This window comes from Shewanella sp. 0m-6, from assembly GCF_052977325.1.
In genome coordinates this window covers 1-40,462 of record NZ_JBRIMD010000033.1, presented here as the reverse complement: position 1 = coordinate 40,462, position 40,462 = coordinate 1, and the positions used below count along the sequence as shown (strand labels likewise).

33 protein-coding genes are annotated in these 40,462 nt (G+C 44.2%); 15 read left to right on the top strand and 18 right to left on the bottom strand.

Annotated features, from left to right (window positions below; genetic code table 11):
• Positions 1-141: 141 nt before the first annotated feature.
• A complete protein-coding gene (locus ACVBJC_RS18260; RefSeq protein ID WP_447162353.1) occupies positions 142-2,994 on the bottom strand; it encodes a collagenase in 2,853 nt (950 codons plus the stop codon).
• A gap of 215 nt (positions 2,995-3,209) precedes the next feature.
• On the opposite strand from ACVBJC_RS18260, the gene ACVBJC_RS18255 reads away from it, so the two are divergent.
• The 8 genes from ACVBJC_RS18255 to ACVBJC_RS18220 all read left to right on the top strand — a co-directional run bounded on the left by ACVBJC_RS18255 (position 3,210) and on the right by ACVBJC_RS18220 (position 10,053).
• Positions 3,210-3,494 carry a hypothetical protein gene (locus ACVBJC_RS18255; RefSeq protein ID WP_447162352.1) on the top strand — a complete coding sequence of 95 codons (285 nt, stop codon included), beginning with the start codon at positions 3,210-3,212 and terminating at the stop codon, positions 3,492-3,494.
• Between the two features lie 286 nt (positions 3,495-3,780).
• The gene (locus ACVBJC_RS18250) at positions 3,781-4,374 is read left to right on the top strand and encodes a LysE family translocator (RefSeq protein WP_447162351.1); all 594 of its coding nucleotides are present in this window, start codon (positions 3,781-3,783) and stop codon (positions 4,372-4,374) included.
• A 20-nt stretch (positions 4,375-4,394) separates the two neighbouring features.
• Positions 4,395-4,961 (top strand): DUF1415 domain-containing protein, encoded by a 567-nt coding sequence (locus ACVBJC_RS18245; protein ID WP_447162350.1) that lies wholly within the window; start codon positions 4,395-4,397, stop codon positions 4,959-4,961.
• A gap of 71 nt (positions 4,962-5,032) precedes the next feature.
• A complete protein-coding gene (locus ACVBJC_RS18240; RefSeq protein WP_447162349.1) occupies positions 5,033-5,797 on the top strand; it encodes a ribonuclease H family protein in 765 nt (254 codons plus the stop codon).
• Positions 5,798-5,898: 101 nt separating this feature from the next.
• Positions 5,899-6,318 (top strand): hypothetical protein, encoded by a 420-nt coding sequence (locus tag ACVBJC_RS18235; protein ID WP_447162348.1) that lies wholly within the window; start codon positions 5,899-5,901, stop codon positions 6,316-6,318.
• A 117-nt stretch (positions 6,319-6,435) separates the two neighbouring features.
• Complete coding sequence (locus tag ACVBJC_RS18230) at positions 6,436-7,797, top strand: leucyl aminopeptidase family protein (RefSeq protein ID WP_447162347.1); 1,362 nt, start codon at positions 6,436-6,438, stop codon at positions 7,795-7,797.
• Between the two features lie 215 nt (positions 7,798-8,012).
• Positions 8,013-9,227, top strand: a complete 1,215-nt coding sequence (locus tag ACVBJC_RS18225; RefSeq protein ID WP_447162346.1) for a hypothetical protein — start codon at positions 8,013-8,015, stop codon at positions 9,225-9,227.
• 394 nt (positions 9,228-9,621) lie between these two features.
• Entirely contained in the window at positions 9,622-10,053 is a 432-nt protein-coding gene (locus ACVBJC_RS18220) for a DUF2059 domain-containing protein (RefSeq protein ID WP_447162345.1), read from the top strand.
• A 254-nt stretch (positions 10,054-10,307) separates the two neighbouring features.
• Here the strand turns inward: ACVBJC_RS18220 and ACVBJC_RS18215 are convergent, their stop codons facing one another.
• The 3 genes from ACVBJC_RS18215 to ACVBJC_RS18205 form a co-directional block, all read right to left on the bottom strand.
• Entirely contained in the window at positions 10,308-11,270 is a 963-nt protein-coding gene (locus ACVBJC_RS18215) for a universal stress protein (RefSeq protein ID WP_447162344.1), read from the bottom strand.
• Positions 11,271-12,378: 1,108 nt separating this feature from the next.
• Positions 12,379-13,971 (bottom strand): ABC-F family ATPase, encoded by a 1,593-nt coding sequence (locus tag ACVBJC_RS18210; protein WP_447162343.1) that lies wholly within the window; start codon positions 13,969-13,971, stop codon positions 12,379-12,381.
• Between the two features lie 303 nt (positions 13,972-14,274).
• Positions 14,275-16,530, bottom strand: a complete 2,256-nt coding sequence (locus ACVBJC_RS18205; protein ID WP_447162342.1) for a heavy metal translocating P-type ATPase — start codon at positions 16,528-16,530, stop codon at positions 14,275-14,277.
• Positions 16,531-16,632: 102 nt separating this feature from the next.
• On the opposite strand from ACVBJC_RS18205, the gene cueR reads away from it, so the two are divergent.
• On the top strand, positions 16,633-17,013 hold the full coding sequence (cueR, locus tag ACVBJC_RS18200) for a Cu(I)-responsive transcriptional regulator (RefSeq protein WP_447162341.1): 381 nt from the start codon (positions 16,633-16,635) through the stop codon (positions 17,011-17,013).
• Positions 17,014-17,061: 48 nt separating this feature from the next.
• Here cueR and ACVBJC_RS18195 read toward each other — a convergent pair whose 3' ends face one another.
• From ACVBJC_RS18195 to ACVBJC_RS18150, 10 genes are all read right to left on the bottom strand, one after another.
• Complete coding sequence (locus tag ACVBJC_RS18195; RefSeq protein ID WP_447162340.1) at positions 17,062-19,095, bottom strand: prolyl oligopeptidase family serine peptidase; 2,034 nt, start codon at positions 19,093-19,095, stop codon at positions 17,062-17,064.
• A gap of 92 nt (positions 19,096-19,187) precedes the next feature.
• Entirely contained in the window at positions 19,188-19,415 is a 228-nt protein-coding gene (locus ACVBJC_RS18190; RefSeq protein WP_447162339.1) for a hypothetical protein, read from the bottom strand.
• A gap of 120 nt (positions 19,416-19,535) precedes the next feature.
• Positions 19,536-19,649: a short-chain dehydrogenase gene (locus ACVBJC_RS18185; protein WP_447162338.1), complete on the bottom strand. Its 114-nt coding sequence runs from the start codon at positions 19,647-19,649 to the stop codon at positions 19,536-19,538.
• 38 nt (positions 19,650-19,687) lie between these two features.
• Positions 19,688-20,446 carry an SDR family oxidoreductase gene (locus ACVBJC_RS18180; RefSeq protein ID WP_447162337.1) on the bottom strand — a complete coding sequence of 253 codons (759 nt, stop codon included), beginning with the start codon at positions 20,444-20,446 and terminating at the stop codon, positions 19,688-19,690.
• Positions 20,447-20,450: 4 nt separating this feature from the next.
• On the bottom strand, positions 20,451-21,392 hold the full coding sequence (gene mmsB, locus ACVBJC_RS18175) for a 3-hydroxyisobutyrate dehydrogenase (RefSeq protein ID WP_447162336.1): 942 nt from the start codon (positions 21,390-21,392) through the stop codon (positions 20,451-20,453).
• Positions 21,393-21,538: 146 nt separating this feature from the next.
• Positions 21,539-22,750, bottom strand: a complete 1,212-nt coding sequence (locus tag ACVBJC_RS18170; RefSeq protein WP_447162335.1) for an enoyl-CoA hydratase/isomerase family protein — start codon at positions 22,748-22,750, stop codon at positions 21,539-21,541.
• On the bottom strand, positions 22,750-23,553 hold the full coding sequence (locus ACVBJC_RS18165; RefSeq protein ID WP_447162334.1) for an enoyl-CoA hydratase: 804 nt from the start codon (positions 23,551-23,553) through the stop codon (positions 22,750-22,752). Before ACVBJC_RS18165 ends, ACVBJC_RS18170 begins: the two co-directional genes overlap by 1 nt.
• An 86-nt stretch (positions 23,554-23,639) precedes the next feature.
• Positions 23,640-24,797 carry an acyl-CoA dehydrogenase family protein gene (locus ACVBJC_RS18160; RefSeq protein ID WP_447162333.1) on the bottom strand — a complete coding sequence of 386 codons (1,158 nt, stop codon included), beginning with the start codon at positions 24,795-24,797 and terminating at the stop codon, positions 23,640-23,642.
• Positions 24,798-25,108: 311 nt separating this feature from the next.
• Positions 25,109-26,608: a CoA-acylating methylmalonate-semialdehyde dehydrogenase gene (locus ACVBJC_RS18155; protein ID WP_447162332.1), complete on the bottom strand. Its 1,500-nt coding sequence runs from the start codon at positions 26,606-26,608 to the stop codon at positions 25,109-25,111.
• Between the two features lie 199 nt (positions 26,609-26,807).
• Positions 26,808-27,998 (bottom strand): acetyl-CoA C-acyltransferase, encoded by a 1,191-nt coding sequence (locus ACVBJC_RS18150; RefSeq protein WP_447162331.1) that lies wholly within the window; start codon positions 27,996-27,998, stop codon positions 26,808-26,810.
• A gap of 412 nt (positions 27,999-28,410) precedes the next feature.
• Between ACVBJC_RS18150 and ACVBJC_RS18145 the strand changes: the two genes are divergently transcribed.
• Complete coding sequence (locus ACVBJC_RS18145; RefSeq protein ID WP_447162330.1) at positions 28,411-28,827, top strand: DUF3568 domain-containing protein; 417 nt, start codon at positions 28,411-28,413, stop codon at positions 28,825-28,827.
• 93 nt (positions 28,828-28,920) lie between these two features.
• Here the strand turns inward: ACVBJC_RS18145 and metA are convergent, their stop codons facing one another.
• Entirely contained in the window at positions 28,921-29,859 is a 939-nt protein-coding gene (gene metA / locus ACVBJC_RS18140) for a homoserine O-succinyltransferase MetA (RefSeq protein ID WP_447162329.1), read from the bottom strand.
• Positions 29,860-29,934: 75 nt separating this feature from the next.
• Positions 29,935-30,336, bottom strand: coding sequence for a YbaY family lipoprotein (locus ACVBJC_RS18135; RefSeq protein ID WP_447162328.1), 402 nt, complete (start codon positions 30,334-30,336; stop codon positions 29,935-29,937).
• Positions 30,337-30,553: 217 nt separating this feature from the next.
• Here ACVBJC_RS18135 and ACVBJC_RS18130 point away from each other — a divergent pair, with 217 nt between their 5' ends.
• Positions 30,554-31,327, top strand: coding sequence for an SDR family NAD(P)-dependent oxidoreductase (locus ACVBJC_RS18130; RefSeq protein ID WP_447162327.1), 774 nt, complete (start codon positions 30,554-30,556; stop codon positions 31,325-31,327).
• 146 nt (positions 31,328-31,473) lie between these two features.
• On the opposite strand, the gene ompW is transcribed toward ACVBJC_RS18130, so the two are convergent.
• Entirely contained in the window at positions 31,474-32,124 is a 651-nt protein-coding gene (gene ompW / locus ACVBJC_RS18125; protein ID WP_447162326.1) for an outer membrane protein OmpW, read from the bottom strand.
• 688 nt (positions 32,125-32,812) lie between these two features.
• Between ompW and ACVBJC_RS18120 the strand changes: the two genes are divergently transcribed.
• Both ACVBJC_RS18120 and ACVBJC_RS18115 read left to right on the top strand, forming a co-directional pair.
• A complete protein-coding gene (locus tag ACVBJC_RS18120; RefSeq protein ID WP_447162325.1) occupies positions 32,813-33,916 on the top strand; it encodes an efflux RND transporter periplasmic adaptor subunit in 1,104 nt (367 codons plus the stop codon).
• 9 nt (positions 33,917-33,925) lie between these two features.
• The gene (locus ACVBJC_RS18115) at positions 33,926-37,030 is read left to right on the top strand and encodes an efflux RND transporter permease subunit (protein ID WP_447162324.1); all 3,105 of its coding nucleotides are present in this window, start codon (positions 33,926-33,928) and stop codon (positions 37,028-37,030) included.
• A gap of 335 nt (positions 37,031-37,365) precedes the next feature.
• Here ACVBJC_RS18115 and ACVBJC_RS18110 read toward each other — a convergent pair whose 3' ends face one another.
• Entirely contained in the window at positions 37,366-38,310 is a 945-nt protein-coding gene (locus ACVBJC_RS18110) for a LysR family transcriptional regulator (protein WP_447162323.1), read from the bottom strand.
• 134 nt (positions 38,311-38,444) lie between these two features.
• Here ACVBJC_RS18110 and ACVBJC_RS18105 point away from each other — a divergent pair, with 134 nt between their 5' ends.
• The gene (locus ACVBJC_RS18105; RefSeq protein WP_447162322.1) at positions 38,445-39,257 is read left to right on the top strand and encodes an enoyl-CoA hydratase/isomerase family protein; all 813 of its coding nucleotides are present in this window, start codon (positions 38,445-38,447) and stop codon (positions 39,255-39,257) included.
• Positions 39,258-39,390: 133 nt separating this feature from the next.
• Positions 39,391-40,281, top strand: a complete 891-nt coding sequence (locus tag ACVBJC_RS18100; RefSeq protein ID WP_447162321.1) for a radical SAM protein — start codon at positions 39,391-39,393, stop codon at positions 40,279-40,281.
• The last annotated feature ends 181 nt before the right edge of the window (positions 40,282-40,462 follow it).

Below are 40,462 nucleotides of genomic sequence, written 5' to 3'. Positions count from 1 at the left end.
TTTAAAAACACTCGGATTTTGCCATCTTATAAAGATCGGTCAACCGATCAATAAACTGCTAAATGATCGGCATTAGACTCCTTTGAGTCGGTTTTTACTAAGCAAATGTTTTGCTTCTGAGCGAAAGAAACTTGTCCCGTCTTACTTAATATTAACCACTAAGCTTGCACCGCTGCTTGATGGTGCACCATCAGCGCTGATGTAGTACCAACCTTCTGCTGGAGCACTAATCGTCAAGCTTTCGCCATTACCTTGGTTTTCAGACTTAACTTCATACGAGCTTGGGTTTGCCCATGTTTGGCTATTGCCATAAAGATTAACATCGCCGCTACCGTGGCCACTTGCAACACTCACTTCTTCTGTTCCTGCTGGCACATAGAAGTAGTAGCTAGAGTGACCATCTTCGATACAAATCGCTTCACCAAACTCGACACCGCCATAACCGTATGGAGATTGTGTTGCACAAGCATCAGCAACAGCTACCGGAGTGGTTCCTGTATCCCCGCCTTCTGTAAGGCTAACTTTAAGGCTTACACCATTAAAATCTTGGTACGCTAGTAAGCTGATATATACCCAACCACGGTTAGCTATCACGCTTAGCGACTCTTCGTTACCATCATTTTCTGATCTCGCATCAAAGTCTAATGGCTTAGCCCAAATATCTTGGTTAAAGAACAAATCAACATCACCTTCTCCACCCGATGTTGTGATATAAAGCGGCGTATTATCTTCTTCAACATAGGTGTAGAAGTAATTAATATCGCTGCCTTCAACACACTCAACATTTTCTTGAGTTAGCTTGCCATCTCTAATAGTGGCTGCGCCGCAATGCTCAACTGGGTCAACTGGGTCAACTGGCCCATCAGTATCAGCGTTATCACCAATTCCATCACCGTCAGAATCAGCCCACTCAGTAGGATCTGTTGGGAAGACATCAGCGTTATCACCTACGCCGTCACCATCGGTGTCTGACGTTTCAGTTGGATCGTTCGGGAACGCATCTTGACTATCAGGTACGCCATCGCCATCAGAGTCAACTGGCGGAGTAATACCGGTGTCAATTGAATCATCATTACTGGTCACTGATCCCAACCAAGTATTCCATTCACTATTATAATTTTGGCCAATCGTATTATCGATATAAGTTAACCAGCCATCGGCATCACCGCCACGCGCTAGCACCAATAAGGCATCAACATCACTTCTGTGGTTTTCGAATAGGAAACGAACCGCTAAGTAACCCCAGCCGTAAACACGGTCCGAACCACTGTTATAAGTATTCGCCAAAATCTCACTTAGGCTGTAAGCCTGTGAGCGCCCCATATCAACAGCCCCATCGTTACGATTTTGCTTAGAAATATACTCGGCTAAACCTTCAGTCCACCAAACTGACTTACCCGTATCAATATCAAAGTAGTTAAATGCGCCATAAAGGTTAAAACGACCATCTAAATAATGAACATACTCATGCTTGAGGTTCCACACCAAGATCTCATCAGTCCAAGTTGCTTCATGAGCAATAAATCGTGCCTGGTTGCCCTCTTGCGACGGCGTACCTTCTAAGTACATGCCACCATTGTTAGTGTTAATTCCAAAGATGACGCTGGCATACTGCGCATAATCATCATAACTATCGAAAATATTGACCTCAAGACTCTCATTTAAGTCATCAGCAACAGGCTGGTAGCCAGTAGCGAGTACATTATGGAATAGTGTTTCTTCACCGCCCATCAAATCACATGATGCTTGAAGCTCATCATTGGTTAACTGTTGCGCACGAATATAGATAGTGTCACTACAGTTGTAGTTTATAGGTAGAGCCGTTTGCTCAAGCTCCTCTTCCCAACCACAAATACCAAACTGCTCACAGTCACCTGGATTGTAATAATCAAGGTAACCCGCGGCGTCAGCCCACTGTGCAGACATGCGCTCAAATTTACTCATGTAAAGCTGCACACCGTCATTAAGGCGTGTTTTTAAGCTTTGAGGTAGATCCCAATAGGCTTGATACTCATAGAAACGACCAAATTCATGAAAGGCGTCCGTTGATTCATATTGGTAATTAGAGTTTATAATGTAATCGGCTGTCGCGATATTCAGCAACGCATCAATCAGCTCACCATGTTCCATGGCTTTACTGTTGTAGTCTTCTTCCCAGCTACCGTAATAAAGCGTAGTTAGGGCACTGGTCATTGCTGCACGGTGGCGATTGCTTGCCAAAAAGTCTGCATTAAACCTTTGTAAGTAATCGGTGATCACTGGCACGCTTTCTAAAACACGATCAGCACTCGCCCATGAAGTGAAAAACTCCATCAAGGTGTCACCAGCAGTCGAGCTTAAATCAAACAATTTTGGGTTTTTCGAATACTCAACTAACGCTCCATAAACTGCATCAGCCGCCTGTGTATCACCGTAGGTTAAATCGTCATTATAAAACTCAATATAAAAGGCGCCGCGTAAAAAATAGAACAGGTTACGCATTTCATTGCCATTGCTGCTGTCATAGGTAGCGGCAATATTTTTTACCTGGTTCGCAACAGAAACTACATTTGCAGTTTGGTAAGCCGCAACCGATACCGCATCATTTCTAGAATAAAGCTCTGAGATACAAGAGATGTCGGCTTGTCGAACAAAATCAAATAATGCTTGACCACTTAAATCGGCAAGCTCACTACTACACATGTTCTCTTCTGCTTCAGCTGCAGGGCCTACAGCCCCCATTGGGCCTTCAACTTTCTTTTGTTTATTTTTATCTATGTTCTGACGCTGGGTCTTTTCAGCATTTTGTTGCTTACCAGGCACATTCGCGCCCTTTTCAAAACGACTTTTTAAGTCATTACCGTGTGCCGCTTTGGTGGTTTCTTTCGCTGTTGGCGCGACTTCCCCAGATGCTAATGCAGCACTAGGAAAGAGTATAGCGGTGCAAGCTAATGCTAAAGCATGTACTTTAAAAGTACCTTTGTTAGCTTGTACTTTAGATGATTCTATTGACATATTTGACTCCAATTATTATCGCGACTTTGTCGTAAAATCACCTAAAGCTTCAAAGTGATCTATTAACCTGTATTCGGTAAGGTCTTGCACGATTGAGATTGTATTATTCTTATATTGTTAATCTTTTGTTAAAAAAGATTGGTTAATTTATAATTTATACAATATCCATAATCAAGTGATAAATATGGGTGAGCATGCATATAGAGCGCTATTTGATGAATGAACATTCAAGAGTCAAAGAAGTGACTCCCCCATTAACAATGACATTGCCTGTAGGTGAGTCTAGAAGGTACGTGGATTGGTATAAAAAACAGCCAACAGCAAAGACTAAACCGTCAGTATTAAGCCAATCGAATAAGCGTAAAAAAGCTAATCTTAAAACGATAAAGTCTTCATTCAATAACAAATTAGAAGCAGCAGACAAAATACACAACAGCGATATTAGACGCTCCTTTGTTATCGAACACTCCCCCTTTCAATCTGAGATAAAGAGCGCTTAACTTCCAATTCATGTTGCAGATATTAGCCATATAAAAATGAGTCAAATAAAAAAAACGCCTAAAGATTAAGCCTAACAATCTGCTTTTAACGACTAAATATGCAAGTATTAAACTTTGATTACACCGATATAATAAAAAAAGATAACTTATAACCCTTTCGTGACAACATCCTGATTACAACTCCGCTAGATAATATTTTCCTCCAGGCTGACTATCACGCTAGAATGCATTTTCCTTTAGTTTGTTCTCTGTTACTCGTTTACGGGGCCCTTTCAGGTTTAATATTATGGAACTCATTTTTACCATTGCACTATTTGCCTTTTCATCGGGGATCACCCCAGGCCCAAACAACATCATGCTAATGTCTTCAGGTGTTAACTTTGGGGTTAAGCGCAGCCTGCCTCACTTATCTGGTATTTGTATTGGCTTTCCGGCAATGGTGTTGGCCATTGGTTTAGGCCTCAGTGCAGTGTTCCAAAACTACCCTGTTTTACATAGCATTATTAAGTATATCGGTATCGCTTATATGCTCTATCTAGCCTGGTTGATTGCTAATAGCAGCGCCAAGATGAATGGCAAAGATACGACCGCCCCACTGTCTTTTATGCAGGCCGCCGCTTTTCAGTGGGTCAACCCTAAGGCATGGATAATGGGAATAGGCGCTGTTGCAACTTTTACCACCATGAGCCAGGCACTTGCACCGCAAGTCGTCACGATCGCGTTAGTCTTCTTTTTTATTGCTGTACCAAGTGCATTTGTCTGGTTAGGTTTTGGTGTCGCATTGAAACGATTATTAAAGAACCAAAGACAGCAAAAAATATTTAATGTCACTATGGCACTCTTGCTTGTGCTATCGATCCTGCCTATGATCGCGCCATAACTCCTTCAAGGCTGCATCTGATGACTCAGATAATCGATAACGAATTACAAGCATACGCAACAGAAACTGAAAACTGGGTAAAGCAAGTGATTATGAAATATAACATTTGCCCATTTGCCCGGCGTGAAGTCGAGCGCGCGAGTATTCGCTATGCCGTCATTGATGAGTCTCGCATGCAAGATGTGCTGCAAGCGCTTATTACAGAGTGTGCTTATCTTGATGAACACACTGATATTGAAACCACACTGTTTATCATCCCACGTGGTTTTGAAGGCTTTTACCTTTATTTGGATTTAGTCGATATTGCCAATGACCTGTTAATCGAACAAGGTTATGAAGGTGAATATCAGCTAGCGAGTTTTCATCCCGATTATTGCTTTGAAGATGAACCGCAAGACTCTGCAGCAAACTATACCAATCGCGCGCCTTATCCGACGTTGCACATTATTCGCGAAGCCAGTATGGAATTAGCGCTAGCGACTTATGATGAGCCAGAAACCATTCCTGAGCGCAACATTGCCTTTGCCGAGCGTAAAGGTACTCAGTTCTTTGTAGACTTATTAGCCCACTGTAAAAAAAGCCAATAAGCATACTCAATGGCAACGCCATGTTGGTTGTAGCCAAATCATTAATTATCAAGATTTAGGACATAAGCTTTATGGCTAAAAAGTATTACGTGGTATGGGCTGGTCGTGAAACCGGCATTTTCACTAGCTGGGATTACACTAAAAAGCTGGTCGATAAATTCCCACAAGCCAAATATAAGTCCTTCCCTAGTGAAGCCGAAGCGAAAGCTGCCTTTGCAACAGCGCCGAGTTATGGCAATGGCGTGAAAAAAACCACATCAGGCGCAGCGAAGACCAAAACGGCCGCTAAAGCGAGTCTTGATATCGACTTAAGTCGCTGCGATGTGTCTATTTTTACCGACGGTGGCTGTGAGCCTAATCCCGGCAAAGCGGGTTCTGGTGTCGCGGTTTATCATAAAGCCCAACTCACAGAGCTGTATTACGGACTTTATAATGCCAACGGTACTAATAATTCGGCTGAATTAAATGCCCTGCATCAGGCGCTATTGATTGCCGAAAAGGCACTAAAGCAGGGGCTAACGGTGCAAATTTTGAGTGACTCTCAGTACTCGATAAACTGTATCACCAACTGGGCTTACGGCTGGAAAACCAAAGGCTGGAAGCGCAAAACGGCGGGTGACATTAAAAACTTAGATATTATTCAGCAGTCCCACGCACTTTTCGATTCATTAAAGGACACGTTGGCGATTCAACATGTGGCCGCTCACGTGGGTATTGAAGGTAATGAACTGGCTGACCGCATGTCGATTTATGCCATTGATAAAAAAGATCCCGCATTCTGCCGTTACCCCGATCCGATAGTCCTCAGTGAAATCCTCAGCTTAAGAGCAGGCTAAGGCTAACGCCACGATTACATTACCGCCCAGTTGACACTTTATTACCGTTTATTCTCCTTTCGAGTTAGGTTTAAAGTGCCGGCTGTGGCACAATCGCCAGCATGAAAATCTACGCCCACATACATAGAGCCCCTATTCGCGTCATCCGTATCGGAAGACGTCGTGTTTGGCTGCGCCTAAAACGCGATATGTTAGTGTTGCAAGACGCGCTTGCTCAAGAAAAACAGGAGACTAAAGATATGTTAGTCACCTATAAGCGCCATACACGTAGACAAGCATCAAAAGAAGAACTGCTAGAAGCCAATAAGCAATTTGGCGATTTATTAAAAGGCCTTGGGCTAGGCGTGTTTGCCGTTTTACCCTTTGCACCTATCACGATCCCAATCGTGGTCAAACTGGGTAAGATTGTCGGCGTAGACGTATTGCCTAGCTCTTTTAATAATATGTCAGAGCGTAAGGCCAGTATCAAACGCGTCGCTAATGAAGCAAGATTACAATCAAGTTCTGAGCAAATTAAATAACTCTGCAATTAAGTTCTGAGCCAGTAAATCCTTTCGCCCCACCTTTCTCCCAAGTGTATAGCCTGATACTCTTAGCCTTAAGTCATTCTCATCATTAATAACAAGAAGAGTCCTTACATGAGCAACCTTATTATCTCTGGTGCTTCAGGCATCCCCTTATCTATTTTTAATAGCGACACATTTGTCGCTTGGCGCCAAGCGCAACCGCAGCGCATCCAAAACTGGCTCAACAGCACTCAATTTAACGGCAAAGGCGTAAGTTTACTTCCCAGCACTGAAGGCGAGCTAGAGCAGGTTATTTTTGTCAGCGATAGCGATGATTCGTACTGGCTATGCGGCGAGCTTGTAAACCAGCTTCCCGCAGGGCAATACCAGCTAAATGCCAATGAGCCACAGATAAAAACCGCCGCATTTAGCTGGGGACTTGGCGCATATCAATTTGATCGTTATAAGAAAAATACAAAAGAGCTACCAGTACTTATCGTACCAACGCAAGCACAAGCTGATGAAGCCAACAAGTTTATCCGCTCAGTGTCACTGGTACGCGATCTGGTCAACACTCCAGCTGCTGATATGATGCCACAACACCTTGCCGAAACAATGATAGTGATGGCACAAGAGTTTGGCGCTGAAATCACCCAGATTGTGGGTGATGAACTGCTTGAGCAAAACTACCCAACCATTCATATGGTTGGCCGCGCCAGTGAAAACCTACCGCGCTTAATCGATCTGACCTGGGGTGATGAATCAGCACCTAAATTAACCCTTGTTGGTAAAGGGGTCTGTTTTGACTCTGGTGGGCTGGATCTTAAACCGGGATCAGGTATGCGTCTTATGAAAAAAGACATGGGCGGCGCAGCGCACGTAATTGGTCTCGCGCAGCTGATTATGGCGCATAACTTACCCGTTCGATTGCGTGTATTAGTACCCGCTGTTGAAAACGCGGTATCGGCTAACGCCTTTAGACCAGGAGATGTCATCACCACACGTAAAGGCATCACTGTTGAAATCGACAACACCGACGCCGAAGGTCGCTTAGTCCTGTGTGATGCACTCGCCGAAGCGAATAACGATAAGCCTGAACTGGTGATTGATTTTGCCACGCTGACAGGGGCAATGCGCATTGCATTAGGCACCGAACTCCCAGGCTTTTTCAGTAATGATGACGACGTGGCAGCAGGCTTTACCGCATCTGGCCTTAAAGTGGACGACCCTGTATGGCGCATGCCGCTACATAGACCTTATTTAGAGTTAACCGGTAGTGATATTGCCGACTTGGCTAACTGCGCCAAAACGCCATTTGGCGGTGCAATTACTGCCGCGTTATATCTAGAAGAGTTTGTAGATAAAGGGATTAGTTGGAGCCACTTTGACGTAATGGCATACAACGTACGTAAGTTACCGGGTCGCCCTGTTGGCGGTGAAGCCTTTGGTATTCGCGCGGTATTTGATTACCTGCAAAATCGCTTTAAAGCCTAATTAGCCTTAGCAAACATACCTATTAAAGGCCCGCATGTCGGGCCACATCTAAAACCTTACACCTCATACTCGATCGCATAGAGGATTTCGTTCACGATACGACATTAACAAGGTTAAAAAGTTCCCCTCAAAAATCCTATCAACATCACATTATTAATCAATCAAACTCTGTAGGTGCTGTGATTGCGTATTCAGTCACAATCTAAAGTCAAATTATGGATATGATTCATGCTCCTAGTCCAATGTCGGATTATGAACATGAGAATAAAAAAGTGAAAAAGCTAAAGTTATCTATTTTAATTGGTGCGTTACTTGGCGCACCTACGGTTGTAATGGCAGATGAATTCAAACCTTCTGTTGATTTAGGTGGTGCAGTTAAGGTTAAGTACTTCGTTGATGATGGCAATGAAGCCTCTAAATCAAATGGCGGCACATTCGCATTTGATGCATTAGAACTTGATATCGATAGTCAGATTAGTGAAAACTGGACAGCAAGTGCTAAGTACGTTTTCAAAAACTCTTCAAGCAACCATTTCATTAAATACGCTTATGCTGCGTACAATGGTGTTGAAGATTGGCAGTTCCAGGGCGGTGTTATCAGCAAGCCATTTGGTAATAAGAGCTTCATCTCACACAACTGGTGGGAAAGTATCAACTACTACATGGGCTTTGAAGATGACTACGATTTAGGTGCTAAAGCTATCTATAACACAGGTAACTGGACATCTGAAGTTGCCTTCTTCAAGAACAGTGAATACTCGTCATCAGATACCCGTGGTTACGCTGCTGATGGGTTTACAGGTTCTGTAGGTGACAATACCTATAACAACGAAGAAACCAACACATTCAACATTCGTCAGTCCTACGTTTTAGACTTTGATAAGTTAACTGTACAACTTGGTGCGTCTTTAGAATATGGTCAGTTATATGATGACGGTATGCGCAATAACGTTAATACAGGTAAAGACGGACACGGTACATCGACAGCTTATGCTATCCACTTAGATGCTCAGTACAGCGGTTACCAGCTACAGCTACAGATGGTCGATTATGACTATGACCAATTCGATAACGAAGACAAGAATGGTCTATACGCAATGAAGATGGGTGGCGGCGCTTATGAAGTTGCAGCTAAAGGCCAAATCTTTGCTGCGAACGTTGCCAAGACTATCGGTTATGACTGGGGCACTGTGACGCTTTATAACGATTACAGCCACTTGACACCAAACACTGATGTTAACGCTAGCCTAAATGACTCAGTGATCAATACCACTGGTATGAGCATTGCAGTATCTGACTTCTACATTTTTGTCGATCATATCTACGGTAAGAATGCAGTATGGATTGGCGGTCAACAAGGTCTTGGTATCGAAAATCAAGATGATGATTTCTACTCACTATTTAACGTCAGTGTTAGCTACTACTTCTAATATTGATGGTTAGGCGACGTATTTTATAAGTTGCTATCACGCAAGGCGGACAAGCGTTTTATTACCTTTCAGCCTTGCGTGATCTTTACAGCCATTATTATATTCAAACTACTCCACCGCACTTTGCTTGATTCAGTGCTATGTATGAGTGCTATGTATAAGTGCTGTGCTTAAGTTCTCGCTTTAGAACATGCCGCGCTTCACACAGCCCCTACCCCACAAATTTAGCTTTCACAGCAAAGCGCTCTGCTCTATGCTGTCATCTTACATAAAACAGCAATAAATCTGATAACTTATGGCTGCATTCTAGGGCTTACCTTGGTCAGTTTTAATCAATGTAGCTAACTGAAATAATGACTCAGCTTTACACTCAATTGACAGCAGGATGCTCAATATGAAACTCGCAATACTTCCTCTTCTCGCCTTCATCACCTTTTCTAGTCAGGCTTATGCAGAACCCGCTTCTGCAGAAAGTGTTAAGCAGCTAATGCATAAAACCGGAGCAGGAGAGCTAGGCATACAAGCCATGAACCAGATGCTACCTGCACTAAAAAACTTAGTTCCCGATGCGCCTGAAGCATTTTGGAGCGACTACATGGCAGAGTTTAATCCAGACGATTTGATTAAAATGACGGTGCCGATTTACCAAAAGTATCTTACTGAAGAGGAAGTTCAAGCCCTTAACGCTTTCTATGACACACCAGCAGGAAAGAAACTAATAAAAGTACAACCTCAGATCATGCAAGAGTCGATGATGGCAGGTCAACAATGGGGTCAAGCTGTTGCACAAGATGTGATGACCAAATACCAAATGCTAAAGCAATAGTCACTACTTAGCTCGCTGTAGTCCTTATAGCAGTCTGTATAAGAGAATGTTCTACTTCAGCGTATTTTGGGCAAACAACGTCAAAGAACCTAAATGGTGGAGTGGTTATGCCCTTAGGAAAGCATTCAACGCAGAAGTCAGCTACAAATCACGCCTAAAAAGCTGAGCTGTAAAGTTTGCACTAGAACTAGCATTACCGGATGCGAAAACATCCGGTAATTGCTTGAACACCCGTAATTGTTAAATATTAACGATTAACTGATAGGAGACTCAAAACCTTCAGGCTTTAATGCCACTAACGAGCACGTAATCGATTGCAAAATATTTTCCGCAGTATTACCGATAACAAAGCCTGGAATACCAGTCCTTGCCAAAGTTCCCATCACTAAGATATCCACATCCTTTTGGTTTACAAACTCGGGAATTTGAACATCAGCAGCACCTTGCAGATGGTGAATGATAATGTCACCGCCAATACCAGATTGCTCAATGAGGCTATCTAATGCTTCACGATGACGCACCTTTGAGGCTTCAAGCTCTGCGTTAAGTTCGTCCTGATCAATTTTAATCCACAGACTGTTTCTCAGGTAACTTTCGAGTTGATACTCCCAACAAGACAAAACATGTAATCGATAATCACATCGGTTAGCAATATCTCGTGCTAACTGCAACATTCTGAGTGAAAGTGCGTTTTCTTCAAGACTTGTACTAATCGGATCTATCGCAACGGCAACTTGTCGTTTATCCAGCGGTTGATGGACTGAACGATTAAGCCAAACAGGGCATGGGCATTTTCGCAATAATGTCATATCGATAGCCTTGAATCCTTCACCAGTTTCAGACAAAGGTTCGGCATCTTTAATCAACAGATCATACTTATGCTTCAGGATATGTTTAATAATGTTTACCGCAGGTTTTTCGCCACTAAATACCTCTAAAGGTAAGGGAGTATCAGGCTCTGCAATGTGATTTAGCAGTCTGCTTTTATCTATTTGTTGATTGACGGTTTGCCGCAGGGCATTTTCATAAGTCTCTTGATATTGATTAATATTGTGATTGTGATTGGTATTGAGTGAGTTAGATGAGAGTGGCGGGCAAACAATCAAGCCTTTCAACTGTGCATTATTGGCTTGAGATAATCGTAGAGCTTGCCCTATTGAGTCACTGTCACTCGGTAATCCTTGACTAACAAATAATATATTCTTGAAGCTTTTCATCTCTACCTCCGTGATGTAGTGCACGCTGAGGGCTGTCATTAAGTTTTACCAGGAAATTGGCTTCAATAAATTGGGCGTCCGACGCTAAACTTAACATCGGTGTTATCAGCCCAAACATCTCGAATCCTTTATTCCATAGCGACAACAACACAGCTAAACGTAACAGGTTCTTTCAAGTATTGTTCTACGCAGGAAAATTATCCAATATGAAGTGTGAATAGATGCTCGGTAGGAAAACAAGATGAAAACTCATAACATCGCTACGGCAAGACCGAGTTATTGAGCTGCTATTTACAAATAAAGGTCAATTGTATGAATCAACGCTGAGGAGTATGAGGAGAGGATGATACTGCGCATAGCCATTCCTCATTTGTATCGTTAGCAGCTGGTCGATGAAGGCTAATTTAGTAATGGGAACGACAAGAAATTATAGTAATGGCTTGATCAACCTTAATAACCCCTGAATAGTAATTAAAACGATTAAACGATTAAACGATTAAACGATTAAACGATTAAACGGTTATGTATAAAAATAGATCCGTCATTTTCCCTTGGTATTTAGCAAACCGACAAAATCAGTTGGTAGTTAAAGTACGACATAATCGCTTGGTGATCACACACAGCCTCAGTTGTTACAAACTCATTTTTGGACCAAAGCTATCCACCACGGCGAATATGGCGAAGCCATGTGCTAATAAGCGAGAGTTAGGATAGCGAACGAGCCGTTAAACACGGATGTTATTGGGACACGGAGATCACAAAGAAGAGCTACAGTCGAGGTCAGTTAAGCTCTTCATCGTTAACTTTATCTTTAGCTATAGCTTCGTGTTCTTCGTGAAAGCACAGCGCTCCGTGGTGAGATAAGTGCTTTAAAATAGAGTTATGTCGACGCTACATTGTAAGTGTTAGCGAAACCATTTTGGTAAATGTCTAAATTAGGCATCTAAGTTAGACATCTAGTCACAGTGACAAAACGTAGGCTAAGCACATGTTTCAGACACAAAAAAGCCCGATTGCTCGGGCTTTTTTATAACGCGATTAACAAGCGCTATCGATAAGGTGCTCAATTGGCCTCTCTATTGGATAAAGAGACAAGGTCTATAAAAAATTAACCTTCGATACCTTTGCTCGCTAGGAACTCATCATAAGTACCTTTGAAATCATTCACGCCATTTGGTGTAATTTCAATAATACGGTTCGCTAGTGACGATACAAACGCGCGGTCATGGCTGACGAACATTAGTGTACCTTCGTACATTTCTAGTGCGTTGTTCAATGACTCGATTGATTCCATATCCATGTGGTTAGTTGGTTCATCAAGTAGCAAGATGTTTGGCTTTTGCATAATGAGCTTACCAAACAACATACGGCCCTTCTCACCACCAGACAGCACTTTTACAGACTTCTTGATGTCGTCTGAACCAAACAGCATACGGCCTAGGTAGCCACGTACTGACTGGTCGTCATCTTCTGGTTTGCGCCATTGGCTCATCCAGTCAAACAAGGTCATGTCGTTAGCAAAATCTGACTCGTGATCCTGTGCGTAGTAACCAATCGCCGAGTTTTCAGACCATTGGATAGTACCTGAATCTTGTGGGATATCGTGTACAAGAGTACGTAACAGTGTTGTTTTACCTACACCGTTGTCGCCCAAGATCGCAATACGCTCGCCCACTTCTGCAATGATATTAAGATCTTTAAATAGCGGGTGATCGAAGCCTTTCGTTAAGTCTTCAACAATTAGAGCGTTACGGAACAACTTCTTCTCTTGTTCGAAACGAATAAATGGGTTTACACGGCTAGATGCCTTAATTTCATCAAGCTTGATCTTATCGATAAGCTTGGCACGTGATGTAGCTTGCTTTGCTTTAGATGCGTTAGCAGAGAAACGTGCAACGAAGCCTTGAAGCTCAGCGATTTGCGCTTTCTTCTTAGCATTATCAGACATCAAACGCTCGCGAGACTGCTGCGCTGCCATCATGTATTCATCGTAGTTGCCTGGGAATACGCGTATATCACCGTAATCTAAGTCAGCCATGTGAGTACAAACAGAGTTCAAGAAATATCTATCGTGCGAGATGATAATCATGGTGCTGTTACGTTGGTTTAGCATCTCTTGCAACCAGCGAATGGTGTCGATGTCCAAGTTGTTGGTTGGTTCGTCAAGTAGCAGTACATCTGGATCTGAGAACAATGCCTGAGCCAAAAGTACACGTAGCTTAAAGCCTGGTGCGATTTCGCTCATTAGTCCGAAATGCTGTTCAACACCAATACCCACGCCCATAAGTAGTTCGCCAGCACGAGATTCAGCGGTATAACCGTCCATCTCAGCGAACTCCATTTCTAAATCAGCGACTTTAATGCCGTCTTCTTCAGTCATTTCTGGTAGTGAGTAAATACGGTCACGTTCTTGCTTCACTTTCCAAAGCTCTGCGTGGCCCATGATTACGGTATCAACTACGTTGAACTCTTCGTAACCAAATTGGTTCTGGCTTAGCTTACCTAAACGTTCGTTCACGTCTAATGAAACGTTACCACCTGTTGGCTCTAAATCGCCAGCAAGGATCTTCATAAAGGTTGATTTACCACAACCGTTAGCGCCGATCAGACCGTATCTGTTTCCGCCGCCAAACTTAATTGAGATGTTTTCAAACAGCGGCTTAGCGCCGAACTGCATGGTGATATTAGCTGTAGTAATCAAAGTGACAATTCCGCTTTTGGTTATATGATTAACGTCATCATAGATAAAACAAAAGCCAGTAATGCCAGATCATGGCAATTCCAAGATCCAACCTACTGGCCGAAGGCCGACGCAAGTGCGCATCGAACCCGTAAAATTAAGCGCGATACTATAGCATTTTAGCCTAATTTATCAACTACCAATACTCTGTTGCAGCGACTTTTAAACGCATCTGCTTATTATCTTTACACATAGAGCAAACCTCAGTCGCGAAAGCCAACAACACATTAATCATTAGTGCTTAGCAACACTTTATCAACGGCATCATTTTAATCTCTGTTTGCGTAAGCGATTAGCGTTAGTTACCACCGTCAGTGACGATAATGCCATCGCAGCTCCAGCAACCACAGGGCTGAGTAAAATCCCGGTGAATGGGAACAGCACACCTGCCGCAATGGGGATCCCTAAGCTGTTATAAATAAACGCGCCAAACAAATTCTGCTTAATATTCGTCATGCTTGCTCGTGCCAGTGCCAAAGTGTCACTAATCACCATGAGTCGTGTTGATAACAACGTAAAGTCAGCACTCTCGATGGCAACTTCTGTACCACTGCCCATTGCAATACCGACATCGGCGCTCATTAGCGCTGGCGCATCATTAATGCCATCACCAACCATAGCAACTACTTCACCTGCTTGCTGTAATTCGAGCACCTTTTGCTGTTTCTGCTCGGGAAGCACCTGAGCAAATACGCTATCAATACCCACTTTGTCAGCAACTGCTTGAGCTGTTAGCGGGTTATCCCCAGTCAATAGCACGACCTTTAACCCCTGCCTTTTCATTGCCGTCACCGCTTGCGCCGCATCGGCTTTTATCGGGTCGCTGATTGAAACTATGGCTACCAGCACACTATCCATTGCTACAAATACGGGGGTTTGCCCCTGACTCGCAAGCTCTGACACCTGTTTTTGATAGCCCGATAAGTCAGCTGGATCTAACCCTGCTTGTTGCATTAGGCTCATATTACCCACGGCATATTGACGCCCAGCAACAACCCCAACAATCCCTTTTCCTTGCACATTGCTAAAGCTGTCTGGCTCATTGAGCGTAATCGATTGCCGCTTTGCCTCGGTAATTATCGCGCTGGCAAGTGGGTGCTCAGAATGTTGCTCTAAGCTGGCCACATGTTCGAGTAAGCTCAATTCATTGACGCTGTTATCCAATAGCAACATCTCTGTCACCTCAGGTGAGCCCTGAGTCACTGTGCCTGTTTTATCTAACACCACTGTTGTGATCTTACTGGCGGTTTGCAACGCTTCACCATTTCTGACTAAGACGCCCATCTGCGCGGCGCGCCCTACCGAGACCATAATCGACATCGGTGTGGCTAAGCCTAATGCACAGGGGCAAGCAATAATCAATACACTGGTTAACACAACTAACGCATGAGATAACGCGGGCTCAGGGCCCACTAGGTACCAGATAACCGAGCTAGCTATCGCAATGACGACAACCACGGGCACAAAGTATGCTGATATTTTATCGGTTAAGCGCCCAATGGGCATCTTAGATACTTGCGCTTGCTGCACTAATTCAATAATTTTTGAGAGCTTAGTATCTTCAGCAACAGCTGTGACCTGATAGATAAGGCTACCGTTACCGTTAACCGTCCCAGCACTAATGGTATCAGCCTGCGCCTTGTGCACAGGGACTGGCTCACCCGTTAACATCGACTCATTAATAAATGTCTCACCGCTTATCACTACACCATCGAGTGCGACTCGGTCTCCCGGACGCAGTCTTAAACGATCACCTATGTTTAGCTGATTAATTTCAACCTCTTCATCACCCGAGTCACTGACTCGTATTGCGGTTGTGGCCTGTAGCCCTAATAAACGCTGCACCGCTTCGCTGGTTTTACCGCGAGCGCGTAGCTCTAATGCGTGACCGAGATTAATTAACCCTAAGATCATGACACTGGCTTCAAAATAAACGTGCCTGGTATCGGTAGGAAACCACTGCGGCGCAGTTACCACCATCATCGAATAGATCCAAGCAGCGCTCGTACCTAAAGCGATAAGCGTATCCATATTCGCGCTTTTAGCCTTAATGGCACGCCACATACCTTGATAAAAATGCCTGCCTGTTAGCGCCATCACCAACAAGGTGATAATACCCACTATGCCCCAAGCTAACTGTTGATTAACGCTGTTGACCATCATCTCGCCGCCGAGTAAGCCCCACAACATTAATGGCACACCAAGCCCTAAACCTACGGCGGCTTGCAACATTCTTAAGCGATACTCTTTACGCTCATCTTCACCTTTTTGCGCAGCGCCGCTTTGGGCGTCGATGACAAGCTCACTGTCATAACCCACACTGCTTACGATTGCTATCGCTTGTTTCGCTGAGATCTCACCTGACACTAATACTAATTTATCGGCTAAATTCACCCTTGCCGATAAGCTATGGTTATTGCCGTCACTCTGGTCTTGATTAACGTTGTCGAATGCGGACTCAATCTTTGCGACACAACTAGCGCAGTTCATTTTAGGCACGTACAGATTGATATTAGCCATGAGAATATTCCCCGATTTGTTTCTTGATTAAACTAAGCGTAATGTCTCCTATAAGGGGAGAGTCAAACCGAATTTTTATTTTCTTATAGGAGCTGAGTATTAATGAAGATTGGTGAAGTAGCAAAACTCACAGGTTTATCGGTAAAGAGCATCCGTTACTACCATGATATCGGTTTAGTCATGGGTCAAAGGGGAGATAATGGCTACCGAGAATACAGCGACAGTGCCGTTAACGCGCTGCAATTTATCCAGCACTGCCGAGCATTAGGCTTTGCACTGGAAGATTGCAAAGCGTTACTTGAGCTGCAAAATAACACCAGTCGTAATGCGGCTGATGTAAAAGAGCTTGCCTCACATCACTTGCAAGATATTGAGTTACGGATTAGCCAACTCAACATCTTACGAGAGCAACTCTCGCAGCTGATCCATGATTGCCAAGGTGGAGAACAGCCCAACTGCGCCATATTAAAGGGTCTTAGATAAAGCGCAAAAGTGGCTCATTCATTAGGTTTCCCCCTTCAAAGCCGCCCGTTATCTTCGTCGCAGATTGTCGATATTATCAATGGGCAAAGGCGGGATGCTACCCGCTGGGGTAAAACCAAATATCTGCCCATAAAATGATAACTCAGCCTCTAACGCTTGCTTCTTGCTTTGAGGCGAGACTCTATTAGCCGCATCATCATTAAATTCAAGATAAGCAACTGGGATCCCTTTCTTTTCCACTGCTTGGTAAATAATCTGTGACTGCTCTGCAGGAATAAGCGAGTCATTCACCCCCTGAATAAGCAGTAACGGCTCATTGACCCCTTTAAGGTTATACATCGCTGAGCGCTGTTTAACGTTATCCATATTGCCCAGCAAACGAGTTAGGTAACGAGACTCAAACTTATGCGCATGACGTTTAAACTCTTCCATATCGCTGATCCCAGAGTAACTTACGCCAGCACCAAAGGTGCTGTAATACGCCACAGCTGACAACGCAGTAAAGCCACCAGCACGGTTACCTCTAATGGCCAGTTTCCGGCCATCAACTGAGCCACGATTAACTAAAAACCCTGCCGCTCTCACGGCATCATTAACATCAGATTTACCCCAATTGCCATATAGGCTATTACGGTAATCTCGGCCAAAGCCCGTGCTGCCTCGGTAGTTGACATCAAACACCGCAAAGCCACGGCTGGTCCAATATTGAATATCTCGCCTAAATGCACGGCTCGCTTTAGCTGTAGGACCAGGGTGAAGCATCATGACCAATGGCGGTTCATGATCTTTGGGGCCTTGAAAGTTGGGGTTTTTAGGCAGATACAGATAGCCATGGGCGGTCTGATTATCACCGGTTGTAAAGCTCAAGCTCTGTGCTCTTGAAATATAGTTAGGATCCATAACGGTTAGCCTCGGTGTATACACTAGCTCAGCCGCGCGGCCCTGGATCTTGTAAATCCCCTTTTCAGGGGTTTCTTTTCCCCCTACAAATAGCACTTGGTTTTCATGCTGAGTAACGTAGGATATTTCTGCAAAATCAACCGCGATGGGCTCAACAATACCGTTTAAGGTATCGATACGAATGAGCTGAGCCAAGCCTTCGTGGCTAAAGCTGGCAATTAAGCTGTGCTCGTTTTCAAACGCATAACTACTTTGCCCTATTTGCCAGTCAGCAACCGCAAACTCAGCTTGTTTTTCTAGCACGATTTCAGGCTCAAGTTGCGCATCTAAGCGATAGATATTCCACCAGTTATTAAAGTCTGCAACAAAGTAAAGCTGGCCCGTCGGGCTAAACAAAGGTTGAGAGATAGAGCCTTTTTTTGGCATCTCAATTTGCCTTGAATTAACAATAACGCCCTTTGAGTCAAGATCCGCGAGCCACAACTCGGTGTTATCCCATGGCATATTAGGGTGGTTCCATGACACCCAAGCCAGCTGGGTTTGATCCGGTGAAAGAACTGGCTTTGAATAAAAGTCGGCGCCAGAGCTCAAGATCATACCTTCATCGGCATAGGACAAGTTGATCCCCACAAGACTGTTAACCGGCCCATTTTGACCACGGTGGTCTTCACGAACACAAATTAATCGAGAGGCTTTGGGGTTAGAGATGCAACCAGCGTGACGAGTACCATTAGGTGTTAATGCAAATGGCGCTTGATTCGGCGCTATTCGATACAAGATTTGATCTGAAAATTTAGTCGCAAATAGGCTATTACCAATAGCCACAAAAGGCGCGCCGCCATATTCATGCACTCGGCTGCGAATATTGAAATTTGACGACACCACTTTATTGATAGAGCCATCAAGGTCGAGTCGATAAACGCCCTTCTTGCCAGCATTATCGGCATTAGACTGCACAAAATAAATGCCTTGAGACGTGGCACGAACATCACTAATGTCATCGGCTAAATCATAGACATCTTCCGGTGTAACCGGAGACTCCCAACTCCCAAAGTCGGCAAGGGTAATACCCTCAACTTGTCTTGGCACTTCTGCAATATCAGCCTGCTTGGGCGCTTCATTACACCCCATTAGTAGCAGAAAACTGACTAAGGTGAGTATCGCTAATTTAAACGCTATCATTGTGCCTCTTAGCAGCCAATTATTAACACATAGCCAAATGATGAGAGGTAAATTCATGTTTAGAGGTCATTTACAGTCTCATTCGGTGTACGTTACTTTCGAGTCCATTTTTTGGTAAACCAGCGGATCGCAGCCAGTTGCTTGGATTTACTTAATCCAAAATAGATGCACACCCATGGCGAAAGCAGAATATACCAAGGGGTTGCCGCTGTGCTTCTGCCGGTAAATAACAGATAAAAAAAGCCAAAATAGATCACCAGCAGACCGACGCAGCCTACAACAAACATCATTAATTTCGTCGCCCTTTCAAGCTTATCCATTTTGTTCCCATATTGCTTTTATTCTGGCGCTATTATGACCTATAGCTAAACCATTATTCAAACTCTGTTAATGGCGCATAAAAAACGGGCTAATGCCCGTTTTTATCGATGAATTAAAACTTACAGACGAATACCGCCAGCGATTTCAAATACGCGGCCGTTTACTTGGCCATGTACATAGACATTTTCAATGATAAAACGCACTGTTAAGTCTTGCTCTAAACGCCCGGGCAATTGCCACCATTGATTGGACCTCTGTGCCAGTCACAAACTTATAAGCGAATGCCACCATCGATTTCAAATACGCGGCCGTTAACATAATCATTTTCAATGATAAAGCGTACCGTCGATGCGATCTCTTCTGCTTGACCTAAACGACCTACTGGTACCATCTTCTCTAAACGCTCAAGCGCTTCAGGCTTCATTGCCGCAGTCATTTCAGTTTCAATTACGCCCGGTGCAACCGCTGCGCTACGAATATTGTAGCGAGCCAGCTCTTTGGCCCAACCTACGCTCATTGCCGCAACGCCTGCTTTTGACGCCGCGTAATTTGACTGACCTACGTTACCCGCTTTAGCAAGACTTGAGATATTAATAATCACGCCTTCTTGCTTAGTTTCTATCATGGCTGCTGCCGCTTCACGGCCACATAAAAATGAACCTGTTAGATTGACGTTGATGACAGACTGAAATTGATCGAATGACATACGATCAATCACTTGGCCTTCTTTGGCTTTGAGTAAAAGGCCATCACGCAAAATACCTGCGTTGTTAATGAGCACGTTTACCTGACCAAAGTCTTCCTTAATAAACTGGAAAGTGGCAAATACGTCTTCTTCATCGGTGATATCTACGGCATAACCTTGAACTTCAGTCGTTGCACCTATGTTGGCACAGGCTTTTTCCAACTTTTCTTGGTCAACGTCGATAAGTGCTAGCTTGGCACCTGCAGCCGCTAAATTCTCCGCCATGGCGTAACCTAGTCCACCTGCACCACCAGTAATAACAACAACCTTATCTTTTAAATCCATTGGATCACCCTTTGTTTTTTATCTGCTCAGACTGAGCAAACAGCTCAAAAATACTCGAAAAATCTCGTTTACCATTACCTTGTTTCGCATGGTTTACATAGAGGCTTCGCGCTAATGCGCCCATTGGCGTGCTTGAATTGGATAACAGCGCCGCCTCTTGCGACAGCCCTAAATCTTTCACCATCAAGTCAACCATAAAGCCACCTTGATAACCGTTAGATGACGGCACCGACCCCATCACATCTGGACACGGATTATATTTATCTAACGTCCAATTGCCGCCACTACTAACTTTCATAATATCGGAAAGAACTTTGGGGTCTAAACCATGGTCCACTCCCATCTGTAATGACTCCGATGTGGCAACCATTAAGACAGAAAGCAGCATATTATTACATATTTTAGCCACTTGCCCAGCACCCGGACCTCCTGCGTGGAAGATATTAGCGCCCATCGCGTTTAATACGCCTTGTGCCTGTTCAAAAGCCTTATCGCTGCCGCCACAAATAAAGGTTAATGTTCCCGCCGCTGCGCCCGCTGTGCCTCCCGATACAGGCGCATCGATAAAGGCTAAGCCTTTGCTTGCAGCATGCTTAGCCACAAAGCGGGCACTGTCTGCATCAATGGTTGAGCAATCGATAAGTAAGGTTCCTGGAGCAACCACATCAATTAAACCTTTTTTGGTATCATCGTTTGCATCCTGGCTTGACTCATTCGTCACATACAGACTACGCACATGCTTACCCGCAGGTAGCATAGTCACAACAATATCCGCGCCAGCCGCAGCGCCGCAGGCACTCGTTGCCATCAGTGCGCCTTGATTGCATAATGCCTGCATTGCCGCTGGTACCAAATCAAATACTTTAACGGTAAAACCCGCTTTTATCAGGTTGACCGCCATTGGCCCGCCCATGTTTCCTAAACCAATAAATGCAACTGTACTCATTATTCACTCCGGTTCACGTTTGTGAGTGTTGGGATCTTAATCCCTGTCGCGGCCAATACCACTCACCGCTCATTTATCTTGCGTGAAAGCGCACTCATGTGCGCTATCGTGCAACGCTTAGCTAATGTTAATCTTTAAGCGAATGGCTAATGTAAATCTTTAAGCGGATGGTTTTCATCATCCCAAGGCGATTGCAACAAGGCTTGTGCATAGCCTTGTGGGAGCGCCGCAACATCTGCAAAGCGCCACTGCGGATTGCGGTCTTTGTCGATAAGCAAAGCACGCACACCCTCAGCAAAATCCGCCTTAGCACAGCAATTAACGCTTAAGCCAAGCTCAAACTTAAAACACTCTGCTAAGCTCAACTCTTTACCCTGTACTTCAGTCAGCTTTGATTGCAGATGCACAAGACTTAAACTGATTGGGCTACCCTCTAACATGGTTTTTAGCGCTTTTGCTAGCCAGGGCTTTGCCTCTAATACGTTTATCTCTAACACATTTCCCTCTAACGTATTGCCCTCAAGCATGTTCGACTCAAGTTGGCAGACTCTGCTTACTATTTCACCAAGACTTCCCGACATTAACTCATCAATTAATGACTGGTTTTGCTCAAGCACGCTCTTTGCTAGCGGCGTTTTACAGCCAGTACCCATAATATTAAGCACTGCGGTTAATGCTTGATGATTCGCATCATTGTTATCGCCCCAAGGTAAAACCGTTAATTGGTCAAACAGAGCGCTTTTATCATCGCTATTGAGATAGTGATTACCAATGCCTACATAATAAGCGTCTGCGCCGATCATGTTGTAAGCGGTCATCCCTAAAAACAGGCCGCTTTTACCCGGCATACGGTTTAAGAAGTAACTGCCACCCACATCAGGATATAGACCAATAGTGACTTCTGGCATGGCAATGCGCGAACGCTCAGTGACAATGCGATGACTCGCGCCAATCATTAGCCCCAAACCGCCGCCCATCACAATGCCGTCGCCCCAAACCAATACTGGCTTACCAAAGCTATGCAGCAGATAATCAAGCTCATACTCTTGTTTAAAAAACTCCGTCGCCGCCTCAGTCACTTCGCCCGGTGTTGTTATTGATGCCTGGTAAATAGCGCGCACATCGCCGCCAGCACAAAAGGCTTTTTCACCTGCACCGTCTAGTACAACTGCAGCTATATTCGGGTCACTTTGCCATGTGATGAGCTGCGCAGTTAATGCCTGCACCATGTTTAGGTTCAGTGCATTAAGCGCTTTTTCGATGTTGAGCGTTGCCACACCAACTTGCTTACCCGTATCGGTATTTAAGGTACTAAACAGCACTTGTTCATGACTTGCCTGCATATTGAGCTCGCTCATTAGCCGTTCTTCCAATTCGCTTTACGCTTATTTAAAAAGGCATTTACCCCTTCCCCCTGATCTGCCGTATCAAACAGTTCAACAAATAGGTCGCGCTCTAACGGTAGCGCATCAATTCTTGGCATGCTGCGGCCAGCCTGTATTAATGTTTTACACGCCTTAATACTGCTCGGGCTTTGATTTGCCACTTTATCTGCAAGTGCCATTGCGGCATTAAAGGCATTACCTTGCTCAACCACTTCTTCAACTAAGCCTATCTGCTCAGCTTTGGCGGCAGTAATACGCTCACCACATAAAATCATGCGCTTGGCCCACCCCTCACCCACTAGCGCGGTTAAATTTTGGGTACCACCTGCACAAGGAAGTAAACCGACTGTCGCTTCAGGTAGCGCGAGCTGGGCTTGCTGTTCACAAATACGTAGATCGCAGGCAAGCGCCACTTCTAAACCGCCGCCCATGGCATAACCGTTAATGGCCGCAATTGATACACCTCGAAACGCACTTAAGGTTTCAAAGGCTTCACCAAAGTAACGTGCCATATCGGCTGCATTTTGCTTATCGCCGTCTGCAAACAGCTTTAAGTCTGCGCCTGCCGAGAAGAACTTTTGCCCTTCGCCCGTGATCACCAAAGCATAAACATCTTTGTTTTCGTTAAGCGCTAATACTTTGTATTTTAGCTCTTGTAAGCTCGCTGCCGTCCAGGTATTGGCTGGCGGATTGTTCATGCTGATCACCGCTGTGTGACCGACGATACGCTCGATTAATAAAGACTGTTGCTCTAAATCCTGATGTTCCTGAGACATGGTAACTCCCTATACAAAACTGAAATCAAGTTAGGCGGCTAGCTCGTTTAAACGATGCCGCTAATACTGTGCGCTTATAAGATGGCTTATAGAATGGCGCCTGCGTTTTCATCTAACAAACGGCGCGAAATAATTAAGCGCATGATTTCGTTAGTTCCCTCTAAAATTTGATGCACTCGCACATCTCGCACATAGCGCTCTAATGGGTATTCTCGAATGTAACCATAGCCACCATGAATTTGCAGCGCAGCGTCACACACCTGAAAACCGATATCGGTGGCAAAGCGTTTTGCCATGGCGCAATACGCTGTGGCTTCTGGATCTTGCTCATCTAACTTAAATGCAGCTAAGCGCACAAGTTGGCGCGCAGCTACCAGCTCAGTCGCCATATCGGCGAGCTTAAATTGCAATGCCTGAAACGCCGCTAACGGCTTACCAAACTGCTTACGCTCATTCATATATTGAGTCGCACGTTCAAGTGCGGCTTGGGCGGTACCAATTGAGCAGGTGGCAATATTGATGCGGCCCCCATCAAGTCCCTTCATGGCAAAGGTAAAGCCTTGACCTTCTTCACCGAGTAAATAAGCAACTGGCACCCGTACGTTTTCAAAGGTGATTTCACGGGTTGGCTGGGCGTTCCAGCCCATCTTATCTTCCGCTTTACCGTAAATAACTCCGGCAGCATCGGCTGGAACCGCAATCGCTGAAATGCCTTTAGGGCCCGCCTCTCCGGTGCGGCACATCACCACTAATAGCTCAGTGGCTCCCGCGCCAGAGATAAACACTTTAGAGCCTGAAATGACGTACTCATCGCCCTCACGTACCGCTTTAGTTTGCAATGCAGCAGCATCACTGCCCGCCCCTGGCTCAGTTAAGCAATATGATGCTAGCTTTTCACCTGTAGTGAGTGACTCAGACCACTCTTGACGTAATACTGCTGTACCAAAGCTGGTGACCATCCAAGTGGCCATATTGTGGATGGTTAGCATGGCTGTAGTTGCGGTGCAGCCCATGGATAGTTGCTCAAAAATAATCGATGAATCTAAGCGTGATAGTCCCATTCCGCCTTCAGATTCTGGCGAATACAGTGAGCAAAAGCCTAGCTCGCCCGCTTTTTGAATCACATCTTTGGGAAAGTGATGTTCTTCATCCCATTTGGCGGCAAAGGGAGCAAGCTCCTCTTTAGCAAACTGCTGGGCTAAATCGGCAAATTGGCGTTGGTCTTCATTGAGATTAAAATCCATCGGGGTACTCCTGTTGTCCTGTCGATTGCCCTGCTCTAGGTTCTAGGTTCTAGGTTCTAGGTTCTAGGTTCTAGGTTATAGGTTCTAGGTCTGCACCATCAAGCAAAGGCTTTGGATCTTTACTAACGGCGCTCCTTTCGAGTCGCTACCGCTGCAGACCTCTATTCGTTATTTGTTGTGATAGCTCTTGTATTAGCTTTTTTACTCGCTACAGCCTGCGCTTATCCGTTAACCGCTGACTCAAAAAAGTAGCCGTTAACGAACATTGCCCCCGCCATAAGTCAAAAGCTCATGGGTGGCAATAACGCGTGTTACTTAAGCTCAATCGTCATGTTTGGCGCCGATGCCACCGCAATATCTGATTCAAACCAACGCGCAGTGATGGTCTTGGTCTCAGTATAGAAACGTACCGCTTGCTTACCGTATGCGTGCTGATCGCCATAGAAACTGCCTTTCCAACCAGTGAACGAGAAAAAAGGCAATGGCACTGGAATGGGGACGTTAATACCCACCTGACCCACTTCAATCTCGTGCTGGTATTTACGTGCAGCTGCGCCACTGGCGGTAAAGATGGAGGTACCATTGCCGTATGGGCTGTCGTTCACTATCGCTATCGCTTCTTCTAAGGTTTGGGCATTCATGCAGCACAGCACTGGGCCAAAGATCTCTTCTTTATAGATGCTCATATCAGTCGTGACTTTATCGAATAGGGTTGGGCCAACCCAGTTACCCGACTCATAACCTTCAACGGTAAAATCGCTACCATCGAGTAAGCAATCGGCGCCCTCCTCAATACCTTGTGCAATCAGGCTCACTACGCGCTGCTTCGCGGCAGGGCTAATTACCGGACCATAAGCGGCATCTTTATCATCCCAAAGACCTGGTTTGACTTTAGCTATCGCCTCTTTTAACTCAGGGATCCACTCTTTTGCTGCGCCAACAAACACAGCAACTGAAAGCGCCATACAACGTTGACCGGCCGCGCCAACAGATGCGCCCACTAAGTTATTAATCACTTGTTGTTTATTCGCATCAGGCATAATCACGCAGTGATTTTTAGCCCCGGCAAAGGCTTGGACACGCTTTAAGTTATCAGTACCGGTTTTGTAAATGTATTGACCCACATTCACCGAACCCACAAATGAGATGGCTTTAATATCTGGGTGAGAAAGTAAAATATCCACAGCCGTTTTATCGCCGTGAACCAGCTGCACTACGCCTTTTGGTGCACCCGCCTCTTCAAATAGCTCGATAAGACGCTGCGGCGTCATTGGATCTTGCTCTGATGGCTTTAAGATAAACGTGTTACCGCAAGCGATGGCTAACGGGAACATCCACAGTGGGATCATCGCTGGGAAGTTAAATGGGGTAATACCCGCGCAAACACCCAGTGGCTGGGTATAGCTGTAAGTGTCAATTGAACGTGCCACGTTTTCAACGGTTTCGCCCATCATCATAGAGGCAATATTGCAGGCATGCTCAGCCACTTCGATGCCACGCCATACATCACCTTTGGCATCATCAAATGTTTTTCCGGTTTCTTGGGCTAAGATAGTGGCAATTTCGTCGTGATGTTGTTTTAAAAGGTGCTGATATCTAAGCATCACACGAGCACGCTCTGAAACAGGCACCTCTTTCCAGCTTTGAAAAGCGGCTTTAGCACTGGCTACCGCACTTAACACTTCGGTATGGTTCGCTGCATTTACCACTGCGATGGTTTCATTATTGGCAGGATTGGTCACGGCTATCTGCTTATCACCTTGGCCTAATACCCATTCGCCGTTGATGTAATGTTTCACTTGAGTTGTCATATCGCTTCCTACTTTGGCAATGTCATTTGCTGACATTTGCAAAATGATGAACCCGCTCGGCCAATTTATTATTCTGGTATTGCGAGTAAACACATCGGTTCACTTGCTATTAGTACCTTGCTTATTAGCATTTTGGCTTTAAACGGGTTCGGTCTTGTTGAATACTGTCGTTTATCTTTTATTTGCTACAACCGAGCCTTTAAAGCTCAATTGCCATCGCTGTTGCCTCGCCGCCACCAATACACAGTGATGCTACTCCGCGTTTTAAGCCTCGCGCTTTAAGGGCATAAATCAAAGTCACCAGTACACGCGCACCCGAGCAACCAATAGGGTGGCCTAGCGCACAAGCGCCGCCATTAACATTGACTTTATTGCCGTCGAGCCCAAGCTCAGAAATGGCTAACATGGTGACCATGGCAAAGGCTTCGTTGATCTCATACAGATCCACGTCCTCTTGAGCCCAGCTCACTTTATCGAGCAGCTTGTTCATCGCGCCAACAGGAGCGGTAGTAAACATTGATGGTTGTTGTGCGTGAGTGGTGTGCCCCTTAATAGTTGCCATCACATCAAGACCTAACTCATTAGCTTGTGCGCGGGTCATCAACATCAATGCGGCTGCGCCATCTGAAATGGAGCTAGAGTTCGCGGCGGTAATAGTGCCGTCTTTGGCAAAAGCTGGGCGCAGTGTTGGGATTTTGTCTGGGCGAGCGTTACCCGGCTGCTCATCGGTATCTACCACGATATCGCCGCGGCGGTTTGCTACGGTTACCGGCGTGATTTCATCGATAAAGGCACCTGAATTAATAGCGCTATTGGCTTTTTCCAGTGAGCTCAGTGCAAAGCTGTCCATCTGTTCACGGGTTAGCTTAAAATCGTCTGCGGTGTTTTGCGCAAATGTGCCCATTGCCCCACCGGTATATGCATCTTCAAGACCGTCAAGGAACATATGATCCAGCACCTTACCATGTCCCATACGCATGCCACCGCGCGCGTTATCTAACAGGTATGGCGCTTGGCTCATGCTTTCCATACCGCCAGCAATAACCACATTTGCGCTGCCAGCTTTAATTAAATCATGGGCTAACATGACGGTTTTCATGCCGGATCCACACACCTTGTTGACTGTCGTTGCGCCAACCGATAGTGGCAGCTCAGCGCCTAAGGTTGCTTGGCGTGCTGGCGCTTGACCTAAACCCGCAGGTAGTACGCAGCCCATCAATACTTCATCAACCAGTCCACCAGCTAGACCGCTTTGTTGCATCAAGCCCTTGATAGCTGTTGCGGCGAGCTTTGGTGATGTAACACTGGATAGTGCACCTTGGAATCCGCCCATTGGGGTACGCTTTGCTGCAACGATAACGATATCTTGATCTAACTTAACTGAACTCATAATTACTCCGGTAATACGCTAGTTAACCTTTAATAGAAGCGGTCCAAAACCGTGCAAAATGTAGGTTGCTGCAAAGTTTCGTGTTGACCGCCGCGAGGTTATTGCCTAGTTAATATAAAGTGCACTTCTGCTCAATATTTAACACTGTGACGTTTACGCGAACGTAAAGCAAGGGTTGTTTGGTCAAACCTCTACCAAAGTATAGGACTGAGTTGTCACATAGAATTTACACTAGCGGGGGAATACAGACTCTGCGTTTTGTTACTTGTGATCAGCTTGAGGTGCACTAGCCTTTTATTATTAATACAGCAAATAGTTATACCAATCAGTTACACGTTTCACTGCACATAGCATGTTGATGCTCTATCGATTGCAATGCGAAACATGATGAACAAATAACCAAAGGATGCTTATGAAAAATATATCGATATTGTTAGTGCTATTGACCAATATAATGCTGAGCGGCTGTGTTGCTGTTGGGGCGGTAACCATAGGAGCGGTAACTTATTATAAAAGTTCGAAGCATGAAGTGGCCACTGTGAATATAAAAGCGACACCAGAGCAAATCTATCAAGTCGCACTAAAAACCATTCAAGCTAACCCCTTGCTGGCCATAGCATCGAGCTCTATAAAAAATCACGCTATCGAAATTACCAAGGGAGATTTAAACGCAAGTTTAAAGGTCTCAAGCATAGCGCCTGACTTATCTCAACTTCTGATCACCTCTGATGTGGATCCGCAACCAAGCACACAATTAGTCTTAGATGGCGTTTTTACCGTTTGTCGCTCACTTGATGCACACTGCGTTTTGGTTGCTGATGACAATTAAACTTACACGCTAAGTAAAACCGCCTTATACCAAAATGCCGATATTCAATAAAGAACATCGGCATTTTGCATTAGCGAGTTAACCCCCTAACAATTAAGACTCCCAGGGGGTAATTTCGGTCATATCATCGAGGTTATAAGGGGTAAGCTGATACACATAATAGTTGAGCCAATTACTCACCAACAGACTACCGTGACTGTGCCAGCGTGCGATAGGTTCTTGCTCAGGATCATTATTTTTAAAGTAGTTTTGCGGTAAGTCAGGCATTAACCCCTGAGCGAGATCGCGCTGGTACTCATCTTTTAAGGTCGACTTTTGATACTCAGGATGGCCCATTACAAATAGGTTGCGATTATTCTTACTGAGTACCATATAGGCACCAGCCTCATCAGATTCAGTCAATACCTCAAGTTCTGGATGCGCACGTAGCTTGTTAATGTCCATCTCAGCAAAACGAGAATGTGGTGCAAAGAACTCATCATCAAAACCACGTAGTAAAGGGTAATGCTCTGTAGTGCGGCGATGGTTATAGACACCTGAGCGCTTTGTTTTAAGCAATGATCGGTTTAAGTCAAATAGATGAAACAGTGCAGCATGCGCTGCCCAACATAAGAAAAGAACCGAGGTAACATGCTGCTGCGACCAGTCAATAATCTCACGAATATGATCCCAGTATGACACGTCTTCAAACTCAACCTGCCCAAGTGGCGCACCAGTAATGATTAAACCATCGTAGTTTTTCTGGCGCACATTCTCAAAGTCTCGATAAAAATTATTCATGTGATCGATTGAGGTATGTTTGGACTCTTTATCGTGAATTCTGAGTAGATCCACATCAACTTGTAGCGGAGTATTCCCTAAAAGACGTAACAGCTGCGTTTCGGTCTCGATTTTATTCGGCATTAAATTCAAAATTAACACCTTCATTGGACGAATATCTTGATTCGCTGCCCGAGTTTCAGACATAACGAAGATATTCTCAGATTCCAAGATCTCTGCCGCGGGCAGATCATCGGGGATTTTAACCGGCATAGCGCGCCTCTTTTCTAATTCGAATGATCTATCAGAATGAGACGCGCCGTTTAAATTAACTCGTGGTCAATTAATTTAACGTGCCACCTTCTGCACTAAAACTGACATTGGCTCACTTGAGTCCAAATCAATTCGATAAGCTTGTGTATTGATAAACATCAACTTGTCATCAAGACTAATGCGCGCCCCAATCGTATAGGTATGGCCGTCTTCAAATTGATCTCTATTAATTAAAAACTGAAAAGGTGTTGGTGTGCTGACATCATTACGCTCAAACTCTGCAATCACTACAGCAGGCGCATCCATTAAAGACACATCCTGAACTTGTACAGTGATGACGGCATCTTCAGGGAGTATCATGCGCTCCTTGTACCAAACTTCACCTTGGATCTCCACCACTGCATTAGATGTTGCACAACCGGTCAACATACTTGCAGCTACCACTAAAGGTAATAAAGGCTTAAACCACCGTTCCATATTTATACTCCTCATAATACATTAAGACTTCTAGAAGTCTATATGTCCGTACTTGAAATTATATCAGTTAAATAGAAAAGTCTATTAGCTACCTATCGATAACAGCTGTTAAAGAATAGGTATTCTCACAATCCTTGTCACAGCAACTGACAATTAATCTTGTTCTAATACACTTATCTTTCTATGATAAGTTACCTATTCGAAGTCGAATACCCATATGACACAAGCAACTGCAATAATTGTGGGCGCTAGCTCATTACTCAGCCGTGAAATTGCAAAACAACTTGCAGATGAAGGCGTTGAACTGGCCCTGTTAGCACAAGATCCACAATCTCTTACCGAGTTTAGCCAATCCTTGCCCACTAAGGCGCAGGTTTTTCCATTGAAAATTGATGATCCAGAAGCCGTGATCAGTACCATTAATGCTGTTTGGCATTCTCTAGGCGGCGCTCATCTTGTTCTGGTTAATACAGGGTTAACCCATTACGATCCTGAGCTACCATGGCAACCAGAGCAAGATATCATCACAGTTAATGTGCAAGGCTTTTCAGCCATTTGCAATACTGCCTTTAGGCTATTTCGCGATCAAGGCTATGGTCAACTTGCGGCAATTAACTCGATAGCGGGTCTAAGAGGGGGTCCGAGTGTCGCCTATCACGCATCGAAAGCTTATGCACAAAACTACTTTGAAGGCCTAAGCATGCATGCCCAGCGTTTAAAGCTGCCTATCACGATTACCGATATCCAATTAGGCATGTTAGATAAAGCGGCCATGCAGCAAAATCGTCTGTGGTTGTCGCCACTGCCAGTTGTAGCTAATCAAGTGATTAAAGCGATGAAAGCAGGCAAGCGCAAAGCCTACGTCACCAAACGCTGGCGCCTAGTGGCATGGTTGACTAAAGGTTTACCTGAGTTTGTCTACAATACTCGCCACTGGAAAACCAAAGAGCAGAAAAAAGCTGAGCGCGCAGCTAAGAAAGAATCTAAGTAATACGCTTATGTGACTGCACTGATGTTAATGCACTTAGGCGATTTTACTTAAGAGCAGTATAAAAAATACAAAGTATAAAAAAGGAGCCTACTGGCTCCTTTTTTATCGGTTGGATTTGTCACTTATGACAATTCTAGACACTAATATTAGAAAGTGTAACCTACGCTAACCATGTAAACCCATGGGTCGATATCTGTTTCGACTTTTTGAGGAGCATCCCCTAAATTAAACTTAACGTCGGTACTGATCTGTGCGTACCAAACAGAGGCATTAATTAGCCAGCTATCATTGATTTGATAGTCTAAACCTACTTGGGCAGCCGCCCCCCAAGAGTTTGACAAGCTCAATTCTGACAAACCTAAATCTTTAGCTTCTTGAGTGAACTCATTGTCATAGAAATTAGTGAAGTTAACACCCGCACCAATATATGGACGTAGTTTAGATTGTGCATCACCGAAGTAATATTGAACAACTAAAGTTGGTGGTAAATGTTTAGTCTCAGCGATCTTACCTAACGAACCCAGTGAAATATCATGACTAAATGGCGTCGCAGCAAGTAACTCAATACCAATGTTATCAGTGATCATATAACCAAAGTTCAAACCAAGCTGTGTATTATCACTCACACTAAATTCTGCGACATCTGCAACAACAGGGCTAGATTCATTTGGCGCAACAACGGCAACACCAGCACGAACGATAATATCACCAGCTTGGTGAGCTGATACAGAAGAGGCGAAACCGGTAGTGAGAAGGGCTGTGGCGATTAAGCTAGAAACGATTTTTTTGTTCATCATACTACTCCATTAATACAACACTTAGCGCTGTTTTTATTATCAATATCCTTACATTTGTGTGCATCCTGCCTGATTAACACCTCTTTAAATTTGATCTAAATCAATACAAGCATCGAATACTCACTTAGAGATACATAAAGGCGATCTTGATCACACTTGCAAGACGATGCCGCATACCATAGCGTTGAATTTTGTGACAAAAGCCAACTAAGCTCACTTAACGAGCTAACGCAATAAAAAGTCAATGCAACAATAAATCAACCTGCCAGCGATAAGTTTCTCAACGCTCGCAAGCAACGGACCTAATCACATTCAGAATCGTTATCGGTAAAACAGATGAGTGCACCTAGGATTTATTTTTCCAGAAATTAAATTCACGTGAGCCTGTGCTGATAACTGAGGAATAGATGCTCAGCGATAGGCGATAGATGTAAGGCGCTAATGGGGAGCAGAATGTACAAAATATTGACAACCTAGGGCGATCTGCAGCATACCCCAACTTCCCCTAATAGATGCCGTGCCAATAACTTTTATGCAAAGCAAGACCTTAGGGTAGTAACACTATTAGTGTCAGACCTACTTAAATCAGACTTATATTCTTGCTGGTCTTATTAATTAATCCTATGTTTAGTGGAGTCGCTATATTTACTGTTAAGAAAAAACACCTTACAACAATTGGAGATAGGATATGAACAAATGGGTAATAGGGGCTGTAACCGTTGCCATACTCGCCTTTGGCAGCGTCATCGGCTTTAATCTTTTTGTTAATAAAAAAATCGAAACAAAACTCGCCAATCTGCCCGAACCCGTTTATCCCGTGACCATTGAAAAACTAACTCCAACGACTTGGTCACAAAACATTAAAGCAATTGGTTTTATTGAACCCAACCAAGGGGTCAATATCTCTAATGAAGTGGCAGGGCTTGTTACTGCAATTAATTTTGAAAATGGTGATAAAGCCAAGGCGAATACAACCCTGGTCAACATCAATTCGTCAGTGCAAGCTGCACAGCTAAAGGAGCAAGAGGTTCAACTCCCCTCAGTAAGGGACGATTACAACAGGCAACTAAAACTCTACCGAGATAAGTCGATATCAGAACAAAGTTTACAGACAGCTCAAGCTAAATATGAAGCACTGCAAGCTAACATAGAAAGCCTTCAAGCAAATATTGAGCTTCGTCAAATTAAAGCCCCCTTTGATGGCGTACTGGGAATTAGAAATATCAACCTCGGACAATTCCTTTCTGCTGGCACCAACATTGTTCGTCTAGAAGACTTATCAGTCATGCGCGTTCGTTTCAGTGTTCCTCAATCTCAAATAGGTAAACTGAGTGTCGGTCAGCCTATTACGTTAACCGTTGACTCCTATCCAGAGCGGATATTTTCAGGAAAAATTAACGCTATCGAACCTGTTATTAATGATAAAACCGGCTTAGTGATGATTCAGGCTGAACTGCCAAATGATGATCAAACATTACGAGGCGGTATGTTCGCGGAAGTCAATGTTGGCTTAAGTGACCTCGAGCAGCAATTTGTATTACCACAGACAGCCATAGTGTTTGCTTTATATGGTAACTCAGTTTTTGTAATAGAAAAGCAAGGTGATGACACGCGGGTTAAGCAGGTAACGGTTGAAATATTACAAAGAGACGGTAACTACGCATTAGTTAAAGGCGCCTTGAAGTTTGATCAAGACGTTGTGACAACCGGTATTCTCAATCTGGGTAATAATACTAAAGTCAGCGTAACACCGAACCCAATTTCGCTTCCAGATAAAATGCCGAAGCTGTAGGAGCGACATATGAATTTCACCGACACTTTTATTCATCGCCCCGTCATGGCTGCTTCTCTGAGCATTCTACTCTTTATTCTTGGCCTCAATGCGATAAAAGATCTGCAGGTCAGACAATATCCAGAGATGACCAACACGGTCATTACAGTAACGACGCCATATCCTGGCGCCGATGCCGAATTAATTGAGGGTTTTATCACTCAGCCTTTAGAGCAAGCCTTATCCCAAGTGGATAATCTTGACTTTATGACCTCATCAAGCCAACTTGGCACTTCGACTATCACACTAAATATGAGGCTTAATACAAACCCTGAAGAGGCATTGGCAAATGTATTGTCTCAAATAAACTCGGTAACGAACCAACTGCCGAAAGAGGCCTATAATCCTTCAGTCACCTCCTCTACCGGGGCGACAACCTCTATCATGTATATCTCTTTTTTCAGTAAAGAACTCGACTCCAGTCAAATCGTCGATTACCTTGAAAGAGTTGTAAACCCTCAGCTATCAACCGTTAATGGTGTCTCTAATATTCAGATGATGGGGGGCACACCATTCGCACTCCGCATATGGCCTAACCCGATAAAACTGGGTCAATATAACCTTACCACCGCCGATTTAATCAGTGTTTTACAACAAAATAACTATCAATCAGCAGTCGGTCAGTTTAATAGTAGTTTCACTATTTTAAATGGCACAATTGATAGTCAGGTCGACACCGTTGACGGGCTCAAAAAATTAGTCATTAAAAGTGATAATGGCCAAATTGTTCAGCTACAAGATGTGGCAGACATCAGCCTTGGAAAAAGCAGTGACAGCACTCGTGCGCTCGCTAATGGTCGAGAAGCCGTGATTATTGGTATTAATGCGACTCCGACAGCCAATCCACTTGATGTTGCCGCAGGAATACGAACCCAGTTTACTTTGATTGAAAAAAATCTCCCGACTACCATTCAATCGACGCTAATCTATGACTCTACGCTGGCTATTACAGATTCGATTGATGAAGTTGTAAAAACCATCGCTGAAGCCGCTGTAATTGTTATTATCGTGATCTTGCTTTTTCTTGGCTCCTTCCGTGCGGTCATCATTCCGATTATCACTATTCCACTGTCTTTAATTGGCGTGATGGCTGTAATGCAAGTATTTGGCTTTTCTATTAACCTCATGACATTACTCGCCATGGTATTAGCGATAGGCTTAGTGGTTGATGATGCTATTGTGGTGGTGGAAAATGTAGATCGGCATATCAAAATGGGGGCAAAACCTTTAGAGGCGGCGTTGGTTGCGACCCGAGAAATCGCTGTGCCCGTTATATCCATGACCATCACTTTAGCAGCCGTCTATGCGCCGATTGCATTGATGGGTGGCGTCACGGGTTCATTATTTAAAGAGTTCGCCCTCACACTCGCAGGTGCTGTGGTCATTTCTGGCTTTGTTGCTCTGACTCTATCGCCAATGATGTGCTCAAAGATGCTCAAACCACACACCCAACCAGGAAAGTTTGAAGAAACCGTTGAACGAGTGCTCGGTGGCTTAACCAAGCGCTATCACAAGACGCTGATTGCGGTGCTTGATCATAAGGGGGCAATCGTCTTCTTTGCAATCATAGTGCTTATATCCTTACCTATAATATTTAACTTCATACCTTCTCAGCTTGCTCCAGATGAGGATCAAGGCGTTGTGGTCGTGATAGGAACCACCCCATCAACCTCTAATAATGACTATATCCAGGCTAATATGGAGCTAATTACTCAAATTATCTCCAAGCAGCCACAAGTAGAGGCATCATTAGCATTAGTTGGCGTTCCTACAACGAGTCAAGGGCTAGCCATCGCGCCGCTTGTCCCTTGGAGTGATAGAAAATTAAGCCAAAAAGAGATCTCCGCAAACGTTAATATAGAAGCCAAAAAAATCCCTGGGATTACCGCTACAGCATACCAAATGCCCTCTCTTCCTGGCGCCTCAGGAGGATTGCCTATTCAATTCGTTATCACTAGTCCTGCCAGCTTTGAAACTCTATACAGCATTGGTAATAAGCTATTAGAGAAAGCCAAAAAGAGTCCACTTCTTGTCTATACGGATTTGAATCTAAAATATGATTCGGGCTTGGTAGAACTCAAAATTGATCGCGAGGCTGCTGGTGCCTACGGCGTGACCATGCAGGAGATAGGCTCAACACTCGGTACCATGATGGGTGGTGGCTATATTAACAGGGTGAATATTGATGGTCGCTCCTATGAGGTCATTCCCCAAGTGGAGCGTGTCTATAGGGCTAATCCTAAGTTAATTGACCAGTTTTATGTCACCGCACAAAATGGTTCTGCCATCCCGCTATCAAGCCTTGTCAGTTATAGCGTCAATGGCAACGCAAAATCGTTACCTCATTTCAATCAAATGAACTCAATCTCAATTGAGGCGGTACCTGCACCGAATGTCGCAATGGGCGATGCCATTGCCTATTTCGACCAATTGGCAAAAACAGATTTACCTCCGGGCTTTACGTACACCTTTATGGGGGAAGCACGCCAATTCGTCGAAGAAGGTAGCTCTTTGTATGTCACTTTCGCCCTTGCTCTTGCCATCATATTTTTGGTTTTAGCCAGTCAATTTGAAAGTGTACGCGACCCATTAGTGATCATGTTCACTGTGCCACTTGCTATTAGTGGTGCGTTAATCGCCCTTGGGTGGACACATATATCGGGTGAAACCTCACTCAATATCTATTCACAAGTTGGATTAATTACCTTAGTTGGACTAATAACCAAACATGGCATTTTGATGTGTGAGGTGGCCAAAGAGGAGCAAATATTTAAAGGCGCATCAAAACATGATGCCATCATTGAAGCAGCCACAGTGAGACTTCGCCCGATCCTTATGACTACCTCAGCCATGATTGCAGGGTTAATTCCATTATTGTTTGCTAGCGGAGCGGGCGCTGCTTCGCGTTACAATATTGGTTTAGTGATCGTTGCTGGACTTGCAGTAGGAACACTGTTCACACTGTTTGTTCTGCCCGTTATGTACACGTACATCGCGAGTAATCATAAACTCCATGAGGGACTTGATGAGCAGCAAAGCAATATAAGCGATGACGCTCAGCTGACACCGCATTAACACCAAGACAATTACCAAATTAACGCCCAAATAACGCAACAATAACCCAGAGCCCTTTACCATTGTGAGTAACGATAGCAATGGTAAAGGGTTTGGCGGCATACTAAAAACGCCCCTCCCCCAAAAATATAAAACACAAAAAGCCAATACAGCAAATCAATACAAAACCAATACAAAGACTTAAGTAACAAAAGCCAAGCCAGATTTTCAATCGCGACTTCGGCTTCTACAATCAAATAGCACGACAACTTGATGAGTCACTCAGTGCGTAAAACTCATCCAAAGACAGCAAACTTGCTACAGCAGAGCTAAAGATGGGGGGGTTATCAGCTTGCTCAATGCCCATACATTTTATCGAAATTGGGGATTTTCTGTTCCCATATTGGCACCTCTTCTCCAATGATAGCTTTGAGCGTGTTAATAAATAATTTAGTTTTAATTGGGGCGTCTCGGTGCGGATACACGGCATAAAACGTACCGAGATCATTTAAATGTAGCTCAGTCATAATAGGAACAAGCTTCTGCTCTAGAATTTCGTTCTCAATCATCTGCGCAGTAACAACTGCCAGCATATTGCCCGCGACAGCCGTTTTGGTGATCATTTCAACATCGTTAACTTTATAAACCACATTCAATTGCAGCTGCTTAGTTTCGCTGTTGGCATCAAGATAGGAGAACTTATCAATCAGCAGCCCAGGCGCTGCGTAAACTGCAGCGGGTAAAGTTTCTAGTTGTTCAAGCGTCTTTATTTCGCCGTGTTTTTTGATGAACTCAGGAGCCGCCACAATCAATAATCGGTTTCGTGCAATCTTTCTGGTAATAAGGTTTGAGTCTTTTGGTTTGCCAATACGAAAGCCAATATCAAACCCCTCTGCAACCATATCGATGAGTCTATCTTCTAAACGCAGTTCAATATCAACATCTGGATATTGTTGCTGAAAAACCAACACTGCTTGCTGTACATGTTGTCGACCAAACAGAGTCGAACTCGTGATCCGTAATACGCCTTTGGGTTCAGAATGATAATACTGTGCCAATCGATGCGAGTCATTTAACAGCATGCGCAATGATTTTGCTTGGGCCACCATCTCATGACCCACTGCGGTTAAAGAGAGCGATCGTGTGGTGCGATTTAGCAAATGTACGCCAAGTTCATGCTCTAGCCGGCTGATTTGTTTCGAGATAACAGATCTATCGACATTTCTTTGTTCTGCCACCTTACTAAATGAGCCCAGTTCAGCGACTTCAAGCAGTAGTAATAATCGACTTGGAAAATCCATACACCCTCTTTGTTGCATTTTTGGCACCAATAAGGTGCCAGTTTACGCATTTTTCTTAGCTTATAACAACCTTATAGTAGCTACACTTTAACGGCTTAAACAAACTGAGCCACTAAATCCATGAGGAAGACATTATGAGCAAGTTAGCAATTAGCCACAGCGAAGGCATAGCAACGGTTAGCATCAATAATCCACCATCGAATGTAATCACCAGTGATTTGATCAATGAAGTTAACGCCTTTGTTTTATCGTTAAAATATGATCGTGATACCAAAATAGTGGTGTTTAAGTCACTCCATCCACTGTTCTTTTTAGCTCACTTGGACTTGCATGTGATCAACGGTACGCCTGCTGGTCAAGCTGCATCGATTGAGTTTAATCACATGATCACCAACATTAAAGCCATGAAGCAGCTTTCAGTTGCTGTGGTGGATGGCGTCGCTCGTGGCGGTGGAGACGAATTTGTGATGGCCTGTGATTTGGCTTATGCGACAGAAAATGCTGTATTTGCTCAACCTGAAATCCATGTGAATATCCCAACGGGTGGCCAAGGCGCGGTGCAGTATGCTCGCAGAATGGGTAAAAACAAAGCACTGCAGGCCTTATTACTAGGTAATGACTTTACCGCTCAACAAGCTGAAGCGTTAAATATCATTACTCAGTACGTTCCCAAGGCCGAAATAGATGGCTTCTTAGCCCAGGTGCTTGGTGTTATTAGCCAATTAGAAATTCGTAATATTGTGATGTACAAAGAGATCATCGCGGCATCGATAATAGATGAAGATGCTGGCGCCGAGCTAGAGCTACGCTATTTTCTAGAGCGCGCAAAAGAGAATAAAACACAAGCCATCATAGATGCATTTATCAAACATGGTGGACAAACAGACCGCGAAGCAAAAGATATTCAAGGGATCTTTGTCGATACGGCTGCAGAGCTTGCCAAGTAGTTCAGCGGCTAGAAGCTCATCTGTATGGGCAGCGATAAACAAACCTATGGCTGCCATATTATCTAAATTTTGAATTGCTAAAAAACGTTATTAAATAATTGGATGACCGTAAACCGGTTAAGTAAAGGTAAAAGTGAGATACGAAGGTAATATTTATCGTCCACCATTAGAGGCGGACGCTTACATACTGCAATGCACGATTGGCTGTTCCTACAATAAATGCACCTATTGCTCTATGTACAAAGACGTGCGCTACCGAGCAAGGTCTATCGATGAACTGATAGAAGATATTCAGATGGCAAAACGTGCTTTTGGCGCCAATATTAACAAGATAGAAAAAGTATTCCTAAGTGATGGTGATGCAATTTCACTGCCCACCAACATGCTATTAGACATACTGGCAGAGCTGTACGCTGCATTTCCAAACTTAAGCCATGTCAGTACTTATGCTGGCCCACAAAGTACACTGAGTAAGACTCAAGAAGAGTTAACACAATTAAGGCAAGCTGGACTCACTATGACCTATTTAGGAGTTGAATCCGGTTCAGATGAAGTACTCAGTACGATTCGTAAGGGCGTTAGCGCTGAAGAGATGCTTGTCGCAGGCCGTAATATTGTTGCTTCAGGCATCAAACTTGTCGCAATGGTAATGATTGGTATCGGAGGCCGTGGTGACATATCGCAGACTCACATAAAGGAAACTGCGAAATTAATCAATCAGATGAAACCTTATCTGCTGGGCACATTAACCACTGTTGCCATTGAGGGCACTGCTTTATGTAGGCAAGTTGCCAAAGGTGAGTTCAATTTGCTCGATCCTTATGAAGTACTAGAAGAGATGAAGATGTTGCTGGAACATATTGAGTTACCAGACCTAAATATTGATGGTACTCATGCATCTAATTTATTACCAATAAAAGGCATATTTAAAGATGACAAACTTGACATGCTAGCATCTATAAATAAGTACTTAATCAACAAAGATGAAAGTTTAATTGGTAAAGCTTACGTTGGCCGATTTTAACGTCAGAGATTTTAAAGACAGAGATTTTAAAGACAGAGATTTTAAAGACAGAGATTTTAAAGTCAAAGTAATACCTATTCGACATAAAAAAGGGCTTTATAATCAGTAATGCCGATCATTTAGCAGTTTATTGATCGGTTGACCGATCTTTATAAGATGGCAAAATCCGAGTGTTTTTAAA

Bases quoted from the DNA above. Each gene is read 5' to 3' on its own strand.
- ACVBJC_RS18260 (WP_447162353.1), bottom strand. From the start codon at position 2,994: ATGTCAATAGAATCATCTAAAGTACAAGCTAACAAAGGTACTTTTAAA.
- ACVBJC_RS18255 (WP_447162352.1), top strand. From the start codon at position 3,210: ATGAATGAACATTCAAGAGTCAAAGAAGTGACTCCCCCATTAACAATG.
- ACVBJC_RS18250 (WP_447162351.1), top strand. From the start codon at position 3,781: ATGGAACTCATTTTTACCATTGCACTATTTGCCTTTTCATCGGGGATC.
- ACVBJC_RS18245 (WP_447162350.1), top strand. From the start codon at position 4,395: ATGACTCAGATAATCGATAACGAATTACAAGCATACGCAACAGAAACT.
- ACVBJC_RS18240 (WP_447162349.1), top strand. From the start codon at position 5,033: ATGGCTAAAAAGTATTACGTGGTATGGGCTGGTCGTGAAACCGGCATT.
- ACVBJC_RS18235 (WP_447162348.1), top strand. From the start codon at position 5,899: ATGAAAATCTACGCCCACATACATAGAGCCCCTATTCGCGTCATCCGT.
- ACVBJC_RS18230 (WP_447162347.1), top strand. From the start codon at position 6,436: ATGAGCAACCTTATTATCTCTGGTGCTTCAGGCATCCCCTTATCTATT.
- ACVBJC_RS18225 (WP_447162346.1), top strand. From the start codon at position 8,013: ATGGATATGATTCATGCTCCTAGTCCAATGTCGGATTATGAACATGAG.
- ACVBJC_RS18220 (WP_447162345.1), top strand. From the start codon at position 9,622: ATGAAACTCGCAATACTTCCTCTTCTCGCCTTCATCACCTTTTCTAGT.
- ACVBJC_RS18215 (WP_447162344.1), bottom strand. From the start codon at position 11,270: ATGAAAAGCTTCAAGAATATATTATTTGTTAGTCAAGGATTACCGAGT.
- ACVBJC_RS18205 (WP_447162342.1), bottom strand. From the start codon at position 16,530: ATGGCTAATATCAATCTGTACGTGCCTAAAATGAACTGCGCTAGTTGT.
- cueR (WP_447162341.1), top strand. From the start codon at position 16,633: ATGAAGATTGGTGAAGTAGCAAAACTCACAGGTTTATCGGTAAAGAGC.
- ACVBJC_RS18195 (WP_447162340.1), bottom strand. From the start codon at position 19,095: ATGATAGCGTTTAAATTAGCGATACTCACCTTAGTCAGTTTTCTGCTA.
- ACVBJC_RS18190 (WP_447162339.1), bottom strand. From the start codon at position 19,415: ATGGATAAGCTTGAAAGGGCGACGAAATTAATGATGTTTGTTGTAGGC.
- ACVBJC_RS18180 (WP_447162337.1), bottom strand. From the start codon at position 20,446: ATGGATTTAAAAGATAAGGTTGTTGTTATTACTGGTGGTGCAGGTGGA.
- mmsB (WP_447162336.1), bottom strand. From the start codon at position 21,392: ATGAGTACAGTTGCATTTATTGGTTTAGGAAACATGGGCGGGCCAATG.
- ACVBJC_RS18170 (WP_447162335.1), bottom strand. From the start codon at position 22,750: ATGAGCGAGCTCAATATGCAGGCAAGTCATGAACAAGTGCTGTTTAGT.
- ACVBJC_RS18165 (WP_447162334.1), bottom strand. From the start codon at position 23,553: ATGTCTCAGGAACATCAGGATTTAGAGCAACAGTCTTTATTAATCGAG.
- ACVBJC_RS18160 (WP_447162333.1), bottom strand. From the start codon at position 24,797: ATGGATTTTAATCTCAATGAAGACCAACGCCAATTTGCCGATTTAGCC.
- ACVBJC_RS18155 (WP_447162332.1), bottom strand. From the start codon at position 26,608: ATGACAACTCAAGTGAAACATTACATCAACGGCGAATGGGTATTAGGC.
- ACVBJC_RS18150 (WP_447162331.1), bottom strand. From the start codon at position 27,998: ATGAGTTCAGTTAAGTTAGATCAAGATATCGTTATCGTTGCAGCAAAG.
- ACVBJC_RS18145 (WP_447162330.1), top strand. From the start codon at position 28,411: ATGAAAAATATATCGATATTGTTAGTGCTATTGACCAATATAATGCTG.
- metA (WP_447162329.1), bottom strand. From the start codon at position 29,859: ATGCCGGTTAAAATCCCCGATGATCTGCCCGCGGCAGAGATCTTGGAA.
- ACVBJC_RS18135 (WP_447162328.1), bottom strand. From the start codon at position 30,336: ATGGAACGGTGGTTTAAGCCTTTATTACCTTTAGTGGTAGCTGCAAGT.
- ACVBJC_RS18130 (WP_447162327.1), top strand. From the start codon at position 30,554: ATGACACAAGCAACTGCAATAATTGTGGGCGCTAGCTCATTACTCAGC.
- ompW (WP_447162326.1), bottom strand. From the start codon at position 32,124: ATGATGAACAAAAAAATCGTTTCTAGCTTAATCGCCACAGCCCTTCTC.
- ACVBJC_RS18120 (WP_447162325.1), top strand. From the start codon at position 32,813: ATGAACAAATGGGTAATAGGGGCTGTAACCGTTGCCATACTCGCCTTT.
- ACVBJC_RS18115 (WP_447162324.1), top strand. From the start codon at position 33,926: ATGAATTTCACCGACACTTTTATTCATCGCCCCGTCATGGCTGCTTCT.
- ACVBJC_RS18110 (WP_447162323.1), bottom strand. From the start codon at position 38,310: ATGGATTTTCCAAGTCGATTATTACTACTGCTTGAAGTCGCTGAACTG.
- ACVBJC_RS18105 (WP_447162322.1), top strand. From the start codon at position 38,445: ATGAGCAAGTTAGCAATTAGCCACAGCGAAGGCATAGCAACGGTTAGC.